Annotated in this window: 43 protein-coding genes and 3 pseudogenes (2 of these 46 cut by a window edge); 33 read left to right on the forward strand and 13 right to left on the reverse strand. The window is 70.7% G+C overall.

Features of this window, described 5'->3' with window-relative positions:
- Positions 1–910, forward strand: the final stretch of a protein-coding gene (locus tag P3T39_RS23265; RefSeq protein ID WP_280700575.1) for an IucA/IucC family siderophore biosynthesis protein. It extends 974 nt beyond the left edge of the window; 910 of the gene's 1,884 nt are visible here — the last part of the coding sequence; its start codon lies off the left edge, out of view; it ends in the stop codon at positions 908–910.
- Between the two features lie 12 nt (positions 911–922).
- Positions 923–3,022, forward strand: coding sequence for an ATP-dependent DNA helicase (locus P3T39_RS23270; protein WP_280700581.1), 2,100 nt, complete (start codon positions 923–925; stop codon positions 3,020–3,022).
- A 256-nt stretch (positions 3,023–3,278) separates the two neighbouring features.
- Here the strand turns inward: P3T39_RS23270 and lexA are convergent, their stop codons facing one another.
- The gene (gene lexA / locus P3T39_RS23275; protein WP_280700724.1) at positions 3,279–4,079 is read right to left on the reverse strand and encodes a transcriptional repressor LexA; all 801 of its coding nucleotides are present in this window, start codon (positions 4,077–4,079) and stop codon (positions 3,279–3,281) included.
- Positions 4,080–4,501: 422 nt separating this feature from the next.
- Here lexA and nrdR point away from each other — a divergent pair, with 422 nt between their 5' ends.
- Together nrdR and P3T39_RS23285 are read left to right on the forward strand one after the other, a co-directional pair.
- Positions 4,502–4,999 (forward strand): transcriptional regulator NrdR, encoded by a 498-nt coding sequence (nrdR, locus tag P3T39_RS23280; RefSeq protein ID WP_280700583.1) that lies wholly within the window; start codon positions 4,502–4,504, stop codon positions 4,997–4,999.
- A gap of 181 nt (positions 5,000–5,180) precedes the next feature.
- Positions 5,181–8,063: a vitamin B12-dependent ribonucleotide reductase gene (locus P3T39_RS23285; protein WP_280700588.1), complete on the forward strand. Its 2,883-nt coding sequence runs from the start codon at positions 5,181–5,183 to the stop codon at positions 8,061–8,063.
- Positions 8,064–8,231: 168 nt separating this feature from the next.
- Here the strand turns inward: P3T39_RS23285 and P3T39_RS23290 are convergent, their stop codons facing one another.
- Both P3T39_RS23290 and P3T39_RS23295 read right to left on the reverse strand, forming a co-directional pair.
- Positions 8,232–8,438 carry a hypothetical protein gene (locus P3T39_RS23290; RefSeq protein WP_348534380.1) on the reverse strand — a complete coding sequence of 69 codons (207 nt, stop codon included), beginning with the start codon at positions 8,436–8,438 and terminating at the stop codon, positions 8,232–8,234.
- 80 nt (positions 8,439–8,518) lie between these two features.
- Positions 8,519–8,995, reverse strand: a pseudogene (locus P3T39_RS23295) (MarR family transcriptional regulator); the annotation flags it as partial.
- Between the two features lie 88 nt (positions 8,996–9,083).
- Here P3T39_RS23295 and P3T39_RS23300 point away from each other — a divergent pair.
- From P3T39_RS23300 to P3T39_RS23345, 10 genes are all read left to right on the forward strand, one after another.
- Complete coding sequence (locus tag P3T39_RS23300) at positions 9,084–9,314, forward strand: RNA polymerase subunit sigma-70 (protein WP_280700590.1); 231 nt, start codon at positions 9,084–9,086, stop codon at positions 9,312–9,314.
- A 346-nt stretch (positions 9,315–9,660) separates the two neighbouring features.
- Positions 9,661–11,487, forward strand: coding sequence for an ATP-binding protein (locus P3T39_RS23305; RefSeq protein WP_280700591.1), 1,827 nt, complete (start codon positions 9,661–9,663; stop codon positions 11,485–11,487).
- Positions 11,484–11,909 (forward strand): roadblock/LC7 domain-containing protein, encoded by a 426-nt coding sequence (locus P3T39_RS23310; protein ID WP_280700593.1) that lies wholly within the window; start codon positions 11,484–11,486, stop codon positions 11,907–11,909. The genes P3T39_RS23305 and P3T39_RS23310 overlap by 4 nt, the downstream gene beginning before the upstream one ends.
- A complete protein-coding gene (locus tag P3T39_RS23315) occupies positions 11,906–12,274 on the forward strand; it encodes a DUF742 domain-containing protein (RefSeq protein ID WP_280700595.1) in 369 nt (122 codons plus the stop codon). The genes P3T39_RS23310 and P3T39_RS23315 overlap by 4 nt, the downstream gene beginning before the upstream one ends.
- Positions 12,255–12,980: an ATP/GTP-binding protein gene (locus P3T39_RS23320; RefSeq protein WP_280700597.1), complete on the forward strand. Its 726-nt coding sequence runs from the start codon at positions 12,255–12,257 to the stop codon at positions 12,978–12,980. Before P3T39_RS23315 ends, P3T39_RS23320 begins: the two co-directional genes overlap by 20 nt.
- Positions 12,977–14,224, forward strand: a complete 1,248-nt coding sequence (locus tag P3T39_RS23325; protein WP_280700599.1) for a cytochrome P450 — start codon at positions 12,977–12,979, stop codon at positions 14,222–14,224. The genes P3T39_RS23320 and P3T39_RS23325 overlap by 4 nt, the downstream gene beginning before the upstream one ends.
- 96 nt (positions 14,225–14,320) lie before the next feature.
- Positions 14,321–15,535 carry a cytochrome P450 gene (locus P3T39_RS23330; protein WP_280700601.1) on the forward strand — a complete coding sequence of 405 codons (1,215 nt, stop codon included), beginning with the start codon at positions 14,321–14,323 and terminating at the stop codon, positions 15,533–15,535.
- Positions 15,536–15,804: 269 nt separating this feature from the next.
- Positions 15,805–17,181: an ABC transporter substrate-binding protein gene (locus P3T39_RS23335; protein ID WP_280700602.1), complete on the forward strand. Its 1,377-nt coding sequence runs from the start codon at positions 15,805–15,807 to the stop codon at positions 17,179–17,181.
- A 208-nt stretch (positions 17,182–17,389) separates the two neighbouring features.
- A complete protein-coding gene (locus P3T39_RS23340; RefSeq protein ID WP_280700603.1) occupies positions 17,390–18,391 on the forward strand; it encodes a sugar ABC transporter permease in 1,002 nt (333 codons plus the stop codon).
- Positions 18,388–19,353 (forward strand): carbohydrate ABC transporter permease, encoded by a 966-nt coding sequence (locus P3T39_RS23345; RefSeq protein WP_280700605.1) that lies wholly within the window; start codon positions 18,388–18,390, stop codon positions 19,351–19,353. Before P3T39_RS23340 ends, P3T39_RS23345 begins: the two co-directional genes overlap by 4 nt.
- A gap of 66 nt (positions 19,354–19,419) precedes the next feature.
- Here P3T39_RS23345 and P3T39_RS23350 read toward each other — a convergent pair whose 3' ends face one another.
- Positions 19,420–20,967: an MFS transporter gene (locus P3T39_RS23350; protein WP_280700607.1), complete on the reverse strand. Its 1,548-nt coding sequence runs from the start codon at positions 20,965–20,967 to the stop codon at positions 19,420–19,422.
- Between the two features lie 245 nt (positions 20,968–21,212).
- Here P3T39_RS23350 and P3T39_RS23355 point away from each other — a divergent pair, with 245 nt between their 5' ends.
- The 3 genes from P3T39_RS23355 (at position 21,213) to P3T39_RS37615 (ending at position 23,726) form a co-directional block, all read left to right on the forward strand.
- Positions 21,213–21,944: a TetR/AcrR family transcriptional regulator gene (locus tag P3T39_RS23355; RefSeq protein WP_280700609.1), complete on the forward strand. Its 732-nt coding sequence runs from the start codon at positions 21,213–21,215 to the stop codon at positions 21,942–21,944.
- A gap of 265 nt (positions 21,945–22,209) precedes the next feature.
- Positions 22,210–22,893 (forward strand): ribonuclease HII, encoded by a 684-nt coding sequence (locus P3T39_RS23360; protein ID WP_280700611.1) that lies wholly within the window; start codon positions 22,210–22,212, stop codon positions 22,891–22,893.
- A 440-nt stretch (positions 22,894–23,333) separates the two neighbouring features.
- Complete coding sequence (locus P3T39_RS37615; protein WP_348534381.1) at positions 23,334–23,726, forward strand: hypothetical protein; 393 nt, start codon at positions 23,334–23,336, stop codon at positions 23,724–23,726.
- Between the two features lie 230 nt (positions 23,727–23,956).
- Here the strand turns inward: P3T39_RS37615 and P3T39_RS23370 are convergent, their stop codons facing one another.
- Together P3T39_RS23370 and P3T39_RS23375 are read right to left on the reverse strand one after the other, a co-directional pair.
- Positions 23,957–24,538 (reverse strand): hypothetical protein, encoded by a 582-nt coding sequence (locus P3T39_RS23370; RefSeq protein ID WP_280700725.1) that lies wholly within the window; start codon positions 24,536–24,538, stop codon positions 23,957–23,959.
- Positions 24,539–24,897: 359 nt separating this feature from the next.
- On the reverse strand, positions 24,898–27,132 hold the full coding sequence (locus P3T39_RS23375) for a DEAD/DEAH box helicase (protein WP_280700615.1): 2,235 nt from the start codon (positions 27,130–27,132) through the stop codon (positions 24,898–24,900).
- A gap of 220 nt (positions 27,133–27,352) precedes the next feature.
- On the opposite strand from P3T39_RS23375, the gene P3T39_RS23380 reads away from it, so the two are divergent.
- Complete coding sequence (locus P3T39_RS23380; RefSeq protein WP_280700616.1) at positions 27,353–29,005, forward strand: DUF4192 domain-containing protein; 1,653 nt, start codon at positions 27,353–27,355, stop codon at positions 29,003–29,005.
- Positions 29,006–29,190: 185 nt separating this feature from the next.
- Here P3T39_RS23380 and P3T39_RS23385 read toward each other — a convergent pair whose 3' ends face one another.
- The gene (locus P3T39_RS23385) at positions 29,191–30,504 is read right to left on the reverse strand and encodes an alpha/beta fold hydrolase (RefSeq protein WP_280700618.1); all 1,314 of its coding nucleotides are present in this window, start codon (positions 30,502–30,504) and stop codon (positions 29,191–29,193) included.
- 1,426 nt (positions 30,505–31,930) lie between these two features.
- Here P3T39_RS23385 and P3T39_RS23390 point away from each other — a divergent pair.
- From P3T39_RS23390 to P3T39_RS23420, 7 genes and pseudogenes are all read left to right on the forward strand, one after another.
- Positions 31,931–33,991 (forward strand): glycogen debranching N-terminal domain-containing protein, encoded by a 2,061-nt coding sequence (locus P3T39_RS23390; RefSeq protein WP_280700620.1) that lies wholly within the window; start codon positions 31,931–31,933, stop codon positions 33,989–33,991.
- A gap of 206 nt (positions 33,992–34,197) precedes the next feature.
- Positions 34,198–35,020, forward strand: a pseudogene (locus P3T39_RS23395) (NUDIX domain-containing protein).
- 291 nt (positions 35,021–35,311) lie between these two features.
- On the forward strand, positions 35,312–36,697 hold the full coding sequence (locus tag P3T39_RS23400) for an ABC transporter ATP-binding protein (protein WP_280700621.1): 1,386 nt from the start codon (positions 35,312–35,314) through the stop codon (positions 36,695–36,697).
- 3 nt (positions 36,698–36,700) lie between these two features.
- Positions 36,701–37,531, forward strand: a complete 831-nt coding sequence (locus P3T39_RS23405) for a hypothetical protein (RefSeq protein WP_280700623.1) — start codon at positions 36,701–36,703, stop codon at positions 37,529–37,531.
- Between the two features lie 257 nt (positions 37,532–37,788).
- Positions 37,789–38,664, forward strand: a complete 876-nt coding sequence (locus tag P3T39_RS23410) for a FadR/GntR family transcriptional regulator (protein ID WP_280700625.1) — start codon at positions 37,789–37,791, stop codon at positions 38,662–38,664.
- A 485-nt stretch (positions 38,665–39,149) separates the two neighbouring features.
- Positions 39,150–40,763, forward strand: coding sequence for an RNA polymerase sigma factor (locus P3T39_RS23415; RefSeq protein WP_280700627.1), 1,614 nt, complete (start codon positions 39,150–39,152; stop codon positions 40,761–40,763).
- A 206-nt stretch (positions 40,764–40,969) separates the two neighbouring features.
- Entirely contained in the window at positions 40,970–41,839 is an 870-nt protein-coding gene (locus P3T39_RS23420; RefSeq protein WP_280700629.1) for a serine protease, read from the forward strand.
- A gap of 188 nt (positions 41,840–42,027) precedes the next feature.
- On the opposite strand, the gene P3T39_RS23425 is transcribed toward P3T39_RS23420, so the two are convergent.
- Entirely contained in the window at positions 42,028–42,258 is a 231-nt protein-coding gene (locus P3T39_RS23425) for a hypothetical protein (RefSeq protein WP_280700631.1), read from the reverse strand.
- 522 nt (positions 42,259–42,780) lie between these two features.
- On the opposite strand from P3T39_RS23425, the gene P3T39_RS23430 reads away from it, so the two are divergent.
- From P3T39_RS23430 to P3T39_RS23455, 6 genes are all read left to right on the forward strand, one after another.
- Positions 42,781–44,892, forward strand: a complete 2,112-nt coding sequence (locus P3T39_RS23430) for a DNA topoisomerase IV subunit B (protein ID WP_280700633.1) — start codon at positions 42,781–42,783, stop codon at positions 44,890–44,892.
- Positions 44,893–45,049: 157 nt separating this feature from the next.
- Positions 45,050–45,529, forward strand: a complete 480-nt coding sequence (locus P3T39_RS23435) for a CcdC protein domain-containing protein (protein ID WP_280700635.1) — start codon at positions 45,050–45,052, stop codon at positions 45,527–45,529.
- 53 nt (positions 45,530–45,582) lie between these two features.
- Positions 45,583–46,740, forward strand: coding sequence for a histidine kinase (locus P3T39_RS23440; RefSeq protein WP_280700727.1), 1,158 nt, complete (start codon positions 45,583–45,585; stop codon positions 46,738–46,740).
- A gap of 64 nt (positions 46,741–46,804) precedes the next feature.
- Entirely contained in the window at positions 46,805–47,509 is a 705-nt protein-coding gene (locus tag P3T39_RS23445; protein WP_280700637.1) for a response regulator transcription factor, read from the forward strand.
- Positions 47,510–47,687: 178 nt separating this feature from the next.
- Positions 47,688–48,188 (forward strand): DUF485 domain-containing protein, encoded by a 501-nt coding sequence (locus tag P3T39_RS23450; protein ID WP_280700639.1) that lies wholly within the window; start codon positions 47,688–47,690, stop codon positions 48,186–48,188.
- Positions 48,185–49,915 carry a cation acetate symporter gene (locus P3T39_RS23455; RefSeq protein WP_280700641.1) on the forward strand — a complete coding sequence of 577 codons (1,731 nt, stop codon included), beginning with the start codon at positions 48,185–48,187 and terminating at the stop codon, positions 49,913–49,915. Before P3T39_RS23450 ends, P3T39_RS23455 begins: the two co-directional genes overlap by 4 nt.
- Positions 49,916–50,095: 180 nt before the next feature.
- Here P3T39_RS23455 and P3T39_RS23460 read toward each other — a convergent pair whose 3' ends face one another.
- The 3 genes and pseudogenes from P3T39_RS23460 to P3T39_RS23470 form a co-directional block, all read right to left on the reverse strand.
- The gene (locus P3T39_RS23460) at positions 50,096–50,518 is read right to left on the reverse strand and encodes a hypothetical protein (RefSeq protein WP_280700643.1); all 423 of its coding nucleotides are present in this window, start codon (positions 50,516–50,518) and stop codon (positions 50,096–50,098) included.
- Between the two features lie 141 nt (positions 50,519–50,659).
- A complete protein-coding gene (locus P3T39_RS23465) occupies positions 50,660–51,397 on the reverse strand; it encodes a response regulator (RefSeq protein ID WP_280700644.1) in 738 nt (245 codons plus the stop codon).
- Positions 51,346–52,435: pseudogene (locus tag P3T39_RS23470) on the reverse strand (ATP-binding protein); the annotation flags it as partial. The pseudogene P3T39_RS23470 and the gene P3T39_RS23465, both read right to left, overlap by 52 nt.
- On the opposite strand from P3T39_RS23470, the gene P3T39_RS23475 reads away from it, so the two are divergent.
- Both P3T39_RS23475 and P3T39_RS23480 read left to right on the forward strand, forming a co-directional pair.
- Positions 52,434–53,276: an ABC transporter permease gene (locus P3T39_RS23475; RefSeq protein WP_280700646.1), complete on the forward strand. Its 843-nt coding sequence runs from the start codon at positions 52,434–52,436 to the stop codon at positions 53,274–53,276. The pseudogene P3T39_RS23470 and the gene P3T39_RS23475 sit on opposite strands and share 2 nt — an antisense overlap.
- A gap of 104 nt (positions 53,277–53,380) precedes the next feature.
- A complete protein-coding gene (locus P3T39_RS23480; RefSeq protein ID WP_280700648.1) occupies positions 53,381–54,439 on the forward strand; it encodes an ABC transporter substrate-binding protein in 1,059 nt (352 codons plus the stop codon).
- Positions 54,440–54,500: 61 nt separating this feature from the next.
- On the opposite strand, the gene P3T39_RS23485 is transcribed toward P3T39_RS23480, so the two are convergent.
- Both P3T39_RS23485 and P3T39_RS23490 read right to left on the reverse strand, forming a co-directional pair.
- Entirely contained in the window at positions 54,501–55,385 is an 885-nt protein-coding gene (locus P3T39_RS23485) for a sucrase ferredoxin (protein ID WP_280700651.1), read from the reverse strand.
- A gap of 397 nt (positions 55,386–55,782) precedes the next feature.
- Positions 55,783–57,671: the 3' portion of a DNA topoisomerase IV subunit A gene (locus tag P3T39_RS23490; protein WP_280700653.1), read on the reverse strand. The gene runs 574 nt beyond the window's last position; 1,889 of the gene's 2,463 nt are visible here — the last part of the coding sequence; its start codon lies beyond the right edge, outside the window; the stop codon is at positions 55,783–55,785.

Consider the following 57,671-nt stretch of genomic DNA (forward strand, 5'->3'; position numbering starts at 1 on the left):
CGCCGCCCCCGCCGTCACCGCCTGGATCCACGGCCTGCGCGACGGTGACCCCTTCCTGCGCGACGAGTGCCGGGTGATCCTGCTCGGCGAGATCGCCTCCGTCGCCGTCGACCACCCGGTCTACCGGGAGCTCCCCGAAGTTCCGTACCAGTACAAGGAACTGCTCGGTGCGATCTGGCGCGAACCGCTGGGCCCGAGGCTCCGCACCGGCGAGCGGGCCCGCACCCTCGCCTCGCTGCTCTCCACCGGCTCCGACGGCCGTGCCCTGGTCGCCGAACTGGTCGCCCGCTCCGGGCTGCCCGCCCGGGACTGGCTGCGCCGGCTGTTCGCCGTGATGATGCCGCCGCTGCTGCACTTCCTCTACCAGTACGGCACGGTCTTCTCCCCGCACGGCGAGAACGCCATCGTGGTCTTCGACGAGTGCGACCGCCCGGTGCGCCTCGCGGTCAAGGACTTCGTGGACGACGTCAACATCACCGACCAGGACCTGCCGGAACTGGCCGACCTCCCCGCCGAGGTCTCCGGCGTCCTGCTGCGCGAATCACCCGAGTACCTCTGCCAGTTCCTGCACTCGGGCCTCTTCATCGGCGTCTACCGCTACCTCGCCCCCCTCTACGAGCGCCAGCTGGGCGTGCCCGAGGACGAGTTCTGGACCCTGCTGCGCGAACGGATCCTGGCCCACCAGCGCCGCTTCCCCGAGCTGGCCGACCGCTTCAAGCTCTTCGACCTCCTCAGCCCGCGCATCGACCGGCTCTGCCTCAACCGCAACCGTCTGCTGCTGGACGGCTACCGCGACCGCCCCCAGCGGCCGCACGCCGCCGTCCACGGCCAGGTCGACAACGCCCTGTGCCCCGAGAGCCCCAGCACGCTGCCCTGTCAGAAGGACCGGACTGTCACCCCCGCGCCGTAGGCTGGGAGAGACATGACCAACGACTCCGCACCCCAGCCCCTGCCCGGCGCGCCCGAGGCCCAGGAGCCCGTCTCCCGTGCCCTTGTCCCGGAGCTGCTGCATGCCGCCGTCGCCGCCGTCGGCGGCGTCGAGCGCCCCGGCCAGGTCAAGATGGCCGAGGCCGTCGCCGACGCCGTCGAACACGGCGCGCACCTGCTCGTCCAGGCCGGCACCGGCACCGGCAAGTCCCTCGCCTATCTGGTGCCCGCGCTCGCCCACGGCGACCGGGTGGTGGTGGCCACCGCCACCCTGGCGCTGCAACGCCAGCTGGTCGAGCGGGACTTGCCGCGTACGGTGGACGCGTTGCACCCCGTGCTGCGCCGCCGCCCGCTGTACGCGATGCTCAAGGGCCGCTCCAACTACCTCTGCCTGCACCGGGCCAACGAGGGCACCCCCAGTGACGAGGGCGAGGGCCTGTTCGATCCGGTGGACGCCCTCGGCGGCCCGACCGGCAAGCTCGGCAAGGATGTGCTGCGGCTGCGCGAGTGGGCAGACGAGACGGAGACGGGGGACCGGGACGACCTCTCGCCCGGTGTCTCAGACAAGGCCTGGGCGCAGCTCGCGGTCACCTCCAAGGAGTGCCTGGGCGCCACCAAGTGCGCATACGGGCAGGAGTGCTTCGCGGAGAAGGCGCGCGAGCGGGCCAAGCTGGCCGATGTGGTGGTCACCAACCACGCGATGCTGGCGATCGACGCGATCGAGGGCGCGCCGGTGCTGCCCGAGCACGCCATGCTGATCATCGACGAGGCGCACGAGCTGGTGAGCCGGGTGACGGGCGCGGCCACCGCCGAGCTGACGGTCAACGCGGTCAACCGGGCCGTCAAGCGAGCCGCCAAACTGGCCAACGAGAAGGCGGTGGACGCCCTCCAGGCCGCCGCCGAGAACTACCACGGCCTGATGGAGACGGCCCAGCCGGGACGGGTCGAGGAGCTCCCCGAGTACCTCGCCTACGCGGTGGCCGCGATCAGGGACGCCTGCCGGCAGATCATCACGTCTCTCGGTGAGACGCGCGACCGCGCGCTCACGGACGAGGACGCGGTCCGCAAGCAGGCCATGGCCTCCGCCGAATCGCTGCACGAGACGGCCGAGCGGCTGCTGGGCGACTCCGAGTACGACGTCATCTGGATCGAGCGCAGCGACCGCTACGGCCTGGGGACGGCCTCGCTGCGGGTGGCACCGCTGAGCGTCTCCGGTCTGCTGCGGGAGAGCCTCTACAAGGAGCGCTCGGTCGTCCTGACCTCCGCCACCCTCAAGCTCGGCGGCGACTTCAACGGTGTCGCCGCCTCGGTCGGCCTCCCGTCGGAGGGCCGTCTGCCCGATGAGCGCGATGCCCAGGAGCCCTCGCCGGAGGTGGGCGAGGACACCCCGCCGTACTGGCGCGGGCTCGACGTCGGTTCGCCGTTCTCGTACCCCAAGCAGGGCATCCTGTACGTCGCCAAGCACCTGCCGCCGCCGGGGCGCGAGCCCGACCGGCCCCAGATGCTGGACGAGCTGGCCGATCTGATCGGCGCGGCCGGTGGCCGGACGCTCGGCCTGTTCTCCTCGATGCGTGCTGCGCAGACGGCGGCCGAGGAGCTACGCGGGCGGCTGGACAACCGGATCCTGCTGCAGGGCGAGGACACCCTGGGTGAGCTGATCCGTGAGTTCGCCGCCGATCCGGAGACCTGTCTGTTCGGGACGCTCTCGCTCTGGCAGGGCGTCGATGTGCCGGGCTCCGCCTGCCAGTTGGTGGTGATGGACCGGATCCCCTTCCCGCGTCCGGACGACCCGCTGATGAGTGCTCGTCAGAAAGCCGTCGAAGAGGCGGGCGGCAATGGCTTCATGGCGGTCGCGGCCACCCATGCGGCACTGCTGATGGCCCAGGGCGCCGGGCGCCTGGTGCGGGCGGCCGACGACCGGGGTGTGGTCGCGGTGCTCGACCCCAGGCTGGCCACGGCCCGGTACGGCGGCTTCTTCCGCTCCTCGATGCCGGACTTCTGGTACACCACCGACCGCAACCAGGTCCGCCGCTCCCTGGCAGCCATCAACGCCTCGGCGCCCCCGGTCCGACCGGTCACCAAGCGGGGCGCTTGAGAATGCGGCTCTTTGGAAGGGGCTAGGGAGAACCAATAGGGGCGCGGGGCTCTGCTTGATCAACTGCGTGCGCGAGTCGGAAGGCCCCGGCGCCGCACCAGTCCTCCGGAGAGCAAGTTGCATCGCCCCACTGAGGGGTCACGAGGTGCAACTGGCCCACCGGGCCCGGCTGAAGGCGGTCACCTTCCGGTTTCACGCACGCAGTTGATCAAGCAGAGCCCCGCGCCCCTATTGGGTTACCCCTTGCTCTGAGGGGCTAGAGGCGGCGCAGGACGGCGACGACCTTGCCGAGGATGGTCGCGTTGTCGCCGGGGATGGGCTCGTAGGCCGGGTTGTGCGGCATCAGCCAGATCTTGCCGTCCTCGCGCTTGAGGCGCTTGACGGTGGCCTCGCCGTCGATCATCGCGGCCACGATGTCGCCGTTCTCGGCGACCGGCTGGCGGCGGACGGTGACCCAGTCGCCGTCGCAGATGGCGGCCTCGATCATCGAGTCCCCGCGTACGGTGAGCGCGAACAGCTCGCCCTCGCCGACGAGTTGACGGGGCAGCGGGAAGACGTCCTCGACCGTCTGCTCGGCCAGGATGGGGCCGCCGGCGGCGATCCGGCCGACCAGCGGCACGTACGAGGTGGAGGGCCGGCCGGCCGCCTCGGCGGTGTTCGGCCGGGCGACCTCGACGCCCCGGACCTCGTACGCCCGGGGGCGGTGCGGGTCGCGGCGGAGGAAGCCCTTGCGCTCCAGGGCCATCAGCTGGTGGGCGACGGAGGAGGTGCTGGAGAGGCCGACGGCCTGACCGATCTCACGCATGCTCGGGGGGTACCCGCGGCGCTGGACGGAATCCCGGATCACCTCGATCACCCGGCGCTGGCGCTCCGTCAGCCCGGCTTCGTCGGTGCGGATACCGGGGGGGCGGCCGGGGAGGGAGCGGGTGGGGGTGGCGGCACCCAGAGCGGCATCGGGGGCGACGGCGTGTTCGATCGCCTGGTCCGGGAGGCGGCCCGATCCGGCAGGACCGGTCAGGGCGGCACCCGCCAGACGCTGGTCTTCGCTACGGCTCATGCTGTGGTCCACGCTCTGCTGGTCCATGGTGCGCTCGGAACGCTCCTGCACCGGGATGGAGTTGCTCTTGGTTTCGACGGTGTTCATGGCGGCCCCTCTTCTCGACAGGCGTTCTCCCTCTTGTTCAGCTCAACTGGTGCACCTATCGAAAGGTTGCGCCAAACACACGTTCGAGTGAATTATTTAGCAGTCGGCTGACTCGATCAAGGCTTTGGGTGTACATCGAGTAAATGTTCGATGCCGGCAGTCTATTTCACCCTCGGCGAAGTTCTCGACTTGCGGTGACTCACAGCGGCGTGGCGAGCGTCAAGACCTAGATCTAGTGGCTAGTGTCCTCGCCTGGGCCCACAAGTTGTGGTCCACCCGCATCCATCGCGTAGAGTGTGTTGGTCTGCTGTCACGCCTGGGAGGGAGTCCTCGGGATGCATTGCCCCTTCTGCCGGCACCCTGACAGCCGGGTTGTGGACAGCCGCGCCAGCGACGACGGCAGTTCGATCCGCCGCCGCCGCCAGTGCCCGGATTGCGGTCGCCGCTTCACCACTGTGGAGACGGCCACCCTGATGGTCATCAAGCGCAGTGGTGTCACCGAACCTTTCTCCCGGGAGAAGGTCATCTCCGGCGTGCGCAAGGCATGCCAGGGCCGACCGGTCACCGAGGACGCGCTGGCCCAGCTCGGCCAGCGGGTCGAGGAGTGCGTGCGGGCCAGTGGCAGCGCCGAGCTTTCGACTCATGATGTGGGCCTGGCCATACTCGGCCCGCTCAAGGAGCTCGACGTGGTCGCGTACCTGAGGTTCGCCTCGGTCTACCGCGCCTTCGACGATCTCGAAGACTTCGAGGCCGCCATCGCGGAACTCCGCGCCGAGCGGCCCTTCAGTGCGGAGGACGGCGCAGCAGTGCCGTCGCCCGCCGCCGCGCCCTAGTACGGCCGGTGCACCAACCGGCCCATCGGGGCCGACGCGCGCCCGAAAACGGTGCGCAAAACAACACAAACCGTGCGCAAGCCGCCGACGTCTTCGGCTGCCCGCACACCAGGAAGAGCGAGCCAGCGATGCCCGGAAGCATCGGGGCATCCGGGGCGTTTGCCCAGGAGGAGGAGAAGAAGTGACAGACACGACGAGCGGTTCCGCACGCGGGTCGAAGTCCGAGAAGGCGGCGAAGGGTGCCGGCAAGGCTCCCAAGGGCGGCCTGCGGATCGAGCGCATCTACACCACCCCTGGCGTCCACCCCTATGACGAGGTCAGCTGGGAGCGGCGGGACGTCGTCATGACCAACTGGCGTGACGGGTCGATCAACTTCGAGCAGCGCGGCGTCGAGTTCCCCGACTTCTGGTCGGTCAACGCCGTGAACATCGTCACGTCCAAGTACTTCCGCGGCGCGGTCGGCACCCCGCAGCGCGAGTGGAGCCTCAAGCAGATCATCGACCGGGTGGTGCTCACCTACCGCGCCGCCGGTGAGAAGAACGGCTACTTCGCCTCCTCGGACGACGCCGAGATCTTCGAGCACGAGCTGACCCACGCCCTCCTCCACCAGGTGTTCAGCTTCAACTCGCCGGTCTGGTTCAACGTCGGCACCAAGCAGCCCCAGCAGGTCAGCGCCTGCTTCATCCTGGCCGTCGACGACTCCATGGAGTCGATCCTCGACTGGTACAAGGAAGAGGGCATGATCTTCAAGGGCGGCTCCGGCGCCGGCCTGAACCTCTCCCGCATCCGCTCCTCCAAGGAGCTGCTCTCCTCCGGCGGCAACGCGTCCGGTCCGGTCTCCTTCATGCGCGGCGCCGACGCCTCGGCCGGCACCATCAAGTCCGGTGGCGCCACCCGCCGCGCGGCCAAGATGGTCGTCCTGGACGTGGACCACCCGGACGTCGAGGCCTTCATCGAGACCAAGGTGAAGGAGGAGGAGAAGATCCGCGCCCTGCGCGACGCGGGCTTCGACATGGACCTCGGCGGCGACGACATCGCCTCCGTCCAGTACCAGAACGCCAACAACTCCGTCCGCGTCTCGGACGAGTTCATGACCGCGGTCGAGAACGGCACCGAGTTCGGCCTGCGCGCCCGGATGACCGGCGAGGTCATCGAGACCGTCGACGCCAAGAAGCTGTTCCGCAAGATGGCCGAGGCCGCCTGGGCCTGCGCCGACCCCGGCATCCAGTACGACTCGACCATCAACCACTGGCACACCTGCCCGGAGTCCGGCCGCATCAACGCGTCCAACCCCTGCTCCGAGTACATGCACCTGGACAACTCCAGCTGCAACCTCGCCTCGCTCAACCTCATGAAGTTCCTGCGCGAGGACGACAGCTTCGACGCCCAGACCTTCGCCAAGGTCGTCGAGCTGGTCATCACCGCGATGGACATCTCGATCTGCTTCGCCGACTTCCCGACCGAGAAGATCGGCGAGACCACCCGCGCCTACCGCCAGCTCGGCATCGGCTACGCCAACCTCGGCGCCCTGCTGATGGCCACCGGCCACGCGTACGACTCCGAGGGCGGCCGCGCCCTGGCCGGTTCCATCACCTCGCTGATGACCGGTACCGCCTACCGCCGTGGCGCCGAACTCGCCGGTGTGGTCGGCCCGTACGACGGCTACGCCCGCAACGCCGCTCCGCACCAGCAGGTCATGAAGCAGCACGCGGACGCCAACTCCGCCGCCCGCTCCTACGACGACCTGGACGCCCCCGTCTGGGCCGCCGCCACCGAGACCTGGCAGGACGTGCTGCGCATCGGTGCGCAGAACGGTTTCCGCAACGCCCAGGCTTCGGTGCTCGCTCCGACCGGCACCATCGGCCTGATGATGGACTGCGACACCACGGGCGTCGAGCCGGACCTGGCCCTGGTCAAGTTCAAGAAGCTCGTCGGCGGCGGCTCGATGCAGATCGTCAACGGCACCGTGCCGCGCGCCCTGCGACGCATGGGCTACCAGGACGAGCAGGTCGAGGCGGTCGTCGCCCACATCGCCGAGCACGGCAACGTGGTGGACGCCCCCGGCCTGAAGTCCGAGCACTACGAGGTGTTCGACTGCGCGATGGGTGAGCGCTCCATCTCGCCGATGGGCCACGTGCGGATGATGTCGGCGATCCAGCCGTGGATCTCCGGAGCCATCTCCAAGACGGTCAACATGCCGGAGAGCGCCACCGTCGAGGAGATCGAGGAGATCTACTTCGAGGCGTGGAAGCTGGGCGTCAAGGCGCTCGCGATCTACCGCGACAACTGCAAGGTCGGCCAGCCGCTTTCGGCCAAGTCCAAGACCCCCGCGGTCGAGGAGAAGGCCGCCGCCGAGCCGAAGGTCGAGAAGGTCGTCGAGTACCGTCCCGTCCGCAAGCGCCTCCCCAAGGGCCGCCCCGGCATCACCACGTCCTTCACGGTCGGCGGCGCCGAGGGCTACATGACGGCCAACTCCTACCCGGACGACGGCCTGGGCGAGGTCTTCCTGAAGATGTCCAAGCAGGGCTCGACCCTCGCGGGCATGATGGACGCCTTCTCCATCGCGGTCTCGGTCGGTATGCAGTACGGCGTGCCGCTGGAGACGTACGTCTCGAAGTTCACCAACATGCGCTTCGAGCCGGCCGGTCTGACCGACGACCCGGACGTGCGGATGGCGCAGTCCATCGTGGACTACATCTTCCGCCGCCTGGCGCTGGACTTCCTGCCCTTCGAGACCCGCTCCGCTCTGGGCATCCACTCCGTCGAGGAGCGCCAGCGGCACCTGGAGACCGGCTCCTACGAGCCGCTCGAGGCGGAGGACGTCGACGTGGAGGGCCTGGCCCAGTCCGCGCCGGTCGCCGCCAAGCCGGCCGTCCAGCAGCCGGTCGCCGAGAAGCCGAAGGCGACCACCCCGGCCAAGGCCCACAACTCCACCGAGCTGCTGGAGATCCAGCAGGGCCTCAACGCCGACGCGCCGCTCTGCTTCTCCTGCGGCACCAAGATGCGCCGCGCCGGCAGCTGCTACCTCTGCGAGGGCTGCGGCTCCACCAGCGGTTGCAGCTGATGAACACCACGGCGTCGGACGCGATGTCCGACGTGCGGCTCGCCGGTAGCTGAGCCGCTGCCCACGGAGGGCGTCGACCATTGGTCGGCGCCCTCCGTGGCGTTCACGGCCGATGCGGCGCAGTCGAGTCGACGACGCGGTGCCGACCGCCACCTGGGTGGTCGGGCCTCAGCCGGCCGCGGGGGCGGTTCGGACAGCGGAGCGACTCGGAGCCTGCGGCTGTCGCAGCACGGCGACGGTGAGGACGAAGGCGATGGCGATCAGGGCCGTGGCGACGCCGAAGGCGAGGTGGATGCCGTTGGTCAGGGCCGAGGGGGTGTTCTGACCGGTGGTCAGGAGGTGGTGGGTGCGGGAGTTGGCGAGAGTGGAGAGCACGGCGACGCCGAGTGCCCCGCCGATCTGCTGGGTGGTGTTGAAGAGGCCGGAGGCGACCCCGGCGTCCTCCGGTCCCGCGGCCGCCGCGCCCGCCGCACGGGCCGCTCGGGCTCGGCCGGTGTGGCGAGGTGCCCCTCGGTGAGTCGCAGCAGTGCGCGGGTGAAGACCTCGCGCTCCTCGGCGGGCAGGGCATCGAGTACTTCGCGGTGGACGCGGTCGGCGATCTGCGCTCCCTCGGCGACCGCGCGCTCGCCCTCCTCGGTGACCGAGACGATCCTGGCCCGGCGGTCGGTGGTCGATGGGCGGCGCTCGGCGAGTCCGGCCTTCTCCAGTTCGTCGACGGTGACGACCATCGTGGTCTTGTCGAGGTCGGAGAGCTCGGCCAGCTGGGCCTGGGTCCGCTCCTGCTCCTGTGCGTGATAGAGCACACAGAAGGCTCGCGGAGTGGTGCCGGCCTCGGCGAAGGCGGCTGCCATCTGGGTCGCCAGGACGTGGCTGGCGTGGGTCAGCAGATGGGAGAGGTCGGCGACCTCGCGTGCGGGCACATTCCTCGACATGCACCGAGCCTAACAAGTGCGACAGGTACTGGATTATCCGCTTGCCGACGACCTTCCGGACTTCCGGGTGTCAACCTAGGTTGACGGCATGAGCGAGACGAAGCAGCTGGCGGCAGACGCGAGCAGCCGGGATCCGGCGGTCGGACTGCGGGCAGTCCGGGCCCTGCGGGACCTGGCGGACCGGCTGGAGGATCTCCGGGTCGGGAATGCGCGGGGGTCGGGCTGGTCCTGGCAGGAGATCGCGGCCTGTCCCGGAGTCAGCCGGCAGGCGGTGCACAAGAAGTGCGCCCGGCGGGGTTTCGGGACCGGAGAGGACTGAGGATGTTCGAGCGGTCCAGTGAAGGGCCGCGCCGGACGGTGGTCCTGGGACGGCGCGGCACTCGCGGCGATCGGGGCCGACCTGGACGCCGTCCGGGGGTGGTGGAGGCGGCCTGGTACCGCTTCGGGGAGCGCTCCGACAAGTAGTGGGCGCCGGGCTGTGCGGATGCGGAGCGTCAGTGTCCGATACGGATCGTCAACTGACCGTTGAGCATAAGGGATGAATGGATATGATCTGTTGACCGCGTGTACTTGATAAAAGCCCTGCGCTCGCTGTCCAGCGAGTCCCGGGCGGTGCCGCGTTGTCGCTTGGCCCACGCTGACGCCCGCCCCCGAGGATCAGGTTGATGAGAGCTCGCACGCGCTTCTATCGCGTGGCGCAACCACGCCCGAACGGCAGGACCGTGTTCTGGGCGGTCGCCGGGATCCTGGTGGGTGCGGGCGCCGGTGTCGCCGCCGTCGTCCTCGCCTCGACCGCGCAGCGGTCGGCCGTCGCGGCGACCGTGGCCGGCGGCCTGGTGCTGTGGTCGGCCCTGGTCGTCGTGGCGTGCCGGCAGGCCGAGCGCTCCCGGCGGATGCGCGAGGAACTGACCACCGCCCGCTACGAGCTGACGGACACACGGTCCAAGGCCACCGCGCTGCAGTCGGATCTCTCGGCGACGCACGCGGCCGCGGCAGCTCTGCGAACGGCCCTCACCACGGCCCAGACCGAGTGCGAGTCCGCCCGCGCCGAACTGGCCGGGGCCCGTACGGCCCTCGCGGAGATCCGGGCAGAGGCGACGGCCCTGCGCGAGCGGAGCGAGAGCGAGATCGCGGCCCTGCGCGAGCAGACCGAGGCCGCCGACCGGGACCGGGCGGATCTCGACCGGCTCAGCTGCGAGGTCCTGCCCGAGGTGGTCTCCCGGCTGCGCTCAGGCAGTTCGGTGGACTCGGTACTCGCGCCCCACGCAGCCCTGCCGCATGCCGGACTGCTGCGTACGGTGGCCGAGGAGGTCGGCCGGGGCGAGCGCCAGCGGGCGGCCGCGCTCGCGGTCTGCGCCACGGCGGCCGGGCGAGTACAGGCGCTGGCCACCAGCATGCACGCCGAGCTGCGCGAGATGCAGCACCAGCACGGCGAGGACGTGCTCGGCGACCTGCTCGGCCTGGACCACTCCACCGCCCAGATCGGTCGGATGGCGGACGGTATCGCGGTGCTGACCGGTGCCCGTTCCGGACGGCGCTGGACCAAGCCGATCGGCGTCGAGTCGATCCTGCGCGGTGCGCTCGGGCGGATCGGCGCGTACCAGCGGGTGCGGCTGCACTCCGCCAGCACGGCGGCGGTCGCCGGTTTCGCGGCCGAGGGCGTGATGCACGCGCTGGCCGAACTGCTCGACAACGCCGCCAACTTCTCGGCTCCGCCGGCCGAGGTGCACGTGTATGTCGAGGAGGTCCACTCCGGACTGGTGATCACCGTCGAGGACGGCGGTCTCGGTCTGAGCGAGAGCTGGCTGCGCCGCGCCGAACAGGCCGTCTCCGCCGCTCCGTTGGACCTCACCACGCTCTCCGCCGGTACCCGTCTCGGCCTTGCCGTGGTCGGTTCGCTGGCCCGCAAGCACGGTCTCTCGATCTCCTTCCGGCCGTCCGCACGGGGCGGCACCGGTGTGGTCATGCTGATCCCCGAGCGGCTGGTGACCCACCCCACGCCCGCCGTCAGCCGGGCCCTCGCGGCCGCCCGTACGGGTGCCCCCGAGGCGCCGCAGGGCCGCGGTGAGCACCTCCGCGCCGGGAACGTCCGTGCCGAGCAGGCCAGGCCGGAGCAGCTCCGTGCCGAACGGGTGCGACCCGCGCTGGAGCCGAGCCGTTCGCGGTCCGGCCTCTCCCCGGCCGTGCGACCGGAGCCCGGCCGCACGGAACCGGGGACAGCCCGGACCGCCGGTGAGGCGGAGCCGGCGACCGCAGCCGGGCCCGCCACGGGCGCCGGCGGTCTGCCGCAGCGCCGCCGGGGCCAGACCCTTGCGGCCGCCCAGCCGTCCGCGCCCGCTCGGACCTCCGCCCAGCCGTCCGCGCCGGCGCTGTCGGCGCAGCCCGTACGAGCCGACGCGGCCGTCTCCGCGGCCCGGTTCGGCGCCTTCCGCAAGGCCCTCCAGCAGGGGCCCGCCACTACCGACGCCCTCCCGAAGGATGACTCCCGATGAGCAGCAGCACCGACCGCGACCTCGACTGGCTGTTGGAGAACCTGCTGACCGGCACGCCCGGAGCCCGGCACGCGCTGGTGCTCTCGGCCGACGGCCTCAAGCTCTGCCACACCGCCGGTCTGAGCGTCGACCAGGCCGACCAGCTGTCGGCGATCGCCTCCGGGATGCAGAGCCTGGCGCACGGCGCGTCGATCGAGTTCGGTGACGGCAGCGGCGGGGTCCGGCAGTCGATGACCGAGTTCCACGGCGGGATCCTGTGCATCGTGGCAGCCGGTCAGGGTGCACACCTGGCCGTGGTGACCGACGACGACGCGGACGTGGGTGTGGTCGGCCACAACATGCACGGTCTGATCGAGCAGATCGGCACCCTGCTGAGCTCGCCGCCCCGGACGGCCGGGACCGGGATAGGGGCCGGGGTGTGACGGCGCTCCCGGGACTGCCGGGTCGCGACGAGGACCCGGATCGGCTCTACACCGTCACCCGGGGCCGCAGCCGCCCGCCGGAGCACGCCTTCGACCTGGTCACCCTGATCGTCAGCGAGCAGCAGCCGGTGCCCGGGATGCAGTCCGAGCACGCCCGGATCCTCGCGCTGTGCGAGACCCCGACGGCCGTTGTGGAGATCGCGGCCGAGCTGGCCCTGCCGGTGAGCATCGTCAAGATCCTGCTCGGCGACCTGCTGGAGACGCACCGGATCACCGCCCGGCATCCCCGGTTCGCCCCCACCAAGGCCCGGCTGCCCGACCTCGACACGCTGAAGCAGGTGCTGCATGGACTCCAACAGCTCTGACACCGACGTCCTGCCGGCCAGAGCCCCGCGCGGCATCGCCCCGCTGCGCAGTACGGCCGAGAACGGTCTGAAGATCGTCGTGGTGGGCGGCTTCGGCGTGGGCAAGACCACCCTGGTCGGGGCGGTGAGCGAGATCCGTCCGCTCACCACCGAGGAGACGATGACCAAGGCGGGCGAGGGCATCGACGACCTGTCCGGGATCCAGGGCAAGCGCTCGACCACGGTGGCCTTCGACTTCGGCCGGATCACGCTCAACGACCGGAATGTGCTCTACCTGTTCGGCGCCCCGGGCCAGGAGCGCTTCTGGTTCCTCTGGGACCGCCTGTTCAGCGGTGCGCTGGGTGCGGTGGTGCTGGTGGACACCCGGCGCCTGGAGGAGTCCTGGTACGCGATCGACCGGCTTGAGCACCACGGCACGCCCTTCATCGTGGCCCGCAACAACTTCGCCGACCCCGAGCACACGCTGCAGGAGGTGCGGGCGGCGCTGGACCTCCCGGACGAGGTGCCGCTGGTGGACTGCGACGCCCGGGACCGGGAGTCCAGCAAGCAGGTGCTGATCGAGCTCGTCCGCTATCTGCACCGTCTGGCCGAGGCCGAAGGCCCGCTGCCGTTGGGCGTCGATTCCGGCGCCGAGACTGCTGCCGTATCCGCCGCCGTACCCGCCGTTGCAACCGCCGAGTTCCGCGTAGAGGAGAGCACCCCGTGACCGAGCCCGCGATCACCCCGCCGTCGGGCTGCCCGGCGCACACGAACGCGGCACTGCTGTACGGGCCCCGTTTCCAGACCGATCCGGGACAGCTCTACCAGGAGCTGCGTGAGGCCCATGGTCCGGTCGCCCCGGTCGAGTTGGCGGGCGGAGTGCCGGCCTGGCTGGTGATCGGCTACCGCGAGCTCCAGCTGGTGACCAGCCAGCCCAAGGTCTTCGGCCGCGACTCGACCCGCTGGAACATGTGGCCGCAGATCCCCGAGGACTGGCCGCTGAAGCCGATGATGGCCCCGGCGCCCTCGCTCCTCTACACCGAGGGCGATGAGCACCAGCGCCGCAAGTCCGCGGTGACGGACGCCCTCGCCGGGGTGGACCCGTACGAGCTGAAGAAGCACTGCGAGGAGATCGCCGACGGGCTGATCGACGAGTTCGCCGGCCGTGGCGAGGCGGATCTGGTCGCGGAGTACGCACACCGGCTGCCGCTGCTGGTGCTCTGCCGCCTGTTCGGGCTGGGCGAGGACGAGGCGCCGGTGCTGATCAGCGGCCTGCTCGCGATGCTGGACGGCGGCGCCGACGCGCTCGCCGGGGCGCAGCGGCTGCTGGACAGCATGCTGCGGCTGGTCCGGGCCAAGCGCGAGCGTCCCGGCGCGGATGTCACCTCGCGACTGCTGGCCCACGAGGCCGGACTGAGCGACGAGGAGGTCATGCGCGACATGCGGGTGATCCTGATCGCCGGTCACCAGCCCAGCGCCTACTGGATCGCCAACGCGCTGCGGCTGATGCTGACCGACGAGCGTTTCGCCGCCTCGCTCTCCGGCGGTCGGCGCAGTGTCAGCCAGGCGCTCTCCGAGGCGCTCTGGGAGGACACCCCGACGCAGATCTTCGCGGGTCGCTGGGCGACCAGGGACACCCAGCTCGGCGGCCAGCGGATCGCGGCCGGGGACATGGTGCTGCTCGGTATCGCCGGGGCCAACGCGGACCCGTCCGTCCGCCAGGAGAGCGGCGTCCCGGCGGAGGGCAACCGGGCGTACATGAGCTTCTCGTACGGCCCGCACAGCTGCCCGTTCCCGGCGCAGGAGGCGGCCGAGGTGATCGCCTCCACGGCGATCGAGGTACTGCTCGACCGGCTGCCGGACCTCCGGCTGGCGGCGGCCGAGAGCGCACTGGTCTGGCGTCCGTCCGCCTGGGTCCGGGCACTTGTGGCACTGCCGGTCGCCTTCACCCCGGGCCACGCGCTCGGTTGAGGCTTGTGGCCGTGCGGCTGAGCAGAGCCCCGTGCCCCTGAGGGAGACCGCCCGACCCGCCTGCTGCCGAGGAATGCCTACCTGAGGAGAGACCGGATGACCGCCCCGATAGTGATGGACCCGCTGGCCCGCGACAACGCCGCCGAGGGCGCCCTGCTGCGTGCGGCAGGCCCGGTGGTGCCCGTGGAGCTGATGGGCGGAGTGCGGGGGTGGGCGGTCGCCCGGCATACTGCCGCGCGCGAGCTGCTGACGGATCATCGGCTGGTGAAGAGCGCCGAGCACTGGGCGGCCTTCCAGCGCGGGGAGGTCCCGAAGACCTGGCCGCTGATCGGCCTGGCGGTGCCTGGCCGGAGCATGGTGACCACGGACGGCCCGGAGCACCGACGGCTGCGCGCGCTGGTGGCGCAGGCGTTCACGCCCCGTCGGGTGGAGCTGATGCGCCCGGCCGTGGAGAAGATCACCGCCGAACTGCTCGACCGGCTGGCCGAGTCCGGCCCGGTGGTCGACCTGAAGACCGCCTTTGCCTTCCCGCTGCCGATGACCGTGATCGGTTCGCTGCTCGGGGTGCCGGAGGCGGATCACGCCTATGTGCGTGAGCTGTACGAGCGGTTCTTCAGCAGCGTCAAGGACCCGGCGCAGGTGCAGCAGACGATCACAGCCCTCAACGCCTTTGTCGCCGGCCTGGTCGCCAAGCGCCGCGCGGAGCCGGGGGACGACCTGGCGAGTGCGCTGCTGGCCGCCGACACGCTCGACGGAGCCGACGGCGGGGCGCTCACCGACGAGGAGGCGGCTGCCACCCTGCGGGTGATCATCGCGGCGGGCCACGAGACCACCGTCAATCTGATCGTCAACGCGGTGCGCGCGCTGCTGACCCACCCCGACCAGCTGGCCCTGGTCCGCTCGGGCGAGGTGGAGTGGGCGGCGGTGGTCGAGGAGTCGCTCCGCTGGACGCCGCCGACCAGCAACTTCCTCTTCCGTTTCGCCAGCGAGGACATCGCCTACGAGGATGCGGTGATCCCCGAGGGCGATGCGGTACTGATCTCGTACAACGCGATCGGGCGGGATCCGGCGCAGCACGGCATCACCGCCGAGATCTTCGACCTCACCCGGGATCCGGCGCGCCACCTCTCCTTCGGGCACGGTCCGCATGTCTGCCCGGGGGCACCGTTGGCCAGGCTGGAGGCGGCGACGGCCCTCCGGGCGCTGTTCGAGCGCTTCCCCGGGATCCGACTGGCGGTCGAGGACGGCGAGTTGCAGCCGAACCCGTCGATGGTGGTGAACAGTCTGCGCGAGCTTCCGGTCAGGCTCTGACCGGAAGCTCCCGCAGAGCGGGTGCGCGGGGGCCGGCCGGCGGCCGATCCCCAGCACGGCGCGGTCACAAACGTGGCACTGGCGGATGAAGGTCGAACGCACACCTTGGCGCCGGGTGACCAGTGGGTTAACGTCTTCAAGCCAGCTCCGGCTGGCTCCCTGTCGATCTCCGGTTCAGCGCAGCGTCGTTCTCTCTCACTGCTGGCATGTCGTGCCCTGGCAAGGAGGACCGCAATGACCCTCACCCTGATCGCCACCGTAGGCCGCCGATGACCCGGAAGCCTCGGCCTGCCCCGTTCCGCCGTCGTCTGCTTGCCGTCCCGGCCGTCCTCGCGCTGGTGCTCGCTGCCGCCTGCTCCAACAGCTCATCGGGTTCGAAAGGTGGCGGCCAGGCCGCCGGGCCCCTGACCGGTGACTGTTCCAAGTATCAGGCGTACGCCGGGCATTCGGGCACCAAGGTCACCATGTACGCCTCGATCCTCAGCCCGGAGTCGGACTCACTGGAGAAGTCCTGGGCCGAGTTCAGTACTTGTACGGGCATCAAGATCTCGTACGAGGGCTCCAATGACTTCGAGTCCCAGCTCCAGGTACGGGTGACCGGCGGAAACGCCCCGGACTTCGCGATCATCCCGCAGCCGGGGCTGCTCGCCCAGATGGTGAAGAGCGGAAAGGCCGTGAAGCCACCCGCCCAGACCGTGGCCAACGAGGACAAGTGGAACCCGGTCTGGAAGACGTACGGCTCGGTCAACGGCACCTTCTATGCGGCGCCGATGAGCGCCAATATGAAGTCGCTGGTCTGGTACTCGCCCAAGGCCTTCCAGCAGGCGGGCTATCAGGTGCCGCAGACCTGGGCCGATCTGATGGCGCTCAGCGACAGGATCGCCAAGGCCGGCAGCGGCAAGCCCTGGTGCGGCGGCATCGGTTCGGGCACCGCCACCGGCTGGCCGGCCACCGACTGGCTGGAGGAGGCCGTCCTCGGGTCCTACGGCGGTGACGTCTACGACCAGTGGGTCGGCCATCAGGTTAAGTTCAGCGACCCGAAGATCATCGCGGCCATGCAGACGGTGGCCGGCTGGATGCAGAATCCGGCCTGGGTGAACGGCGGCATCGGCGATGTGAAGTCGATCGCCACCACCACCTTCCAGGACGCCGGGACGCCGATCCTGACCGGCAAGTGCTGGATGCTGCAGCAGGCATCCTTCTACCAGGCGCAGTGGCCCAAGGACACGAAGATCGGGCCGGACGGCGATGTCTTCGCCTTCCACCTCCCGGCTGTGAACCCGGCGGTGACCAACCCGGTAGAGGGCGGCGGGGAGTTCCTCACGGCGTTCTCCGGCCGGCCCGAGGTGCAGGCGGTGCAGAACTACCTCTCCAGCTCGGACTGGGCGAGCAGCCGGGTGAAGGTCTCCACCGGCTGGGTCTCCGCCAACCAGGGCGTGGACAAGAGCCTCTACACCGACCCGATCGACAAGCTCTCCGCCGAGGCGCTCACCGATCCGGCCGCGACCTTCCGCTTCGATGCCTCGGACCTGATGCCCGCTGCCGTGGGCGCCGCGCAGGAGTGGAAGTCGCTCACCGCGTGGTTCGCCCAAGGCCAAGCCATCCCGAAGGTGGCGGCTGATATCGACGCGGCCTGGCCGCAGTAGACAGTCGCCCGGAGCGGCACGGGACCACCCGCCCGTGCCGCCCGTCTCTTCGCCCCGCTTCTTCCGCCTGCCCTTTCCACCCGTCCCCTCGGTCTGTCCTCTCCGCCTGTCCTTTCCGCCTGTCCTTTCCGCCTGTCCTTTCCGCCTGTCCTTTCTGCATCCGGGCTCCGGGCTCCGGGCTCCGGGCTCCGGGGGAAGGAATACCCGTATGCGCACGGCCCAGTTGGCCGACTCGGCGTGGATCGACACCGCCATCAAACTCGGCAACAGCCTCGGAGCCATCGCCGCATTCCTGGCCATCCTGCTGGTGGTCTTCCTGGCCGCGGGGCTGGCCGCCGGCCGGTTCCAACGCCCGCTGGCCGTCCTGGTCTTCCTCGGCCCGGCGATCGTCCTGCTGATCGTCGGCCTGGTGGCCCCGCTGATCCGCACGGTATACCTCAGCTTCTACAACGCCGACAGCACCCGCTTCATCGGCGGGAAGAACTACGGCTGGGCGCTGACCACCGACTCCATCCACCAGGTGCTGCTCAACACGGCGCTCTGGCTGGTGATCGCACCGCTGGCGGCCACCGCGCTGGGTCTGGTACTGGCGTTGCTCGTCGAGCGGATGAAGCATCAGGCGGTCTACAAGTCACTGATCTTCATGCCGATGGCGGTCTCACTGGTCGGCGCGGGCATCATCTGGAAGTTCGTCTACGAGGCCCGGGACTCCTCCCAGCAGCAGGTCGGCCTGCTCAGCCAACTGGCCGTCAGCCTGGGCTGGCAGCACCCGCCGAACTGGATCCTCTCCCACCCGCTGAACAACTTCCTGCTGATGGCCGTCATGGTCTGGGTCCAGACCGGCTTCGCCATGGTGGTGCTCTCGGCCGCGATCAAGGCGATACCGGACGAAGTCACCGAGGCGGCCCGGCTGGACGGAGCGCGCGGGCTGAAGCTGTTCTGGTTCGTCACCGTGCCGATGATCCGCACCACGCTGGTGGTGGTGCTCACCACCGTCATGATCACCACACTGAAGGCATTCGACATCATCCGCACCATGACCGGTGGCAACTTCGGCACCCAGGTGCTGGCCAACGAGATGTACTCGCAGTCCTTCGAGCAGTACAACATCGGCCGGGGCAGCACGCTTGCGGTGATCCTGTTCCTCGCCGTCCTCCCGCTGGTGGCCTACAACATCGTCCAGCTGCGCAAGGAGCGTGGGACCCGATGAGCGATACGGCCGTGTCATCCGCCGGGCCCACCCGGCCCGCGCAACCCGCCGCGCGGCCCGGTGCGGAGGCCGTGCGCAGGTCCTTCAGCAGTCCGCTGGCGTCGGTCTTCGTGATCGCCGTGACGGTGCTCTGGACGATCCCCACCTTCGGCCTGCTGGCCACCTCGCTCCGTCCCAAGGAGGCGGTGGCGACCACGGGTTGGTGGGAGATGTTCGTCCACCCCGATCTGATCCTCTCCAACTACCACACCGTGCTCTTCGAGGGCAGCTTCGGCGTCAGCGGCGGGTTGATGCCCTACCTGGTCAACTCGCTGGCCATCAGCGTCCCGGCCACCGTCTTCCCGCTGGTGCTGGCGTCGATGGCCGCTTACGCACTGGCCTGGGTGCGCTTCAAGGGCAGCGACACCGTCTTCTTCGTGATCTTCGCGCTTCAGGTGGTGCCGCTGCAGATGGCGCTGATCCCACTGCTCCAACTCTTCTCGGGCGGTGCCCATCTGGGCGGTGCGACCATCCTTCCGGCCTTCGACCTGAGCGGCACCTATGTGCCGGTCTGGCTGGCGCACACCATGTTCGCGCTTCCGCTGGCCACCTTTCTGCTGCACAACTTCATCTCGCAGCTGCCGCGCGACCTGATGGAGGCGGCAGTGGTCGACGGGGCGTCGCACTTCAGGATCTTCTGGTCGATCGTGCTGCCGCTCTGCACGCCCGCGTTGGCCTCGTTCGCGATCTTCCAGTTCCTCTGGGTCTGGAACGACCTGCTGGTCGCGCTCACCTTCGCCGGCGGCAATCCGGACGTCGCGCCGATGACCGCACGGCTGGCCCAGCTGTCCGGCTCCTTCGGTGGACGGTGGGAACTGCTCACGGCTGGAGCGTTCCTCTCGCTGATCGTCCCGCTGGTCGTCTTCTTCAGCCTCCAGCGCTATTTCGTGCGAGGACTGCTGGCCGGATCGGTCAAGGGCTGAGCCGTCCGCGCAGGGCCGGGAACCGGGCGGCGGGCCGAGAACCAGAACCCGCCACCCGGCTGCCGGTCAGTGCATCGCCCCTACCGCGCCCTCGGTGGGCAGGTCACCGGGCTTGGCCTTGATCACGAACACGGCCACCAGCAGGGCGACGGCCGCCAGCGCGGCACCGACCACGAAGGCCTGGGATATGCCGTGCGCCAGGATCTCGTTGTACCAGCTGGTGCCGACGGCGAACTCGTGGCCGGCGGCGAACTGGGCCTTCTGCTCGGGTGTTCCATGGGCCATCAGATCGACGACCTGGGTCTTGGCCTCGTTTCGGGTCGCGGTGGCGAACACCGTGGTCAGGATCGACAGGCCCAGCGAACCACCGATCTGCTGCATCGAGTTGAGCAGACCCGAGGCCGCACCGGTCTCGTGGGCCGACACGCCTGCCACCGCGAGCAGCATGACCGGGACGAAGATCAGCCCCATACCGAAGCCGAAGACCACCGTCGGGCCGAGCACCCCGCCGATGTAGCTGCTGTCCGCGCTGGTCTGGGTGAGCCAGGTCAGACCGCTGGTGACCAGCACGGCGCCGCCTGCCATGAACGGCTTCGGACCGTACTTGGCCTGGAGCGCGGAGGCGAGCTGGGCGGCGATGATGATGGCCACACTGATCGGCAGGAAGGCCACACCGGCCTTCAACGGGCTGTATCCGAGCACTCGTTGGACGAAGATCGTGATGTAGAAGAAGATCCCGAACATGGCTGCCGCCAGGCAGAGCATCATCACCAGGCCGCCGGTGCGATTCCGGTTGGCGAACAGGTGCAGCGGCGTGATCGGCTGCGCCGTCCGCCGCTCGATGACCAGGAACGCCGCCAGCAGGACGGCGCCGAGCACGAAGGACCCCAGCGAGAGCGAGTCGCTCCAGCCGTCGGAGGCGGCCCGGATGAAGCCGTACACCAGGCCGACCAGGCCGAGTGTGGAGGTCAGCGCACCGGGCAGGTCGAACCTGCCCTGCTGGCGGTCGGACTCGCTGATGTACAGCGGCGCGGCGACGGCGATCAGGACGGCGATCGGGACGTTGACGAAGAACACCCAGCGCCAGTTGAGGTATTCGGTGAGCAGACCGCCTGCCAGCAGGCCGATGGCCGCGCCCGAACCCGCCACCGCGGAGAACACTCCGAAGGCCCGGTTCCGTTCGGGTCCTTCCGCGAAGTTGGTGGCGATCAGCGCGAACGCGGTCGGCGAGCAGATCGCGCCGCCGATGCCCTGCAGGGCGCGTGCGGCCAGCAGCATGCCGGAGTCCTGCGCCAGGCCCCCGAGCAGCGAGGCCAGACCGAAGAGCAGCACACCGGCGATGAAGACCTTGCGACGCCCGAGGATGTCACCCGCACGGCCACCGAGCAGCAGCAGCCCGCCGAAGGTCAGGGTGTAGGCGTTGATGACCCAGGACAGGCTGGTGTCCGAAAAGTGAAGGGCGTCCTGGATGTGGGGAAGTGCGATGTTCACGATCGTGGCGTCGAGCACGACCATGAGCTGGGTTGCCGCGATGACGGTCAGGGTGATGCCCTTGCGCTGTCCGCGACCGGCCTGCGGTGGTGCGGTCTTTCCCAACGTGCCCGAGATAGCCATGATGTGCCCCCTGCCGGCTGTTGCTGGTGAGTTCGGTTGTTGCTGCCGGCGCTGCGTGTAGTTACTCGGACTGCCCCCGCTGCCAGTGAACGTCCTGAATTGCAGCTGTGCCGAAAGCCTTGTGTGAAGCGCTGTTTGAAACCGGGTGCTCAGGTCGTGCGCTAGGAGTGAACGGGACCGTTCACTAAGCTTGACGCTAGCTGATGCGGGATTGTGAACGCAAGCGTTCTTTAGGATTGGTGGCGATGGATCAGATCGTGCGGCGGAGGACTGCCGGTGGTGACCAGGGCGAGACGTCGCCCGGGCGTGCGTCGGCGGGTGCTGCGGACGGTTCCGTGGGTGGCGGCGCAGGTGGTTCCGCAGGCGGCGTGGTGGGCGGGACGACTGCCGGGCCGGGGCGGAAGCGCGGCAAGGCACTGGAGGCCGCGATCTTCGATGCGGCCCTCGACCAGCTCACCTCCGGCGGGTTTGCGCGGATGACGATGGAAGGCGTGGCCGGTGCCGCGCAGACCGGGAAGGCCGCGCTCTACCGGCGCTGGGCCTCCAAGGCGGATCTGGTCCTGGACGCCCTCGGGTCCACTCTGCCACCCCCCGTGGACATCCCCGACCTCGGGTCCGTACGCGCCGAGTTGATGCAGCTCATGGCCTATTTCGGCGACGCGCTGGACTCCCGGGCCGGTACTGCGATGCGCGCCCTGATGGCCGAGCTGGACCACGAACGGGCCCGCGTCTTCCAGGACTTCATCATGGACCGGGTGATTCGACCCGCTGCCCTGGCCACCATGCAGATCCTCCAGCGGGGCGAACTCCGCGGCGATGTCAGACCCGGAGCCGCCACCCCGCTGGTCGCCGATGTCGGTCCGGCCATGCTGCTGTACCGGGCCAAGATCTGTCAGGGGCGACTGGATGCGGACTTCGGCCAGGCGCTGGTGGACGAGGTGCTGCTCCCGATGGTGAGTCCGGCGGAACGCCGTTAGCGCCTGTCCGGTCGAGGGCGTCCAGTGCTGGAGGGCGGGGAGGCGGTCGGGCTGTCCGGGGCGGGTCGGTCGGTTCGGTTCGGTTCGGGGCGGATCGGGTCGGTCGGATCGGGCCAGGGCGGTTCGGATCTGGCGGTTCGGTCGGTTCGGGGTGGCGCCGGTCGGTTCGGGCGGGTGCGGCGGGGTCCGCTGGGATTCCGCGGGACTCGGGGCGGGTGCCAGGACGTAGGCTGGAGGCGCCCAGGACACAGCCGAAGGACCTCCGATGCCGTACGACCCCCCGACCCACTCGGTCGAACGCTCACTCCGTCGGGCCGGTGCCCAGCTGGTGGTCGGCCTCGACGAGGTCGGACGCGGTGCGTGGGCGGGGCCGGTCACGGTGGGTGCGGCGGTGACGGGCCTGCGCAAACCGCCGGAGGGTCTGACCGACTCCAAGCTGCTGACCGAGCGTCGCCGTACGGCACTCGCCCCCGTTCTCGCGGACTGGGTCACGGCCTACGCCCTCGGGCACGCCTCGCCCCAGGAGTGCGACGAGCTCGGTATGACCGCCGCTCTGCGTCTGGCCGCCCTGCGCGCGCTGGAGGCGCTCCCGGTGCGGCCCGACGCGGTGATCCTCGACGGCAAGCACGACTATCTCGGCGGTCCCTGGCGGGTGCGCACCGTGATCAAGGGTGACCAGTCCTGCATCTGCGTCTCGGCCGCCTCGGTCCTCGCCAAGGTGTACCGCGACGGCCTGATGGCCGAGCTCGGCGAGCCGTACCCGGCGTACGGCTTCGCGGACAACGCGGGCTACCCGTCGCCGGTCCACCGGTCCGCGCTGGAGGAGTACGGGCCGACCGAGCACCACCGCATGTCCTGGGCCTATCTGGACGCGCTGCCCAAGTGGAGCCACCTGAAGCGGGGGAGAGCGGCCGAGCCGCAGGATGAGCAGCTCTCGCTCGGTTTCTGACGACTTGTCGCGACTTCTGACGGATCGTCCGCCCGCCTGTGCGGCGGGGTGATTGCGCTCGCGAACGCTCAACAGGTGGGGCGCCCATGCGCATTCGATCGGCATTTGATAGATATCCGGGTATGCCTGTCATCCCCGAGGAGCCGGAGATTCACGAGAGTATCCCGGGCCCCGGCGTTCCCTTCCCTCGCGAGTCGGACGCACACGCCCACCGAACGCCTGCCGTCGGCAGCGCGACCCCTTCCCCTGCAACCGTCCCCGGTAGCGGCACGTCCGGTGGCGGCGTGCCCGGCAGTGTGGTGCCCGGCAGTGTGGTGCCCGGGCCTCGGCCCGCGTCGCCGAGCCCGGCTCCGCCGCGCGCTGGCGCCCGACCGACACCTCCCCCGGCCCGCACGCCGATCCCCAAGCCCGGCCCCGGCCCTCGCCGCCCCACTCCCGAGGTGCGCCTCGTACCGGCGGCTGTACGGGAAGCCGTCGAGCGGGCGGACGAGGCGGTGGACCTCCTGCTGGAGTCCGGCCGCCGGCCCGGCGACATCCTGGTGCTGACGGTGGGTGAACCGCACCCGTGGCAGCAGCATGAGCTCTCCTTCGGGGAGGAGCGCTACTGGGCCCAGCTTGCCGAGGGCGACGACGTCTTCTACGCGGAGGCCACCGCGACCCGGCCGCTCCGGCGCGATGTGGTGGTGCTGGTCGTGAATGAAGCCCGTACCGCGCGAGTCCAGCAGGCGGCGCGCAAGGCACTCGGTCACGCCGGTGCGCTGCTGCTGGTCTGCGGCGAACCCGGGCTGGTGGAACCGATCTTCCCCGGCGCGAACCGTCCCGTCCCGGCCTGACGCAGCCTGTTCCGGCTCAGTACGGGCTCCTGAACGGGGCGCTCCGGACGGCCCTTTGCCGCTACGAACCGCCTGCGGCGGCCCGGTTGACCCGGGTCGCCGCGCCGCGTTTCCGGGCCTCCTCGGATCCGAGCTACGGCGGTGCGGTCAGCCCGCGGGCGGTCGCGCCCAGCAGGTCGGCCGGTGGCGGGTGGGTGGCGGGTAGTGGGCGGTCGGTGGGCTCGGGCTGCTCAGAGGGCTGCGATACGCCGGGCAGCCTCGATCGAGGTGACGGTGGTCGGCCGCCAGGTGCGCTCCTGGGCGGGCTCGCGGGCGGAACGCGGCGGGAGCTCGGTGACTGTGTGCTGGGGGCCCTCGGCCCAGGAACCCGAGTGCGGGTTGCGTCCACCTCGGCCGTCGCCGAGGGACTGCCATCCCGAGGGCGTCAGCGCAATGTAGGAACCGCAGCGCAGGCCGTGCAGCGTCGCCGCGTCGCGCAGCGCCCACATCCAGGCGCCGTCCTGCTCCGTCCAGTCGCCCGAGCCCTCGCGGCAGCGCAGCAGGACCGCCGTCCGGCTGGGCCGGGCCAGCCGCAGGTCGTGTGGGACGATCCGGCGCAGATGGGTGAGGATCGCGTTGCGATGATGCCAGCCGTCCTCGACATGCGGCCGGGGAGCGAAGGAGGCCGAGGCCGCAACGTAGTGCTGGGCGTCCAGCACGGCCACCACGGTGGTGCCCGGCTGGGGCAGGTGCAGCTGGTGCAGCTCGGTGACGAACTCGCGTGGAGCCCGCAGCAGCGGGACCCCGGAGTTGGTCCAGGTCTCCAGGTCGATGGTCCGTTTCCGGACCGATGGGAGCCGAGCTCGGTCGATACCGCTGATCGGGATCCTCCTCACCCGCCCACCGGGCGTACCGGTACCCGCGTACGCCGAAGGTCGGGTCCACTGGACCGGAGGCGGGGTACGGACCAATTCTCGGCTCAGACCGGCCCACCCGGCAACGACGACCTGACGCACGTCGCCCACAATCGGACGTTCTGCCCGACATATTCCGTGTTCCGACGGGTGCCATTCGGCTGACGGGCGGGGCGGTGGTCGAGGCTCCGGTCACCGCGCCCGTCGTCGGCAGGAGCACTTCCTGGGCGGTGGCCGACCGCTCGGGCCCGGCCTGCCGACCGGCAGGGCGGCCCTGGTCACGCCTGCACCGCCAGGACCAGCGGCAGCACCGCGCTCGCGCCGGCCTTCCGCAGCAGCCGCGCCGCCACCGTGACCGTCCAGCCTGAGTCCACCAGATCGTCGATCAGCAGCACCGGACCGGGCGTCGCGGCCAATGCCGAGGCCAGCTCGGCAGGCACCGTCAACGTGCTTGCGAGGGAGTTCAGCCGCTGGGCGCTGTTGCTTCGCGGACCGTGCGGTGGCCGCCCGGCTGCGTACTCCACCCGCCCCAGCAGCGGCAGGCGTCCGACCGCGGCGAGCTGCACGCCGAGGCTCTCCACCAGTGCGGGCCGGGTGGCGGAGGTCATGGTGACCACCCCGACCGGCCGGGCGAGCCGACTGCCGTCGGAGGCCTCGGGGCCGGCCCAGCCGCCGGGGCCGCGAGCCCAGTCGGTGAGGACGCTGACCAGAGCGTCCCGGACCTCGGCCGGGACGGGACCGTCGGGGGTCTGCTCGGCCAGCAAGGTGCGCAGCCTGGTGCCCCAGCCGATGTCCGAGAGTCGGCCGAGGGCCCGGCCGGTCTCGGCCTGCTCGCCCGCCGGGATCCTCCCCTTGAGCGGGACGCCGAGCGCGTCCATCCCGGTGGGCCAGAGCCGGCGCGGCTCGAAGGTCACACCGGGCCGTCCGAGTGTGGCCCTGGCGGCTGCCAGAGCCTCGGCGGAGACCTCGGGGGAGTGGCGCGGGCCCGCGCAGTTATCGCAGCGGCCGCAGGGCACGGCCTCCTCGTCGTCCAGTTGCCGTCGGAGGAACTCCATGCGGCAGCCCGTCGTCGCCGCGTACCCGCGCATCGCCCGCTGTTCGGCCTCGCGGGACTCGGCGACCTTGGCGTAGCGCGCCGCATCGTAGGCCCAGGCCGCGCCGGTGGCCGTCCAGCCGCCGCGCACCCGGCGGACGGCGCCGTCCACGTCGAGCACCTTGAGCATGGTCTCCAGGCGGGCCCGGCGGAGGTCGACCCGAGGCTCGAGCGCAGCCGTGGAGAGCGGGCGACCGGCCTCGGCCAGTGCGTCGATCGTCCGGCGGACCTGCTCTTCGGCGGGGAATCCGAGGGAGGTGAAGTACCGCCAGATGGCCTCGTCCTCGCGGCCGGGGAGCAGCAGGACCTCGGCTCGCGCCACGCCGCGCCCGGCGCGGCCGACCTGCTGGTAGTAGGCGATCGGGGAGCTCGGCGAGCCGAGGTGCACCACAAAGCCCAGGTCCGGTTTGTCGAAGCCCATGCCGAGGGCGGAAGTGGCGACCAGGGCCTTGACCCGGTTGGCCAGCAGGTCGGCCTCGGCGGCCCGCCGCTCGGCGTCCTCCGTCCGGCCGGAGTACGAGGCGACCTGGAAGCCGCGGGCGCGCAGGAAGTCCGTGACCTCGTCCGCGGCGGCCACGGTGAGGGTGTAGATGATGCCGGAGCCGGGCAGCTCGGAGAGGTGGTCGGCCAGCCAGGCGAGGCGGTGCGCCGGGTCGGGCAGGGGGAGGACGCCGAGGCTGAGGCTCTCGCGGTCGAGCGGGCCGCGCAGCACCAGGGCGCGGGTCTCGGCACTCGGGGCGGCTGTCGCGCCGGATCCGCTGCCGAGGGGTGAGCCCGTCCCGAGCTGCTCGGCGACATCGGCGGTGACGCGGGCGTTGGCGGTGGCCGTGGTGGCGAGCACCGGCACACCGGGGGACAGGTCGGCGAGCAGAGTCCGCAGACGCCGGTAGTCGGGCCGGAAGTCGTGGCCCCAGTCGGAGATGCAGTGGGCCTCGTCCACCACCAGAAGGCCGGTGGCGGCGGCCAGCTTGGGCAGTACCTGGTCGCGGAAGTCCGGGTTGTTCAGCCGTTCCGGGCTGACCAGCAGGACGTCCACGGCGCCGGCGGCGACCTCGGCCTGGATCCCGTCCCACTCCTCGGGGTTGGCCGAGTTGATCGTCCGCGCATGGATCCCGGCCCGGCCGGCCGAGTCCACCTGGTTGCGCATCAGGGCGAGCAGTGGAGAGACGATCACGGTCGGGCCCGCGCCGCGGGCGCGCAGCAGGGCGGTGGCGATGAAGTAGACGGCCGACTTGCCCCAGCCGGTGCGCTGGACCACCAGCGCGCGCCGGTGGTCGATGACCAGGGCCTCGATCGCTCGCCACTGGTCCTCGCGCAGCACCGCGTTGGGGCTGGCCAGCTCGCGCAGCACGGCCTCGGCCTGAGCCCGGACGGCGGCGCGGTCGGGGGCGGTGTCGTTGGCGTCGATAGGTGCGTGCATGGCTCCATGAATACCGGGTGGCACGGACAGTCGGCGAACCGCAGGAAAGTGCGGAATTGTGCGTATCGGCAGACAGTCTGTTTAATATGTCTCAATTGTCCTGACATGTAGGCAATATGCTCTCACTCGAATGAGCGAGTTATTGCTGGACCCCCCGATTTGTCCACAGGGGGAAGAAGGCTTCGGCCGGCGAGGTCAGGCCTGGGGCACGCTTCCCGGCATGAACGAAGAACGCATTCCCACCGTGCCGCAGGAGCCCATTCCGGGGCAACTGCCCAACCAACCGCCCGTCCGGATGCGCGGCCCGGCCGACATGGCCGAGATGCTGCCCTACCTGCTGGGTTTCTTCCCCGACGACAGCATCGTCGCCGTGGGCCTCCAGGGGCCGTCCCTCCACCAGGGCGGGGTGATCAGGGTCGACATCCCCGAGGACACCGCTCAGTGGCAGCCGATCGCGGCGGACACGGCCCGACTGCTGGTCGAGCTGTCCGAAGAGCGCGACCGCCGTCCCGACCAGGTACTGCTCTACCTCTGCCGAGATCCCGCAGAGGCCGACGGCGGCGGGCCCGGCGGCGGGGAGGGCGGCGGTCGCAGCGTGGTGGCACAGCTCAAACCACTGGCGCAGCATCTGGCGCAGGCCTTCCGCAGTGAGGGCGTGGTGGTGAAGGAGTCCCTGTGCGTCTCGGCCGGCCGCTGGTGGTCCTTCCTCTGCGAGGGGACGGGCTGCTGCGACCCGAGCGGCGTGCCGGTCCGTCCGGCGAGGACGGCGAGCCCGGCGGCTGCCGCGGCCACCTTCGCAGGATTGGCCCCCAGGGGCAGCCGGAAGTCGATCGTCGCGAGCCTGGCTCCGATCGGGGCGCCCGGCGACGAGCCACAGCGCTTGGCGATCGAGCGGGCGGGCCCGCAGCTGCTTCACGAGATGACGGAGCCCGGCGGCCGCCAGGTCGCACTGGTCCGGACGGTGGAGCTGCTCGACGAGGCCATGGCCGAGTTCCAGGCGGGGGCCCGCGAAGTCACCCCCGAGTGTGCGGCCCGGCTGCTGGTCGGCCTGCAGGACAGGCTGGGCCGGGACCGGGCTGCCGAGTACGCCGAGTCGGAGGAGCTCGGCTCGGCCCAGCGGCTCTGGCGCTTCCTCGCGCAGCGGTGCGTCCCCCCGTTCGAGCACCTCGCCGTGGCCCCACTGACTCTGCTCGCCTGGACGTCGTGGCTCGCGGACGACTCCGCGACGGCCCGGGTCGTGTTGGCGAGGGCGCTCGACCTCGACCCCGAGTACACGCTGGCGCAGCTGCTCTACGACTCGCTCAACGGCGGGTTGCTGCCGGACCAGCTGCTGGACAGCGTGCGCAAGGAGCGAGCCGGCCGCCGCAATTCGGCTCCGCCCGTCGGGCCTTCGGCGGCCGGGCCGCCGGCCGCGCCCGTCGGGCCCCCGCCGGTGGTCGATCTCCCGGCCCCGCCGATCGGCGCACCGCCGGGTCGTCGCCGGGGCGTTGACCGGCCGACACCCGACGGCAGGCACACCGCGCAGCACACGGGCAATGCTCCCGAGGAGCTGTCGGACGGTGAGGAGGACGGCCCAGTTGCCCTGGCCGAGGCGTCTCCCGACGGAGAGATCGCAACGGGACCCCTCGGCGCTGACAAGGAGCGCGTCCTGGGAGAGGGTTGGGCTCCCGAGCGCGGACGCAGCTCGTCGAACGGGCGGGCGGATCCGGGTGAGCCGCGACACCTCGGCCGGGGCGGCCTGCGCAGCCAGGTCCGCCAGGCCGGGCGGCGGCTGTCCGGCAGACTCCGTTCCGCGGCCCACGGAGTGACGACCGTTCAGCGTGATGGTGTCACGCAGCGCAGGTTCCCGAACGGCGGCAGGGGGCCGACATGACCGGGTCCGCCACGCTCCGGGTGGCCGCACCGGCCTGGTTGGGGGCCGCGCTCACCCACCGGCGGTCAGCGCAGCAGTGCAGGCACAGCGTGTCTCCGGCCGGGCGGGCCGCCCGCCTCGGCCGGCGGCCCGTAGCCCGGCCATGGCCTGCCCACCTGCGACTCGCCGGGCAGTGGCCCGCACGGCTACAGCTCGCCGCGGGCCATCCTGATCAGCCGGTCCAGCACCGCACCACCGCTCACCCGCAGGCCGTCGTGCTCCCACTCGTTGGTCACCCAGGTGCGCAGCCCTCGGACGGCCCGCGCCGTCGCCAGAGAGTCGGCGGTGTCCACGTACATGTCGTCGTGGTACACCGCAGCCACCACCGGCACCTGATTGGCGGCCAGCTGCTCCGTGTCGTACAGATCGGGCCAGTCACCGCGCTCCGCCAGCAGCTCGGCGGTCTCGCGAAGAGGCTGAAGCGCGGGGTCGGTCTCGAACAGCGCCGGGTAGATCATCTCGCCGGTGAACAGCACCGGACGGTCCGACGCCAGCGCCTGCCCGGCGTCGAACTCCGGAAACTCCTTGCGGACGCGCTCCGCCGCCCAGCCCGTACCGGCCGGGGCCACCGAGCGCTGGCCGTAGATGGATTCGTGCAGCAGCGCGTACAGCGGCCCGTGGGTGAAGGACAGCTGGGCCTGGACGCCGGCGAGGAAGGTGTCCGACAGATCGGGGCCGTCCACGCCCTCGACCCAGGCCTCCTCAAGGAGGTAGTGCAGGGTGTGAGAGCCGGTCCCGGAGCCGAGCAGCATGCCGAGCCCCTGGAACGCCTGAACGGTCAGCACGCCCCCGTCGGGGAGTCGGGCCGGCGCCTCGACCAGGTGGGCGGCGATCGTCCGTACACGGGCCACGTCCTGCGGGTAGCGCGCGTAGTGCGCCTCGTTCTTCCGCGCCACGCGCGGGTACGCGGCGCGGTACACGTCCTCCGCAGAACTGCTCAGCCCGGCCAGACCGCCCGTCACGAATGCCTCACGCAGGCCCTCCGGGGCCAGCGAGAGGTAGGTGAGCGTGCAGAAGCCGCCGAAGCTCTGGCCGAGCAAGGTCCAACGGTCCTCACCGCCGAGCAGCCGACGGCGGATCAGTTCGGCGTCCCGGACGATCGAGTCGGCGCGGAAGTGGGCCAGGTAGTCCGCCTGCTGCTGAGGGGTGCCGCGCCGGGCCAGGGTCTGCCGATTGGCCGGGGTGGAGCGTCCGGTGCCGCGCTGGTCGAGCAGCAGCACTCGGTAGTCGTCCAGAGCACGGGTGAGCCAGGTGTCCCGGCCCAGCGGCCGTCCGGCCTTGCCGCCGGGGCCGCCCTGCAGGAACAGCAGCCATGGCAGCTTGTCCGTCTCCCGGCCTGCGGCGACGACCTCGCGGGCGTAGACCTCGATCTGCTCACCGTCCGGAGCCCGGTGATCAAGCGGCACCTGGAAGAAGCGGTCGGTCGTGACGATCCCGGGCAGCCGGCTGGCGATGGACATGCAACTCCTCGGTATGTGCTGGTCACGGGCGCGTTGCAGCGGATACCACCGGGGTTCCGAGTGAGAGGCCCGCCGCCCCCGCACCGTATCCTGACGCCCTACCGGAGCCGGTACGGCGGGCAGACGCAGGGAGGCGGTCCGCGTCGGGGGCTCGGCTCCGTTCGTTCCGTCCAATTGTCCTCGGCTGCGGATCGGCTGCCCTGACCGGGTTCTTGAGGCAGCTGTCCGAGCCGGTGGTCCGAACCCGCGTGGCCCGGTGGTGGATTCGGCAGTACTGGACGCCAGGGGCCCAGTTGGGGGTGCCCGCCGCCGGATCGGCGTGACCTGGGGGACATGCGGTGCGTTCATCCTGCGGGCGCCGCCCTCGGGGTGTTGCCGCCGGCTCGGTGCCGGGCGTTCGGGAACGGAGGCACGGAGGACAGGCGGTGACGTTCCCCTCGGAGGGCTGCGACGGTCCTCGGAAGGCCGGACTGCGCGGTCGGATGACACACAGGCGGCCGGGCACGGTGCATGGCCGACCTGGCCCGACCTGCCCGCCGACTCAGGTCGGGCAGACCAGGCAGGGAAGGTTAAGGGGCTGGTGGGGGCAGCTTCGAGGAAGGGCGGAAGCCCGGCCGCTGACGGGTGGTTCACCTGCCCCAGTGGCTTGGCAGCATCAGATCGCGATCGAGCACGCTCGCGGCCGACCGGCAGCGCCGTCACCGGTCGGCCGAGATAGGAGAGCCAGGTGACCGGCATGAGGCCACCGGAGGCAGGGGCGCAGACAGTGTCGGCGACCGCACCACCGTCCGTACCTTCGTCGTTCGATCACGGCCCTGCCCCGGCACCGGCTGCTCCACCTGCATCGGCTCCCCCAATGGCACCAACCGCCCCAGCGGTGCTGGTCTCGCCGTCGGGGTCCGGCACCGACACCGACTCGGGGCCGATCGAATCGTCGGCTGCGCGTTGGCCCGATGTTCCCGCCGCGCCGCCAGGAACATCGGCCACCGAATTCGCTTCAGCCACTTCCTCGGCGGACGGGGCGACCAGCCCCGGCCCGGCCGACGGCCTTGCCAGTACTGCTGCCCCGACCGCCGGGAGATCGTTCGACATGCCTTCGCCCGACGCAGCTGCTCACGGCACCCCGCTACCTGCCCTGCCACTGCCTGCCCCGCCACTGTCTGCGAGAGCTCTCGCTGCCTCGCCGCTCGGAGCACCACCGTTCGGAAAGCCTGCAACCGGCCCTGGTCATCCGGGGGCAGCCCCTGCCGGAGCGTCCCCGCACGGGGTCTCAGCCGGTGAGGCACCACGCCCCGCCGCGCGCCCCGAGCAGCAGGGCACGGGGCAGCTGCGTCCGCCAACCCAGGCACGTCCGCAACCGGCACCCATGCACGCCGCTGCCCAGACCTTGGCGCACTCTGCGGTCCTCTGCGTCAACGCTCCGGCAATGGCCGTCTCCGGGGCCGACGGTCAGCTCCGTGGGCAGAGTCTCCATGGCTTCTACCGAGCCGGCATCCGGGTCCTGGCCCGAATGGAGCTGCGGTTGGGCGGCATCGAGCCGCTGCCGCTCCAGGGCGCGCTGACCTCGACTGCCGAGGCCCGCTTCGTCGGCGCTGTCCGGATCCCCGGAGACCCGGATCCGGACCCGGCGCTGACCGTCGAGCGGCTCCGCCACGCCGATGGTATGGAGACGATCACCGTACGCAACACGGGTGGCCGTCCCGCTCGACTCCCGCTGGAGATCGCGCTCGGCACGGACCTCGGCCTGCTCGCCGATATCGCCGCAGGGCGGCGTCTCGCCGATCTCCCGGGTCAGGTCCAGTCGGCCGGACTGCGCTGGGCAGGGCAGGGCCACAGCGCCACGGTAGCGGCCCGCCCGTCCCCGCACGCTGTGCTGGCCGGAGCCGGGATGCTGCGCTGGGAGTTGGAGGTGCAGCCCGGTGCCCGCTGGTCGGTCGAGTTGCGGACGGGGTTCGAGACTTCGGCACCGGCGGCCCTCCGCCCGCCCATCGGCCGGGCACAGGGGGTCCCGCTGCCCTGGTCGGAGCCGGAGGTGCGATGCGACGACTCACGGGTGGAACGGCTCCTCCCGCGTTCCCTCGGTGCACTCGGGGGTCTGCTGCTCGCTGACGCCGACCGGCCGACGGACCTCTACTCGGCGTCCGGAGTGCCATGGCGCTTCGGCCTCACCGCAGCCGATGCGCTCTGGGCAGCCAGACTGACCCTGCCCCTCGGCACTCGGCTCACATCCGGGACGCTGCGGGCCCTGGCGCGCCGTCAGCACCCGGGCAGTGGCTCGCCCGGCTCGCCGGGCCAGCCCAGTCCGGGTACCTCGAACGCCTCCGCTGCGCCCTCCGGGCCGACCAGCGCGGCGCAGGGTCCGTGGTCCCGGCCCGAAGGCCTCCTCCCGGGCGGACTGCGACACGGTGGCCCCGAACTACCGCCGTCCTCCACGGCCACCGAGGCCACGCTGCTCTTCGTGACCGTGCTGGCCGAGGCGTGGCGCTGGGGCCTGCCTGAACAGGAGGTCGCCGAGCTGCTCCCGGCTGCCGAACGGGCCCTGGCCGCCCTGCGGGCCAATGTCAGCGACGCCTCGGGCGGCTTCCCGACCGCCGGTCCGGGTGGCTTTGTGACCGACCTCGGACGCTCGGCCGAGGAGCGGGCCGCCCGCCCGTTGCCCGCGCGGTGCGAGGTGCAGGCCCAGGCGTACCGGGCCGCGCTGCACGGGGCCGAGCTACTGGACGCCTTCGGCCGCCCCGGTGCCGGAGAGTGGCGTACCTGGGCGGCTGGGCTGCGCGAGCGGTTCCGAGAGGAGTTCTGGATCGACGACCTGTCAGGAGGTCGTCCAGCAGCAGCACTTGCTGGCCCTGGCCGTCCACTGCCCACCGTCGCCGCCTCCCTGGTGCACCTCCTCGACCTGGGTCTGTCGGCTGACGGCGCCCATCACGAGGGTCTGCTCGACCGCGAGCAGACCCGGACTCTCGCTCAGCGGTTGGCGGCCCCCGAGTTCGACTGCGGCTGGGGCCTGCGCACCCTGAGCGCGAAGTCGCCCCGGTTCAACCCGCTCGGGCACCGCAGCGGGGCCGTGCGGGTGCACGAGACCGTGCTCGCCGTGGCAGGCCTGGCCGAGGCCGGGTTCGAGCGGGAGGCCGGGGCGTTGCTGGAGGGCCTGTTGGATGCCTCGACGCACTTCGAAGGGCGGCTGCCCGAGATGTACGCAGGGGAGCAGCGGGTGGCGGACTGTCCACCAGTGCCGCATCCGGCGGCCTGCCGCCCTGCGGCGGTATCGGCGGCTGCGGCGGTCCACTTGGTGCTGTCGCTCGCCGGGGTGCGCCCCGACGTGCCCGCAGGGCGGGTGGTGGTGCGCCCGGCCAGCACGGCACCGGTGGGGGAGTTGGAGCTCGCCGGGCTGCGGGTGGCGGGGGAGCCGTTCTCGGTCCGGGTCAGCCGGATCGGCGTCGCCGTGGTGGAGGAGGCATCGTCGGCGCTTCAGCTGGGGACGCGCTGAGAGAAGCTGGCAGGGCAGGGCAGGGCAGGGCAGGGCAGGGCAGGGCAGGGCAGGGCAGGGCAGGGCAGGGCAGGGCAGGGCAGGTGTGGTGCTGCTGGTGGCCGACTGCGGACGAGGTGCCGTCGCGCCGCGATACTGCGAGATATCGCAGGCGTCGGGTCGGCCGATCGGCTGGGCCGACAACGGCCTTTCGGAGGAGCGCGACGGTGCGGTCCGACGGACCTGTCCGGTCTGTCCCTGCCCAACCCTGTGCTTATCGTCAGAGAGACGACTATGATCGTCGTCATGTCGCGTTATGACCGGTCGGCCTTCCCCCCGTTCGCTGTCACGGTCGACCTGGTGGTGCTGACGGTGCGGGAGCACGCGTTGTGTGCACTCCTGGTGCGCCGTGGTGAGCCCCCGTTCCAGGGTTACTGGGCGCTGCCCGGCGGCTTCGTACGCCCTGACGAGGGCCTGGCGGAGGCAGCCTCACGGGAGCTTGCCGAGGAGACCGGCCTGCGCGCGCACTCCACTCCCGGCCAGGGTTCGGCCGGAGCACACCTGGAGCAGCTCGCGACCTACGGCCACCCTCAGCGCGACCCCCGGATGCGGGTGGTCAGCGTGGCCCATCTCGCGCTCGCCCCCGATCTGCCGACCCCACGCGCCGGTGGGGATGCCCGTAGTGCTCGCTGGGCGCCGGTCGCCGAGCTGGTCGGGCAGGGCCCGGCCGAGGGGGTTCCGCTCGCCTTCGACCACGGGGAGATCCTGGCCGACGGTGTGGAGCGGGCCCGATCCAAGATCGAGTACTCCTCGCTCGCCACCGCGTTCTGCCCGCCGGAGTTCACCGTCGGCGAGCTGCGCCAGGTTTACGAGGCCGTCTGGGGCGTGGCCCTGGATCCGCGCAACTTCCACCGCAAGGTCACCGGCACTCCTGGGTTCCTGGTGCCCTCCGGCAGTACGACGACCCGTCAGGGCGGCCGTCCCGCCCAGCTCTTCAAGGCAGGCGGGGCAACCGTTCTGAACCCGCCCATGCTCCGCCCTGAGTCGTGATCGCGCCTCGAATCGTGACCGCCCGGTCGGCCCGGTCGGCCGGATGGACCCGGTCCCAGCCTGACCGGCCCGCCTTTGCAGTCCTTCCCGGCGCTTCGAAGCGTTGACCGTCTGTCACGTCTGACAAATCTGTCGCCTGATCGAGTGAGCTGCGCGGCCACACCGTGCACGATGCATCCGTAATGCCCGTTTTCTCCGCCAATGCGTCCTAGTGTGCTGGCGCGGGCATGCTCAGGGACCACCCGTGATGCCCGTGGACCCGGTCGGCCGAGGACATGGGAGCAGGCAGCGATGATCCAGATCACCGGACTGACCAAGGTCTATCGGCGGGGCCGTCCACCGGCCCTGCTCGACCTGACGTTCGACGCCCGTCCAGGCATGGTGACCGCTCTGCTGGGTGCGGAGGGTGCGGGGAAGACCACCGCGCTACGGCTCATGGTGGAGCTGGAGCGTGGCACGGGCATCACCCTCTTCGACGGGCGCACCTACCGCAGGCTGCGCCGTCCCGAGCGTGAGGTCGGCGTCGTACTCCCGGGCGGACGTGTGCCGGCCGGGCATCCGGGACGTCGGGCGCGCAGTCATCTGCAGATGCTGGCCGCCGCGGTCGGTGTCCCGTCCACCCGGGCGGACGAACTGCTGGAGCAGACCAGGCTGGCCACGGTCTCGGCCCACCGTCTGCGCAGCTTCTCGCCAGGTATGCACCGCCGTCTGACCCTCGCCGCAGCCCTGCTCGGATCCCCCCACACCCTGCTGCTGGACGCCCCCACCGAGGGCCTCTCGCCGCGCAACGTCGAGTGGTTCCACTCCTTCCTGCGCTCCTTCGCCGTCTCGGGCGGAACGGTTCTGGTCACCACCAGAACCCCGCAGGAGGCGTCCGTCCTGGCGGACCGGGTGATCACTCTCGACCAGGGCCGACTGCTTGCGGACCAGCCGATCGCGGAGTTCCGCCGGACGCGGATGCACCCCGAAGTCTCGGTCCGCGGACCGCAGATGGCCCGGCTGGCGGATCTGCTGGCCGGACAGGGAGTCCAGATCCGCAGGGACGGTGGCGCCGGTCTCGCGGTGAGCGGCATCGGCCGCACCGAGATCGGCGAACTCGCCTACCGGCACGGAATTCTGCTCCATGAGCTGGCCGACCGGGTGGTCGAGCAGCCCATCCCGCACCCGAGCCTGCCGTCCGCCTCCGGCCGCTCCGGCAGTGTCCAACTCCACTCGACCGGAAGGTCCTCGGGTGCTCCGCTGGTGGGCGCCCAGGCCGTGGGCAGGCAGCCGGTGGGCAGTCGAGCGCTCGGCAAACGGCCGACCAGCGCCCAGTCCGCGCCCCAGTCCCAGTTGCAGCACCAGTCGCAGGCCCACTCCTACGGCGAGCCCCAACCGGCCGATGAGGTTTACGGGGTCTACCGGATCAACGAATTCCATGAGGCCGACAAGGCCGACGCGCCAGATAACCCGGATATGCCGGACACGCCGGACACGCCGGAGGCGCCGGACACGCCGGGTACACCGGATATGCCGGGCATGGCAGACACGGCGCGACTCGCAACGGTCGGCAGACCTGCCCAGCCCGACCGGACGGCGCCGCCCCCGGCGGTGTCGGTGCCGTCGCCTGGGCCGGTGCCCGAGTCCGCGGCGCTGTCCCAGCCCCTTCCCGGCCTCGACCACCACCGGAGCGAGTGAACCGTGCGCGTCCTTGCCTACGAGCTGCGGCGACTGCGTGGCCTCCGTTCCACCTGGTTCGTCCTCGGTGCCGTGCTGCTCGGTGACGCCGCGGTGGCAGCCGTGATCGCGCACCAACTGCCCGCCGGTGCCCTCTCGGTGCCCGCCGCCGTCCGTTCCGTGACGGCGATTGTCCCGCTGCTGCCGCTCCCGATCTCCGCCCTCGGCGCCGGCGCGCTGGGCGCCCTCTCGTACGGGCACGAGGTCCGGCACCCGGGCCTGGCGGCTTCGCAGGTCACGTACCGGCGCAGGATCGGGCTACTGGCGGGCAAGCTGGTGGTGATCGGTCTGCTCTCGGCAGCACTCGCGGTCGCCACCGCCGTGGTGGATGCTGTGGTGCTGCGCTTCGCGCTCCCGGCCGGTGTGGATGCCGCGCGGATGTTCGGCCCGGACGCCCAGACAATGGTGGCCGTCGGACAGCCGCTCGCGGTGTTCGGGGTCATGGTGGTGCTGGCCGGGTGCTCAGGGCTGCTCACCACCTCGCTGGTGCGCAGTGCGGCGGCCGGGATGCTCATCCTCGCGGCGCTACCGGCGCTGCTGGAGCCCGCGCTCTCCCTGGTGCTTCGTCGGACGGGTCGGCCGATGCCCGCTCGGGTCCGTGAACTGCTGCCGTTCCAGTACGGACTGGACTGGCTCGGGGACGCCCCTCGGGACGGCGTGTCGGCGTTCGGTCCGGCACTCGGTCCCGCGCTTCGGCCAGTGCTGGAGCCGGTCTTCCTCGCAGCCTCGCTGGCCCCGGCCGCGGTGCTTCTGCTCTCCTGCTTCCTGGTCCAACTCCGGCGCTGCGCGCTCTGACGGCGTCGCCGGAAGCTCCGGCCGTACCCTCCGCCGACACGGTGGCCGACACCGTGTCGGCGCCGTCATTGGCACCGTCGTTGGCGCCCGGCCGGTGATCCTGGTGACAGTCTGTCATGGGGGGCCGAGGGAGCAGGATCGAAAAAGCCGCTTTCTGCCTGATATGAAGTCAATTATCCGGTCACGGGCGATCACCCTTTCGTGTGCTTTTCACGAGAATTCTCAAGCCGACCCCGCGGATCGCCGACAAAGGACGTGTGAGTACCCTTGCGCACCCCACCATGACCGCAGCTCGTTCGGCAGACCCAGTCGGCGCCGCCGGAGAGCTGGACCGTTTCTCGTACGCCGATCGGCCCACTCCACCCGCGCCCCGCTGGGAGGGCGCCGAGGCCGACCTCGCCCGGGTCGGCCGGAAGACCACCAGCAGCCGCGGCCGCGGCCTCCATGGCCAGCTGGTCCAGCAGCTCGGCCAGATGATCGTCTCCGGCGACCTCGGCGCCGACCGTCCGCTGGTCCCCGAGGAGATCGGCCAGCGGTTCGAGGTCTCCCGCACCGTCGTCCGCGAGTCGCTGCGGGTGCTGGAGGCCAAGGGCCTCGTGAGCGCCCGGCCGAACGTGGGCACCAGGGTCCGCCCGGTCAGCGACTGGAACCTGCTCGACCCCGACATCATCGAGTGGCGGGCCTTCGGGCCGCAGCGGGACGAGCAGCGCCGGGAGCTGTTCGAACTCCGCTGGGCGATCGAGCCGCTCGCCGCCCGCCTCGCGGCAGGACACGGCCGGGAGGATGTCCAGCAGCGGCTGGTCGAACTCACCGAGGTCATGGGCCACGCCGGGGCCCAGGGAGACCTGGTCAGCTACGGCCGGGCCGACGCCGAGCTGCATGCGCTGATCCTCCAGATGGCGGGCAACCGGATGCTGGAGCACCTCTCCGGCATCGTGGCCTGTGCCCTCCAGGTCTCCGGAGGCACGGCGACCACCTGTGAGCGGCCGTCCGAGTCCTCGGTCAGCCTGCACACCCGGCTGGTCGACGCGCTGGGGACGGGCGACGGCACCGCAGCCGAGACGGCCATCCGGGCGCTGCTCACCGTCCACCCGGAGGTCGAGCACTCGGTGCCGGCCCCGCGCGAGCACTGAGCCCGGCCGAGCACTGCTCCACAGGTACCCGCCCGCCCGAGGGACGGGAATCGGACCGGTCCCGGATCTCTCCCGGAGAAGGCTGTTGGGGAAGCTCCGGGAGAAAGTGGCACCCTTGGCCCTTCGGCTGAACCGTTCGAGCTTCGAGACCGCTGAGGTCCCCAGGACCGCTGTGGTTCCCCAGCCGTCCGAGGCAGCCGGAGGGCCACGTCCGTCCCGGAAAGCCGGTGTGACCGGCGACACCATGGCCATGCGTAACACTTGAGGGGCGGCAGCGATGTGTACGGAGCGGAAGCAGCTCCGGAATACCAGCCAGTGTCAGAATGCTGTGTTGGTCCGCGGCGCTGCTGCCGTCCTGCAAACCCAGTCCTCAAGCTCCGAGCCGGTCGGAATCGACACCGCGCGTCGTCGCGCGTGTTCCTTCCCCGCCCCCTCGGGCGGCCAGGCACGGGGTTCGAGTCCACTCATCGTCCGAGAGGTTGTTCGTGTCGGCCAGCACATCCCGTTCGCTTCCCCCCGAGATCGCCGAGTCCGCAGCTCTGCTCGCGCTCATCGAGCGGGGCAAGGCCCAGGGGCAGATCGCCGGTGACGACGTGCGCCAGGCGTTCGAGGCGGACCAGATCCCGGTCACCAAGTGGAAGAACGTCATGCGCAGCCTCAACCAGGTGTTGATTGAGGAAGGGGTGGACCTGATGGTCAGCGCTGCTGAACCTGCCGGGTCCAAGCGCAAGAGCGTTGCCGCCAAGAGCACCACCAAGCGCACCGCGACCAAGGCGGTCACCACTCGGACTCCGGCTGCTCCCACCCGACCCCCGGTGCGGATCGCCCCCGCCGCGACCGTGGCCGTCCCGGCTGTCGCCGCGACGGTGTCGACCACCGAGGTCACGGTCGTGGAGGGCGTCGAGGGTACCGAGGTGAGGGCCGTGGCCAAGAAGGCCGCCGCCCCCGCCAAGAAGGCCGTGGCCAAGAAGGCTGCCGCCCCTGCCAAGAAGACCGCCGCCAAGAAGACCGCCGCCAAGGGTGGCAAGGGCGACGAGGAGCTGCTCGGCGAGGAGGAGCTGCTCGAGGATGCCGCGCTGCCCGGCGACAAGGCCGGCGAGGAGGCCGAGCCCGAAGAGGAGTCGCAGGGCTTCGTCCTCTCCGACGACGACGAGGACGACGCGCCCGCTCAGCAGGTCGCCGTCGCCGGTGCCACCGCAGACCCGGTCAAGGACTACCTGAAGCAGATCGGTAAGGTCCCGCTGCTCAACGCCGAGCAGGAGGTCGAGCTCGCCAAGCGCATCGAGGCCGGCCTGTTCGCCGAGGACAAGCTCAGCGCCGCCGACAAGCTCGCGCCGAAGCTCAAGCGCGAGCTGGAGATCATCGCCGAGGACGGCCGCCGCGCCAAGAACCACCTGCTGGAGGCCAACCTCCGTCTGGTGGTCTCGCTGGCCAAGCGCTACACCGGTCGCGGCATGCTCTTCCTGGACCTGATCCAGGAGGGCAACCTCGGTCTGATCCGTGCGGTCGAGAAGTTCGACTACACCAAGGGCTACAAGTTCTCCACCTACGCCACGTGGTGGATCCGCCAGGCGATCACCCGCGCGATGGCCGACCAGGCCCGCACCATCCGTATCCCGGTGCACATGGTCGAGGTCATCAACAAGCTGGCCCGCGTCCAGCGCCAGATGCTCCAGGACCTGGGCCGCGAGCCCACCCCGGAGGAGCTGGCCAAGGAGCTCGACATGACCCCGGAGAAGGTCATCGAGGTCCAGAAGTACGGCCGCGAGCCCATCTCGCTGCACACCCCGCTCGGTGAGGACGGTGACAGCGAGTTCGGTGACCTCATCGAGGACTCCGAGGCCGTCGTCCCGGCCGACGCGGTCAGCTTCACCCTGCTCCAGGAGCAGCTGCACTCGGTGCTCGACACCCTCAGCGAGCGCGAGGCCGGCGTGGTGTCGATGCGCTTCGGTCTGACGGACGGTCAGCCGAAGACGCTGGACGAGATCGGCAAGGTCTACGGGGTCACCCGTGAGCGCATCCGCCAGATCGAGTCGAAGACCATGTCCAAGCTGCGCCACCCGTCGCGTTCGCAGGTTCTGCGCGACTACCTGGACTGATCCCCGATCGTCCCCGAAGGGCCCGGAGCTTCACGCTCCGGGCCCTTCGGCGTATCCGGGGTCGGGGCAGGGGTCAGGGCCCGCCGTCATCCGGCCGTGCGTCGAATCCCTCGTCCGGGTGGTGTGGCGTCGGGCATCGACACTCAGCGTAGTAGATCAACTACGCTGTGCCGGTTGTCTGCTGCCGAACCTGTCTGGAGAAACCGGTGCTGCCCATCCTGGACGCCCACCCGGCCTCGCTGCTGCCTCGCAGGCGCCGCCGCAGGGTGGTGGCCCTGGCGTTGCTGGCTGCCCTTCCGGCGCCGCTGATCGCATTGACCGCTGCCGCGCCTGCCGAGGCGCAGCGGCGCATCGTGGGCGGCAAGGCTGTCAGTACCGGCAACCATCGGTGGATGGTTGCGCTGGCCAGCCGCCAGCAGTTCGGCAACGCACGTGCCGGACAGTTCTGCGGCGGCACGCTGGTGGCGCCGACGAAGGTGGTGACGGCCGCGCACTGCTTCTACGACGAGACCAGCGGCCGGCGGATCGATCGCCCGGGGCTGAAGGTGATCGTCGGCCGGGACGATCTCACCCGGCGCAACGGCAGGGAGGTCGAGGTCCGAGAGGTGCTGGTCCACCCCGAGTACTCGTACGCCACCAATATGCAGGATGTGGCGGTTCTCACGATTGCCGAGGCCCAGCCCGAGACGTCGCTCATCAACTACGTGGAGCCGGGGGAGACGGAGCCGTACGTGCCCGGAGCCAAGGCGCAGGTCTACGGGTGGGGCGACACTCGGGGCGACGGTAGTTACTCGAACACGTTGCACAGTGTCGACGTGCCGATCATCGCCGATGAGACCTGTGCGCACGCCTACCCCGGTGGCCCGGACGGGCTGTTCGATGCCCGGGGCATGGTCTGCGCGGGCGATCAGCAGGGCGGCAAGGATGCCTGCCAGGGCGACAGCGGCGGTCCGTTGGTGGTGGCCGGGCGCCTTGCGGGTCTGGTCTCCTGGGGGGCGGGCTGCGCCGAGGCCAACCACCCGGGCGTCTACACAAGGGTGTCGGCGGTGTCGGACTGGCTGCACTCGGTGCTCTGAGTGTCCGAACGGCTGCGCGGTGTACGCACGGTCTGACGCCGAGTAGTTGTGCGGATACTCTCCGACACTTCGTCAACTCGGTCAACGGGTTGAGGAAATGCCGCAGCCGGACGGTAAACCCCTTGCGGGGTCTGCCGTCCGGCTGCTCTCGGCCTGGCTCGAATCAGCTCGCCGGGCGAGCGGCGAGGTCAGTGCTCGTCGTCGTCGGCCGAGGCGTTGGTCGTCGAAAGACGACCGGTCTCGTCCTGTATCTCGACGGCGATCTTCTTGAGCTCGGGCTCGAACTTCCGGCCGTGGTGGGCACAGAAGAGCAGCTCTCCGCCGCTTGCGAGTACGACGCGCAGGTAGGCCTGGGCGCCGCAGCGGTCGCAGCGGTCAGCCGCGGTGAGCGGGCTCGCAGGTGTCAGAACAGTAGTCACGTCGCCTCTTCTCTAGCTCGACGAGCTGTCGTACCAGGGTCAACATCCAACCAGGTCGAAATCGTTCCCGCTCGTGGCTTTTCTTCTCTGAGGATTCTGCTGTGTTGTTGGTGAGGACGTGCCCAGGGCATCGGCGGTTCATGCGTACCGATTCCCAGGATCCGCCTCGGTCCTCGAACGTCCTAACGAAGCGGTGTCCGAGGTCCGCGTAGCATAATCCTCTGCTGGGTTGGAGCATAAGCCCCGTCCCACGCACCGGTAGCCTGCATCGCAGCAGTTCGGCCGCCTGTTGTTCACGTCGAGGTCCGCCAGGAGCCGTGGTGGCAGGTGGAGATGACGCTCCCGAGTCCCCGGCTTCGGCGGAGGTCTTGTTCGCGCAGCGCGTACAAGCTGCGCGGGCCGAGCCGTCTGTGTCTCAGGCATTGGGAACACTGTGCGGGTGGGCCCGGCAGACCGGGTCGGAAGTCAGTCGAAGCGTCGGACGGAAGTCGGACGGGTGAGAACTTCATTGAGGAGCACCGCGTGAGCGCTGAAAAAACCGTGCCGTCCGGCTTGTTGGCCGGAGACGACGGTTCCAATTACACCGCTCGGCATCTGCTCGTCCTGGAGGGCCTGGAGGCCGTCCGCAAGCGTCCGGGTATGTACATCGGGTCAACCGACAGTCGCGGTCTGATGCACTGCCTCTGGGAGATCATCGACAACTCGGTGGACGAGGCGCTCGGTGGCTTCTGCGACCGGATCGAGGTGCTGCTGCACGAGGACGGCTCGGTCGAGGTCCACGACAACGGCCGTGGCATCCCGGTGGACGTCGAGCCGAAGACCGGGCTGTCCGGCGTCGAGGTCGTGATGACCAAGCTGCACGCGGGCGGCAAGTTCGGCGGTGGCTCGTACGCCGCCTCCGGCGGTCTGCACGGTGTCGGCGCCTCGGTGGTCAACGCGCTCTCCGCGCGCCTGGACGTCGAGGTGGACCGCAGCGGTCACACCCATGCGATCAGCTTCCGGCGCGGCACCCCCGGCATCTTCACCGAACTCAGCCCGGACGCACCGTTCGAGGCGGCGAGCGGCCTCACCAGGAAGGGCAAGGCTCCCAGGGGTCGCACCGGCACCAGGATCCGCTACTGGGCCGACCGGCAGATCTTCCTCAAGGACGCCAAGCTCTCGCTGGAGAGCCTGCACAACCGGGCCCGCCAGACCGCCTTCCTCGTCCCCGGCCTCACCATCGTCGTCCGTGACGAACGGCTGACGGAGAGCGAGAAGGTCGAGGAGGCCACCTTCCGCTTCGACGGCGGCATCGGCGAGTTCACCGAGTTCCTGGCCCCCGACAAGCCGGTCTGCGACGTGCTGCGTCTGCGCGGTGAGGGCAGCTTCAAGGAGACCGTCCCCGTCCTGGACGAGCTCGGGCACATGACCCCCACCGAGGTCACCCGCCACCTCGGGGTGGACATCGCGCTGCGCTGGGGCGCCGGTTACGACTACACGCTCCGTTCCTTCGTGAACATCATCGCCACCCCCAAGGGCGGAACCCACGTCACCGGGTTCGAGCGCTCGCTGGCCAAGACGGTCAACGAGGTGCTGCGCGCCGCCAAGTTGCTGCGCGTCGCCGAGGACGACATCACCAAGGACGACGCCACCGAGGGCCTCACCGCCGTGGTCACCGTCCGGCTCGCCGAGCCGCAGTTCGAGGGCCAGACCAAGGAGGTGCTCGGCACCTCCGCGGCCAACCGGATCGTCGCCGCCGTGCTGGCCAAGGAACTCAAGGCCTTCCTCGCTTCCACCAAGAAGGACGAGAAGGTCCAGGCCCGCGCCGTCCTGGAGAAGGTCGTCGCCGCCGCCCGCACCCGCGTTGCCGCCCGCCAGCACAAGGAGGCGCAGCGCCGGAAGACCGCGCTGGAGACCTCCTCGCTGCCGGCCAAGCTGGCCGACTGCCGCAGCGACGACGTGGACCGCAGTGAACTCTTCATCGTCGAGGGAGACTCGGCGCTCGGCACCGCCAAGCTGGCCCGCAACTCGGAGTTCCAGGCCCTGCTGCCGATCCGTGGCAAGATCCTGAACGTGCAGAAGGCATCCGTGAGCGACATGCTCAAGAACGCCGAATGCGCCTCGATCATCCAGGTGATAGGGGCGGGCTCCGGCCGCTCCTTCGAGATCGACCAGGCCCGCTACGGCAAGGTCATCTTCATGGCCGACGCCGATGTCGACGGATCGCACATCCGCTGCCTGCTGCTGACGCTCTTTCAGCGCTACATGCGGCCGATGGTCGAGCAGGGCCGGGTCTTCGCCGCCGTCCCGCCGCTGCACCGGACCGAGCTCACCAACCCCAAGCGCGGCCAGGAGAAGTACCACTACACCTACTCCGACGCCGAACTGCGCAGCACCCTGCTGGAGTTCCAGCGCAAGGGGATGCGCTGGAAGGAGCCGGTGCAGCGCTACAAGGGCCTCGGCGAGATGGACGCCGACCAGCTGGCCGAGACCACGATGGACCCGCGCCACCGTACGCTGCGCCGGATCAACCTCGGTGACCTGGAGCAGGCCGAGAAGGTCTTCGACCTGCTGATGGGCAACGAGGTCGCGCCCCGCCGGGAGTTCATCGTCGACTCTGCGGCCACCCTGGACCGCTCGCGTATCGACGTCTGACGGCCCGGGTCCCGAAGAGAGCGCCGAAGGGGCCCTCCACCTACGGGTGGAGGGCCCCTTCGGCGTTCGGATCAACCCTGGCTCCGAGGACTCGGCCGCTCGCGCTCCGTAGCGTCGGTGGTGTCAAGGAAACCCCTCCTCCCAGTCGGAGAGTCCGATGCCTGCCCTCGCCAACGCTCTTATCGCCCTCGCGGTGATCGCTCTGGTCGTCAGTCGCCAACTGCGGGCCCAGAGGCTCGACACCGAGCGCCGGTTCTGGCTGCTCCCGGCGATTCTGGCGGTCATCGCCCTGCGCGACCCCAAGCTCATCGACAGCACGCACCAGACCGAGTCCGTCGCTCTGCTCGTCGCCTCGGTGATCGTGGTGCTCGCCATGGGCTCGGTCTGGGGCTGGACCGTCCGGATCTGGCGGGACGGCGACGGCGCCCTCTGGGCCCAGGGCACCAAGGCCACCATCGCCGCCTGGGGCGCCATGATCGCCCTGCGGATCGGCCTCTACGGTCTCGGCTCGGCGCTCCATGTGCACCAGAGCACCAACGCCCTGCTGCTCACCCTCGGCGCGCTGCTGCTCGTCCGTGGCGTCGTGGTGAACTGGCGGGCCCGTAGCCTGGAACAGCCCCACGGTGTCAGCGTCTGAGCCGGTCGACCGGCCGGTTCGATCCGTCAGTGTGATTCGTGAGAGGACCGTACGTGCCGCAGGACTCCTGGACCGGCTGGCCGTCCCGTGAAGGGCTGCGCCGGGAGCACCAGAGCGTGCCGCGTACGGTGCTCGCGGTCGTCTCCCGGCTGATCATGCTCGCCTTCGTGGTCTGGGGGACGTACGCGCGCGGTCACTTCGCCGGGTGGGCCCTGGTGGCGGTGGGTGCGGGCATTCTGGCCGCTGCCGCCCTGACCACGGCCTTCTTCCGGGCCACGCTGGCCCACCGGCTCGGGCCCTCGCTGGGTGCGGCCGCGGGGCTGCTGGTCATTGCGCAACTGGCCGACCAGGGCCATGCCCACCTGTTGGCCGACGTGCTCTGGTGCGGCCTGGCGGTGGTGGCGCTGGTGCGCCTGCCGTTCGGCTTCGCCCTGCTGACCGCCGCGCTGGCCTTCGGCTCGTACACCGTGGTGAGCTGGGACAGCTGGCTGGGTATCGCCTCGACCGTGGGCGGCCTCGGCCTACTCGGATATCTGTTGCGGCTGGACGCCGAGGCCCGGGCCACCGCGCAGCGGCTGCTGGCCCAGGAACGGGCCGCCCATGCGGCCCAGGCCGAGTCGGCGGCGCTGGCCGAGCGGGCCAGGATCGCCCGGGAGATCCATGATGTGCTCGCTCACAGCCTCTCCGCGCAGCTGGTCCATCTGGAGGCGGCCCGGCTGATGCTGGACGGCGGGGCCGAGCGCGAGCAGGTGAGGGAACGGGTGGTGGCGGCCCGGCGGATGGCGCAGGACGGGCTGGCCGAGACCCGGCAGGCGCTCTCCGCGCTGCGCGGCGAGTTCACGCCGGTGGGGGAGTACCTGGTCGAGCTGACCGGGCAGGAGGGCGCGACGCTCACCGTGCAGGGCACGGTCAGGCCGCTGCCGGCCGAGGCCGCGCTGGCGGTGCGCCGCACCACGCAGGAGGCGCTCACCAACGTTCGCAAGCACGCGTTCGGCAGCCGCGCCACCGTCCGGCTCGCCTACCTGGAGGGCAGCGTGGAGCTGGAGGTGCGCAACACCCGTCCGCCGCGTGCGGCCCCGCAGGAACTGGCCGTCAGCGGAAGTGGGTACGGTCTGCTGGGGATGCGCGAACGCGCGGAGCTGCTCGGCGGTGAGCTGCTGGCGGGCCCGGAGGACGGAGGGTGGCGCGTGCTGCTGCGGGTGCCGGCATGAGCGGGCGAATCGATATCAGGTGCGCGTTGAGCGAAGCGAATACCGAGCGGAGCGAGGCGGACGCATGAGCGAGCGGCTGACGAGAGTGGTGGTCGCCGATGACCAGACGGTGGTGCGCGAGGGGATCGTGATGCTGCTGGGCTTGCTGCCCGGAATCGAGGTGGTCGGGGCGGCGGCCGACGGTGAGGAGGCCGTCCGGCTGGTCGGCGAGCGGAGTCCGGACGTGGTCCTGATGGATCTTCGGATGCCCCGCTGCGACGGGGTCGAGGCCACCCGCCGGATCCGGGCGGAGTACCCGCACACCGAGGTGGTGGTGCTCACCACCTATGCCGACGACGCCTCGCTCTTCCCCGCCCTGCAGGCCGGTGCGCGCGGCTACCTCACCAAGGACGCGGGCGGCGAGGAGATCGCCCGGGCCATCGCGGATGTCCGCTCCGGTGCGGCCGGACTCTCGCCCCAGGTGCAACGGCGGTTGCTGGAGAGGCTTTCGGGGCCCTTGGCACCGGAGGCCGCGGCTCCCGCGCCGTCGTCGGGCAGACCTGCGCCGGCGCCGCGGGCCGAGCTGCCCGACGGGCTCACCGCGCGGGAGGCCGAGGTGCTGGCGCTGATCGCCGACGGGCTGTCCAACGCCGAGATCGCGCAGGAACTCTTCGTCAGCCAGGCGACGGTCAAGACGCACATCAACAACCTCTTCGCCAAGACCGCCGTGCGTGACCGGGCCCAGGCGGTGGCGTACGCGTTCTCCCATGGGATTAGACGCGATTCGTAAGCTGACGTTTCGCTCACCTTTTCGGGTGAACGTATCTGCATCTGGCCGTAAAAGGGTGTAGTGGGCAGCATCATGGTGCGGTGTCAGCGAGTGATCGGATGATCGCTGTCCGTAGCTCGCATCAGCCCACATCGACGCCTCAGCCGCAACCCGTGGCGTCGCCGGTTCAGGAGCAGCAGTGGCACAGCAGGAGAGGTTCGACTGGTGGGCAGCGCAGCCCGCCGGGCGCAAGGCGGTCCGCCGGTCACCGGTAAGACGTCTGACGCTCAGGCGTCCGGCGGCGGTGGCATCGGTGGAGTCCGCGGTGGAGTCGTCGCCGAGCGAATCGGCGCCGGTCGCGTCCGTATCGACCATGTCCGCGGCGGACACCGCCGAGGTGTACCGATCCGTGCAGGGCAGCGCGGCCTTCCAGGACATCCGGCGCGGCTACCGGGGCTTCGTCTTCCCGGCCACCGCCGCCTTCCTCGCCTGGTACCTGCTCTACCTCACCGCGCAGGCCGCCGCCCCCGGCCTGATGCGGGCTCAGGTCGTGGGGCCGCTCAACGTCGCCTGGCTGCTGGGTCTGCTGCAGTTCGCCTCGACCTTCGTGCTCACCTGGCTGTACGCGAGGAACGCCCGCGGCAAGCGTGACCGCGCCGCCCTGTCGCTCCGCTGGGACACCCAGGACCAGCTGCGATGACGCCGACCCCGAGCCCCCGTGACGCGACCGCGCAGCCCGTCGCCCCCCATCTCGCCCCGCACTCGGCTCCGCTCACCACCGCCCCCGCGCACCCGGGGCCCGCACACGCCGCTGGCGGGGTGCTGACGTCCGGTCAGCACCACGACCTGGCCATCGTCCTGTTCGCGGTCGTCGTCCTGGTCACCCTCGGCATCACGCTCTGGGCCGGCCGACGCGGCCAGGCCGCCGAGGACTTCTACGCGGGCGGGCGCGACTTCAGTCCGTTGCAGAACGGTTTCGCTCTCTCCGGGGACTACCTCTCCGCCGCCTCCTTCCTCGGCGTCACCGGGCTGATCGCGCTCTACGGCTACGACGGTGTGCTCTACAGCATCGGCTTCCTGGTCGCGTGGCTGGTGGTGCTGATGCTGGTCGCCGAACTCGTCCGCAATGCCGGCCGGTACACCCTTGCCGATGTGCTGGCCCTGCGGATGCGTCAGCGTCCGGTCCGGGCCGCCGCAGGTACGGCCGGTGTGGTGGTCACTCTGCTCTACCTGATCGCGCAGATGGTCGGCGCGGGCGGCCTGGTCGCCCTGCTGATCGGCACCGACAGCGGGCTCACCAAGACGCTCACCATCATCGGGGTCGGCGCACTGATGATCGTCTATGTGACGGTCGGCGGGATGAGGGCCACCACCTGGATCCAGATCGTCAAGGCCGTGCTGCTGCTGGCCGGTGCGCTGCTGCTCACCGTGCTGGTGCTGGCCCGCTTCCACGGTGATCTCTTCGCGCTGATGCGGGCCGCCTCCCGGGGCAGTGGTGTCGGCCGGGCGTACCTGGAGCCGGGGCTCAAGTACGGTGCCACGGCGACCAGTCGGCTGGACTTCTTCAGCCTCGGGCTCGCCCTGGTGCTCGGTACGGCGGGTCTGCCGCACATCCTGTCCCGCTTCTACACGGTGCCGACGGCCCGGGCCGCCCGCCGCTCCACCATGTGGGCGATCGGTCTGATCGGCGGCTTCTACCTGATGGCGATCGTGCTCGGCCTCGGCGCCACCGCCGTGATCGGAGCGAAGACCGTGCGGGCCGCCAATCCGGCCGGGAACACCGCCGTTCCGCTGCTCGCCCTGGACTTGGGCGGCGGGCCGGGAAGCACCGCGGGAGTGGTGCTGTTCGCGCTGATCTCGGCGGTCGCCTTTGCCACCATCCTGGCCGTGGTTGCCGGGCTCACCCTGGCCTCCTCCGCCGCCTTCGCCCATGACCTCTACGCGAGGGCCTGGCGGCGTCCGGGCGGGCGGGAGGTGACGGAGCGCCAGGAGGTGGTGGCGGCCCGGCTTGCCGCCGTGGTGATCGGGGCGGCGGCCATCGTGCTGAGCCTGTTCGCCCAGCAGCTGAACGTGGCCTTCCTGGTCGGTCTCGCCTTCGCGGCGGCCGCCTCCGCCAATCTGCCGACCTTGCTCTACAGCCTGTTCTGGAGCCGCTTCACCACCCGCGGTGTGGTCTGGTCGGTGTACGGCGGGCTGGTCCCTGCGGTGCTGCTGGTGGTCTTCTCCCCGGTGGTGTCCGGTTCGCCCGCAGCGCTCTTCCCCGGGGTGGACTTCCACTGGTTCCCACTGGAGAACCCGGGGCTGGTCTCCATCCCGATGGGCTTCCTGGCGGGCTGGGTCGGCACCCTGACCTCCCCGGAGGTTGCCGATGCCGACCGGTACGCCGAGTTGGAGGTCCGCTCGCTGACCGGCACCGGCGCGGCCTAGCATCCAGAGGGCAGTGAACCTCCCAGGGGCACGGGGCCCTGCTTGATCGACGCGAGCGCGAGCAACCCTGCACTTCCGTAAGCAGGATGGGCGCGCACGCAGCTGATCAGGCAGTACCCCGTGCCCCTGAGGCGGTGCACGGTTGCCGTCGGCGGAATGCCGAGCCGCGTCAGTGCGTGGTCAGTTCGTACAGATGGTGGTCAGCTCTTCGGCGTCCATGGCCGGGCCGCCGGTCGCACAGACCAGCGTGCGGTAGTCGGTCACCACCTGCGGGGTGGACAGCTGGATCGAGCCGTTGCGGATCATGGTGGAGGAGGCCACGGTCTGCCAGGGACTTCCCCAGGCTCGCTGGATCTTCACCTCCACCCGCAGCATGGTCAGTTGGTCCCCGGCGGCGTCGATCCTGGCTGTGCCGACCATGCCGTTGCCAGTGCTGTTCGCCTGCTGCCAGGCGCACGGCTGGTTGAGTGCGACCGCGCAGAACGGCTTGACGACCTTGGGGGTGGAGTCCGTGGAGTCCGTCGGGGCTGCCAGGGCGGGGCCCGCCGCAGCTGCCAGGACTGCCGCAGTGGCTACCACCAGACCTGCGATACGCGAGATCATGGCACTGTTCTCCTTTGAATCAGAGCCGGATGTGCTTGCTCTGCCGACTATTTCATCCATGTAACGCAGCAGTCACTATGGGTTACGTCACGTTTGGTGACTGCTCGGAGTGAGAAGAGTTACCAGTTTCGAGGATTTATGTCATGCTCGCGTCGGTGGCAGATAGCGGTGCTCGGGCCGACCGGTGTCGCCGTAGCGCAGGCTCAGACGCAGGCGGCTGTCGCGCTCCAGCTGCTTGAGATAGCGCTGGGCGGTGGAGCGGCTGAGGCCGGATCGGTCGGCGACCTCCTGGGCGGAGAGCGGACGTCCGGCCTGTCTCAGCACGGCGAGCACCAGGTCGGTGGTCGGCGCCGAGTGACCCTTGGGCAGGGTGGCGGTGGGGGGAGCGGCGCTGCGCATGGTGGCGAACATCCGGTCCACCTCGTCCTGGCAGGTCTCGCGCGCGGCCGGGCCGGCCAGGGCGTGCCGCAGCTCGGCGTAGGCGACCAGCTTTTCGCGCAGCCCGCCGAAGGTGAACGGCTTGACCAGGTACTGGAGCGCGCCGTGCTGCATCGCGGCGTGCACGGTGGAGACGTCCCTGGCGGCGGTCACCATCATCACGTCGCAGCCGATCCCGCCGGCGCGCATCCGGCGGACCAGGGCCAGGCCGTCCTCGCCCGGCAGATGGTGGTCCAGCAGCACCAGGTCGACCGGGCGGCGCTCCAGCGCGGCCAGCGCCTCGGCGGCGCTGTGCGCCCGGCCGGTCACCCGGAATCCGGGAAACTTCGCCACATAGGCGGCGTGGACCTCGGCGACCCGGAAGTCGTCGTCCACCACGAGTACGTCGATCACGGTGCCTCCACGAGCGGAGCGGCTGGTACGGGGGTCGTGAGCGGGCACGCCGCGGCTGGGGCGGTCAGGTGCAGGGCCTCCGGCAGCCGCACGGTGAACCGGGCGCCACCGAGCGGTCCCCGGTCGGCCACGACCAGTCCGCCGCCACGCTCGACCAGGCGGCGGACCATGGCGAGCCCGAGGCCGCGCGGACGGTGTGCGGGTGCGTCCTTGCTGGTCCAGCCCTTCGAAGATCTGCTCGCGCAGCTCGGCGGGGATACCGGGCCCGCTGTCGGCAACCTCGATCAGCAGGGCGGTGCCGCTCGCCCGCAGGGTGATCTCGACCGTGCCGCCGGTGAGCGCGTCCAGGGCGTTGTCGACCAGGTTGCCCAGCACCGTGACCAGGGCGCGCGGGTCGACGGCGGCGTCCGGCAGATGGCTGCCCGGGGAGACGGCCAGGCGGACGCCGCGCTCGGCGGCGACCGCCGCTTTGCCCGCGAGCAGTGCGGCGACGTGCGGGTCCTGCACCTGTTCGGCGATCCGGGCCGCGACGGCGGCGTGCGATTGGGACTGCTCGGAGATGAACCGGGCCGCCTGCTCGTGGCGGCCCAGTTCCAGCAGGCCGAGCAGGGTGTGCAGGCGGTTGGCGTGCTCGTGGTCCTGGGCGCGCAGTGCCTCGGTGAGGCTGCGGGTGGTGTCCAGCTCGCGGACCAGGAACTCCAGTTCGGTGCGGTCCCGCAGGGTGACCACGGCGCCGCCGTCGGCGGTGGCCATCCGGTTGACCACCAGGACGCGGTCGTCCCGGACGGCCGGGAGGTCGGCGCCTTCGGTCCGTCCGGTGAGTACGTCGGCGAGGCGCCCCGGCCGCAGTACCTCGTCGATCGGCCGGCCTGTGCAGTCCTCGGGCAGCGCCAGCAGCCGGATGGCCTCGTCGTTGGCGAGGCGGATCCGGCCATGCAGGTCCAGGGCGACCATGCCCTCGCGGATGCCGTGCAGCATCGCCTCGCGCTCGACCAGCAGCGCCGAGATGTCGGCGACGGCGATGTTGTGCGTGCGCCGCTTGAGGCGCCGCGCCAGGACCAGGGTGGCCAGTGTGCCCGCCGCCATGCCGCCTGAGACCACCGCCGACGCCCCTGTCAGCACCCGCACCGCGGTGCGCGAACGCGCCGCCCGTAACCGGAAGTTGACCGTGTACGCGGTGCGTGCCGGGGTACTGGCCGCCTTCCTCGGACTGTGGGAGCTGGGTGCCCGTACCGAGGTCGTCGACCCGTTCAACTTCTCCCAGCCGTCCAGGATCTGGGACCAGATCTGGCAGTGGGTCACCCACGGCACCGCGCAGGGTTCGCTCGGCGAGCAGATCGGCTACACCCTGTACGAGGCGCTCGGCGGCTGGGTCATCGGTGTCACCGGTGGTGTGCTGCTCGGGATCGCACTCGGCCGGATCCGCTTCCTGGCCGAGGTGTTCGGCCCGTACATCAAGGTGCTGAACGCGATCCCGAGGATCGTGCTCGCCCCGATCTTCCTGATCTGGTTCGGCCTCGGTCCGGCCTCCAAGGTCGCCTCGGCGGTGGTGCTGGTCCCGGTCTTCTTCAACGCCTTCCAGGGCGCCAGGGGGGTCGACCGCAATCTGGTCGCCAACGCCCGCATCCTGGGCGCCGACAACCGAAAGGTCACCCTCCAGGTGGTCATTCCCGCGGCCACCACCTGGATCTTCACCAGCCTGCACTTCGGCTTCGCCCTGATCGGTGCCATCGTCGGCGAGTACATCGGCGCCACCAAGGGGCTCGGCCTGTTGGTCGCGGCCGCACAGGGCACCTTCAACGCGGCTGGTGTGTATGCCGCGATGACCATCTTCGCCGTGGTCGCCCTGCTCACCGAGGGCCTGCTCACCTTCGCCGAGAAGCGACTGTTCCGTTGGAAGCCCGCCGACTCCGGCGACGGCCGCTGAATCCCGTCGCGCTCAACCCCCTTGCGCTCAACCCCCTTGCGCTCAACCCCCTTGCGCTGAACCCCTCCTTCGCGCTGAACCGCTCTGCCGAGAAAGGCCATTCGATGCGCAGAACCGCCGCCGCAGCCGCCGTTGCTGCCGCGCTGCTCCTGCCCCTGACCGCCTGTGCCAATGACGCGGCCACCGGTACGCACACCGGCGCCGCACCCGCCGCCGGGGCCGTCGACGGCCCCAAGGTGAAGATCATGGTCGGCGGCCTGGACAAGGTCGTCTATCTGCCCGCGATGCTCACCCAGCGGCTCGGCTTCTTCGCCGAGGCCGGGGTCAACGTCGAGCTGATGGGCGAGCCCGCCGGGGTCAACGCCATCACCGCGCTGCTCGCCGGAGACGTCCAGGGCGCCGTCGGCTTCTACGACCACACCATCGACCTACAGGCCAAGGGCAAGATCGTCGAATCCGTCGTGCAGTTCTCGCAGGCTCCGGGCGAGGTCGAGGTGGTCTCCGCCAAGCAGGCCGGCACGATCAGGAGCGGCGCCGACTTCAAGGGCCGGAAGCTGGGCGTTACCGGCCTCGGCTCCTCCACCGACTTCCTCACCAAGTACCTCGCGGTCAAGAACGGTGTCGCGGTGAGCGAGTTCAGCCCGATCGCGGTCGGCGCGGGCCAGACCTTCATCGCCGCCATGCAGCAGGGCAGCATCGACGCCGGGATGACCACCGACCCGACGGTGGCCAACATCCTGGACAAGAAGATCGGCACGGTGCTCTACGACCTGCGCACCCCCGAGGGTTCGCGCGCCGCCCTCGGCGGGCCCTACCCCTCCTCGTCGCTCTATATGAACACCGACTGGGTGAACAAGAACAAGGACACCATCCAGAAGCTGGCCAACGCTTTCGTCAGGACCCTCAAGTGGATGTCCATCCACACCCCGGCCGAGATCGCCGCCAAGATGCCGGCCGACTACGCGCAGGGCGGCGCCGAACAGTACGCCGAGGCGATCAAGGCCACCCTGCCGATGTTCACCACCAACGGCGTGATGCCGCCCGACGGCCTCAGGACCGTCCTCGCGGTGCTCGGCGCCTTCCATCCGGACGTCAGGGGCAAGGAAGCGTCCATAGATCTCGGCAGGACCTACACCAGCGAGTTCGTCTCCAAGGCGGGCTGAGCCGACGGGACCGTGACGGCAGCTCCAGGACGTGACGGCAGCTCCAGGAATCGAGATGCCGTCACAGTTCCCGTATCGAGAGCACATCCATCCGGGACGGTGTGCCGGGGGCCTTGCCGCAGCTCTCCGGTCGCGCCGGTTCGCTCGCCCGCTCCGCGACCTCGACCAGCCAGCGGCGACCGTCCGAGTGCCGGACCTCGACCGGGCCGGTGGTGTGGCCGACCGTCAGACCGTCCGCCGAGGTCTCGCCGGTCAGCAGTCGCACCGCCTGTTCCGCCGCCTGGCCCGGGCGACCCCAGTAGGAGCGGCCCCGTGACCACTCGGGCACCATGTGCCCGGCCGCGGTGGCGGCCAGTACCTCCTTGGCCGCCGTCCCGGTCAGCCGCCCGTAGGCGTAGCCGTACGGCAGTACCAGCATTGTCGGGGAGAAGCGGTGTCCGCCGAGGTGGGTGACCTCCCAGACCTCGCCGCCGGCTGCCGCCAGCTCGGCCGCGAGCGGCCGGCCCAGCAGGGCGCAGCAGCGGTCGCGGCGGCCGTTGGTGCACACCAGCGCGATCGGGCCGTCCGGGTGGTCCGTACCGAAGCCGCCGTGTTCGCCGCCGCCCAGCGCTGCGAAGTCCAGCCCCAGCAGCTCCGCCGCGTCCGCCACCGCGGCCCGGCGCACCCAGGAGCGGCCCGGCGCCGTGTGCGCCACGATCACCTCGTGCCCCGCCGCGGGCAGGCGGTCCGCGTGCCGCCCGGGACGACGGATCAGCGCGATCCGAACCCCCGTACCGGCGCAGGCCGCATCCAGGGTCCGGCCCAGCTCGGCATCCAGGTGGCTCTCGGTGAGCGCCTTGGCACCCCACGGCCCGGCCTGCTCGATCAGCAGCCAGGTCGTGGCCGTCGCCGCCGTGGCGGCCAGCGGCTCGGTCAGTTCGCGCGACAGTGTCGTACAGGTGCTCACGCCGGCAACCCTACCTGCGGGTGATCACGCGGTGGTCGCAAATCCTTGCGAGGCGACGAGCCGCCCGGCCGAGAGCACGATCGGGACCCGGGCTGCCGTCCGCTGCCGTGCAGCAGACGGCAACCGGGCAGCGCCCAAGGGGCGCGAGGAACTGTGCGACCAGCCGCGTACGGCCTTAGACCGACCGGCAACAGGGCCCGTGGCGTCACGTGCCGATAGCTCTCGCCTGGACGCACATCCCTCGTCGCGCGCAGCGCCGCTGCGCTCTCCTCACGATGCACGCCCAGACTCGGCTCTCGACCCTCCCCCAGCCTTCGGCCGGGGGACCCCCTTCTTGATCCACGCTCCCTGTTGCCGGTCGGTCCCAGTCAGAGCCCCGCGCCCACGGAGCGGTCGGCTACCTCGCCGGACCGGCCACCGAGACGATCGGCTTCGACACCGGTGTACCCGAGCCGTCCCGGCGCGGATCGCGCTCCGGCAGCTCCACCGGCACCCCGCCCACCGCCGCGGCCCGCGCCGGAGCCGCACCGGCCCAGGCGAACGCCAACGCGTCCTCACCGCGCAGGAAGCGCTGACAGCGCACACCGCCCGTCGCCCGGCCCTTGCGCGGGTACTGCTCGAACGGCGTCACCTTCCACGAGCTCTGCGCCTCGCCCGTCAGTGTCCCCGAGGTACCCGCGACGGAGACCACCACCGCGTCCGAGGCCGGATCCACTGCCGTGAACGACAGCACCCTGGCCCCGTCCGACAGCTTGATCCCCGCCATACCGCCCGCCGGACGGCCCTGCGGACGCACCTGGCCCGCCTGGAAGCGCAGCAACTGCGCATCCGAGGTGATGAAGACGAGATCCTCCTCACCCGTGCGCAGCTCCACCGCGCCGACCAGCTCGTCACCCTCCTTGAGGGCGATCACCTCGAACTCGTCCTTGTTGGCGGGCCACTCGGGCACCACCCGCTTCACCACACCCTGCACCGTGCCCAGGGCCAGGCCCGGCGAGGACTCGTCCAGCGTCGTCAGCGCCAGCACCCGCTCGCCGTCCTCCAGACGCAGGAACTCACTCGGCGAGGCCCCACCGGCCAGCGACAGCGAAGGCGCGGGCGGCAGCGCCGGCAGGTCGATCACCGGCAGCCGCAGCACCCGGCCGATCGACGTCACCACGCCCACATCGGCCCGTGCCGTCGCCGGCACCGCCGAGACCACCACATCGTGCTTCGACCGCTTGCCGACGGGCTCCGCGGACTCCAGTGGCTCCCCGTCCGCCGTCCGCGCCAGCAGGCCCGTCGACGACAGCAGCACCCGGCACGGATCGTCCGCCACCTCCAGCGGCACCGACAGCGCCGCACTCGGCACCGCGCCGGCCTCAAGCAGTACCGTCCGCCGCTCCGTCCCGAACTGCTTGGACACCGCGCCCAGTTCGCCCGACACCACGCTGCGCAGCTTGCTGTCCGACTCCAGGATCTCCGTCAGCTCGGAGATCTCCGCGTTCAGCTTCTGCTGCTCGTCCTCCAGCTCCACCCGGTCGAAGCGGGTGAGCCGCCGCAGCGGGGTGTCCAGGATGTACGCCGTCTGCGTCTCCGACAGCGAGAAGCGCTCGATCAGCCGCTCCTTCGCCTGCCCCGCATTGTCGCTGGAGCGGATGATCGCAATGACCTCGTCGATGTCGACCAGCGCGACCAGCAGACCCTCGACCAGGTGCAGCCGCTCCTGCCGCTTGCGCCGCCGGAACTCGCAGCGCCGCCGAACCACCTCGAAGCGGTGGTCGACATAGACCTCCAGCAGCTCCTTCAGGCCCAGCGTCAGCGGCTGACCGTCCACCAGTGCCACATTGTTGATACCGAAGGTCTCCTCCATCGGCGTCAACTTGTAGAGCTGCTCCAGCAGTGCCTCGGGAACGAAGCCGTTCTTGACCTCGATCACCAGGCGCAGACCGTGCTCGCGGTCCGTCAGGTCCTTGACGTCCGCGATGCCCTGGAGCTTCTTCGCGCCCACCAAGTCCTTGATCTTGGCGATCACCTTCTCCGGACCCACCGTGTACGGCAGTTCGGTGACCACAATGCCCTTGCGGCGCGCGGTGACACTCTCCACCGTCGCCGTCGCCCGGATCCTGAAGGTGCCACGGCCCGACTCGTACGCATCGCGGATACCCGAAAGACCCACGATCCGCCCGCCCGTTGGCAGATCGGGACCCGGGACGAAACGCATCAGCGTCTCCAAGTCCGCGTTCGGGTGCTTGATCAGATGCCGGGCCGCGGCCACCACCTCGGAGAGGTTGTGCGGCGGCATGT

This window comes from Kitasatospora sp. GP82 (assembly GCF_029892105.1).
Taxonomy (GTDB): domain Bacteria; phylum Actinomycetota; class Actinomycetes; order Streptomycetales; family Streptomycetaceae; genus Kitasatospora.

Bases quoted from the DNA above. Each gene is read 5' to 3' on its own strand.
- P3T39_RS23480 (WP_280700648.1), top strand. From the start codon at position 53,381: ATGCGCAGAACCGCCGCCGCAGCCGCCGTTGCTGCCGCGCTGCTCCTG.
- P3T39_RS23330 (WP_280700601.1), top strand. From the start codon at position 14,321: ATGACCGCCCCGATAGTGATGGACCCGCTGGCCCGCGACAACGCCGCC.
- P3T39_RS23375 (WP_280700615.1), bottom strand. From the start codon at position 27,132: ATGCACGCACCTATCGACGCCAACGACACCGCCCCCGACCGCGCCGCC.
- P3T39_RS23380 (WP_280700616.1), top strand. From the start codon at position 27,353: ATGAACGAAGAACGCATTCCCACCGTGCCGCAGGAGCCCATTCCGGGG.
- P3T39_RS23475 (WP_280700646.1), top strand. From the start codon at position 52,434: ATGCCGCCTGAGACCACCGCCGACGCCCCTGTCAGCACCCGCACCGCG.
- P3T39_RS23270 (WP_280700581.1), top strand. From the start codon at position 923: ATGACCAACGACTCCGCACCCCAGCCCCTGCCCGGCGCGCCCGAGGCC.
- lexA (WP_280700724.1), bottom strand. From the start codon at position 4,079: ATGAGCCGTAGCGAAGACCAGCGTCTGGCGGGTGCCGCCCTGACCGGT.
- nrdR (WP_280700583.1), top strand. From the start codon at position 4,502: ATGCATTGCCCCTTCTGCCGGCACCCTGACAGCCGGGTTGTGGACAGC.
- P3T39_RS23345 (WP_280700605.1), top strand. From the start codon at position 18,388: ATGAGCGATACGGCCGTGTCATCCGCCGGGCCCACCCGGCCCGCGCAA.
- P3T39_RS23390 (WP_280700620.1), top strand. From the start codon at position 31,931: ATGGCCGTCTCCGGGGCCGACGGTCAGCTCCGTGGGCAGAGTCTCCAT.
- P3T39_RS23460 (WP_280700643.1), bottom strand. From the start codon at position 50,518: ATGATCTCGCGTATCGCAGGTCTGGTGGTAGCCACTGCGGCAGTCCTG.
- P3T39_RS23310 (WP_280700593.1), top strand. From the start codon at position 11,484: ATGAGCAGCAGCACCGACCGCGACCTCGACTGGCTGTTGGAGAACCTG.
- P3T39_RS23360 (WP_280700611.1), top strand. From the start codon at position 22,210: ATGCCGTACGACCCCCCGACCCACTCGGTCGAACGCTCACTCCGTCGG.
- P3T39_RS23455 (WP_280700641.1), top strand. From the start codon at position 48,185: ATGACGCCGACCCCGAGCCCCCGTGACGCGACCGCGCAGCCCGTCGCC.
- P3T39_RS23445 (WP_280700637.1), top strand. From the start codon at position 46,805: ATGAGCGAGCGGCTGACGAGAGTGGTGGTCGCCGATGACCAGACGGTG.
- P3T39_RS23355 (WP_280700609.1), top strand. From the start codon at position 21,213: ATGGATCAGATCGTGCGGCGGAGGACTGCCGGTGGTGACCAGGGCGAG.
- P3T39_RS23350 (WP_280700607.1), bottom strand. From the start codon at position 20,967: ATGGCTATCTCGGGCACGTTGGGAAAGACCGCACCACCGCAGGCCGGT.
- P3T39_RS23300 (WP_280700590.1), top strand. From the start codon at position 9,084: ATGAGCGAGACGAAGCAGCTGGCGGCAGACGCGAGCAGCCGGGATCCG.
- P3T39_RS23385 (WP_280700618.1), bottom strand. From the start codon at position 30,504: ATGTCCATCGCCAGCCGGCTGCCCGGGATCGTCACGACCGACCGCTTC.
- P3T39_RS23435 (WP_280700635.1), top strand. From the start codon at position 45,050: ATGCCTGCCCTCGCCAACGCTCTTATCGCCCTCGCGGTGATCGCTCTG.
- P3T39_RS23305 (WP_280700591.1), top strand. From the start codon at position 9,661: ATGAGAGCTCGCACGCGCTTCTATCGCGTGGCGCAACCACGCCCGAAC.
- P3T39_RS23400 (WP_280700621.1), top strand. From the start codon at position 35,312: ATGATCCAGATCACCGGACTGACCAAGGTCTATCGGCGGGGCCGTCCA.
- P3T39_RS23335 (WP_280700602.1), top strand. From the start codon at position 15,805: ATGACCCGGAAGCCTCGGCCTGCCCCGTTCCGCCGTCGTCTGCTTGCC.
- P3T39_RS23340 (WP_280700603.1), top strand. From the start codon at position 17,390: ATGCGCACGGCCCAGTTGGCCGACTCGGCGTGGATCGACACCGCCATC.
- P3T39_RS23320 (WP_280700597.1), top strand. From the start codon at position 12,255: ATGGACTCCAACAGCTCTGACACCGACGTCCTGCCGGCCAGAGCCCCG.